This is a genomic window from Pseudonocardia bannensis, assembly GCF_012911875.1.
Lineage (GTDB): Bacteria > Actinomycetota > Actinomycetes > Mycobacteriales > Pseudonocardiaceae > Pseudonocardia > Pseudonocardia bannensis.
In genome coordinates, this window is the sequence record NZ_JAAXKZ010000012.1 from 1 (window position 1) to 57,331 (window position 57,331).

The following is a 57,331-nucleotide window of genomic DNA, read 5'->3' on the forward strand; positions in this document are numbered from 1 at the left end:
GCGACCCCCGCGACCCCGGCGACCCCCGCGACGACCCCTGAGGGGCGCCGGCTCGCCGGCCGGTTCGACATCATCCCGCTGGAGGCGGTGCTGTTCGGGCCGGGCTCGGCCGGTTCCCTCGCCGCCGAGTGCGAGCGGCTGGGCGTCTCCCGGCTGCTGCTGGTGGCCTCGCCCAGCCTGGCCAGCCGGGTCGACCTGGAGGCCCGGTTCAACGACGCCACCGGCGGCCGGATCGCCGCGGTGTTCACCGGGGTGCGCCCGCACGTCCCGCACGACGTCGTGCTGGCCGCGGCCGAGGCCGCCCGGGCCGCAGGCGCCGACGGTGTACTCAGCGTCGGTGGCGGCAGCCCGATCGACCTGGCCAAGGCGGTCAGCCTGTGCGTCGCCGAGGACGTCCGCACGCACCAGGACCTGCTGCGCTGGCGGGTCGTGTTCGAGTACCCGGACACCGTCGAGATCCCGACCACCACCAAGGCGCAGCTGCCGCACATCGCGGTGAGCACGACGCTGTCGGCCGGGGAGTTCACCAGCATCATCGGGATCACCGACACCGAGCGGAAGGTCAAGGACCTCTACATCACACCCACCCTGGTACCCAGGATGGTCGTCCTGGACCCCGAACTGGCCGTGCACACCCCGCGGGACCTGTGGGCCTCCACCGGGATGCGGTCGGTCGACCACGCGGTCGAGGCGCTGTGCTCGACCACCGCGCAGCCGGTGACCGACGCGCTGTGCGCGGACGCGCTGCGGAGGCTGACCCGGTACCTGCCCGTCTCCGCGCGCGACGAGACCGACCTGTACGCGGCCACCCAGTGCCAGGTGGCGGCCTGGCAGTCAATCTTCGGGCTGACCAACGTGAACCTCGGGCTCAGCCACGGCATCGGCCATCAACTCGGCGCCCGATGCGGCGTCCCGCACGGCATCACCTCCTGCGTGATGCTGCCCGCGGTGCTCGAGTTCAACCTCGACCACACCCGGGAACCACAGGCCCGCATCGCCGAGATCTTCGCCGACGCCGCCGGGGTCACCACCGACCCGGACGCCGGCGCGGGCGAACTGGTGCGCCACTTCATCGCCTCGCTCGGGCTACCGACCCGGCTGCGCGACATCGGCGTCGAACCCTCGGAGTTCCCGGCCCTGGCCCACGACGCCATGGCCGACCTCATCGTGGCCTCCAACCCACGCCCGGTCACCGACGAGGCCGACGTCATCTCCATCCTCGAACGGGCCTACTGACATGTCGCGCCGTCCCGGGGGGCGTTCCGCGCCGGTCCGCTCCCCGGGACCGGCGCCCGAGGACGGTTACGATCGCAGGCGGGGTGAGGAACGTGGCTGAACGCGAGCAGACGGTCGGCCGCGGCGCCCTGCCCTCGCACACCGCCCGGCGGATCCTGCGCGATGTCCTGCAGCGCGGCCTGGAATCCGGCGACGCGCTGGCGGACGAATCCCGGCTGATCGAGCACTACAAGGTTTCCCGAGGAACCTTGCGTGAGGCGTTGCGGCTGCTGTCGTTCCTGGGCGCGATCACCATCAAGTCCGGGCCGCACGGCGGCCCGCGGCTGGCCACCCCCGGCCCGGCGGTCGTCGGCAGTGCCATGGGGATGGTCGTCCAGTTCCGGGGAGCCACCCTGCGGACGGTCTTCGAGGCGCGGACGGCGATCGAGCCTGCCGTCGCTGCGCTGGCTGCCACGCACCGCAAGGACGTCGACCTCGAGCGACTCGACGAGTCGGTCGCCGCGCTGCGGGCCGCGCAGAAGGTGCCGGGGCCGGAGTACGCAGCGCAGAGCGGACGGTTCCATCTCCGTGTCGCGGAGGCGTCGCACAACGAGGTGCTGGCGACCGTCGTGCCGGCGTTGGGGGCGATGACCACCACGGTGCCCTGGCGCTACCCGCGCGGTAGCCGCCCGGAGCTGACAGAGCGGATCAGCACCGTGGTGGAGGCGATCCGGACGTCGGATGCAGCAACCGCCTCCTCGGCCACGGCCAGCATGTTCGAATGGATCACCGAGGACCTGCAGCGCAACCAACGAGCCAAGATGGAGACCCGGATCCTGTGGCCGGACGTGGACGAGGTGCTCACCGACCAGCGCTATGACTGATCGGGCTCGTCGCCCGGCCCCCTGCTCACCGGCCATGCGATGCAGGGTCCCTCGGTCGTTCTTCGTTTGCGACAGATCACGTGCCCGCTAGCCTGGCGTGGGTGAGCCGCGAGAGCGCCGCGGAGTCCCGCGCCGGCGTGGAGCTGACCAACCTCGACCAGCCCCTGTTCGAGGGTGCGGACGCGACCAAACGCGACCTGGTGGACTACCTGGACACCGTCCGCGATCGCCTCCTCCCCGAGCTTCGGGACCGGCCGCTGTCGGTGATCCGCGTGCGACCGGGCCAGCAGCCGTTCATGCAGAAGAACCTGCCGAAGTACACCCCTGAGTGGGTACCGCGGACCACCGTGTGGGCCGAGGCGTCCCGACGCGAGATCAGTTACCCGCTGTGCAACGACCGGCGCACGCTGCTGTGGTTGGCCAACCAGCGCGCGGTCGAGTACCACCCGACCCTGGTCCTCGACCGGGCCGCCCACCCCACGCACATGGTGCTCGACCTCGACCCGCCGGCCGGCGACGCATTCGGTCACGTCGTCGGCGCGGCCCGGCTCGTCCGCCAAGCCCTGGCCGACGCCGGGCTGGCGGGCGCGGTCAAGACCAGCGGCGCGAAGGGCCTGCACGTCTTCGTGCCGCTCGACGATCAGGTGAAGATCGAGGACGCCGCGGCGGCGACCAGGGCCCTCGCCGCGCGGGCCGTGCGGCTCGACCCGGACATCGCGACGACGGCGTTCATCCGGGAGGACCGCGGCGGCAAGGTCTTCGTGGACCCGACCCGCTCCGGCGGCGCGACCGTCGTGGCCGCCTACAGCCCGCGGGTCCGCCCCGGCGTGCCGGTGTCCTTCCCGGTGCCGTGGGACGAACTCGACCGCGTGGCGCCGGCCGATTTCACCATCCGCACCGCGCCTTCGCTGCTGGCCGACGGGGATCCGTGGCACGAGTGGATGCCCGAGCCGCAGATGCTGCCCACGGACCTGATCGAGGAAGGCAACACCATCCCGATCCCCCGGGTGCAGGCGATGCACGAGGGGAAACGCCGCGCCCGTGAACGCCGGCAGTAGCAGTCGAGCGGTCGTCGGCACACCGTTCACGACCTCCGAATCCGCCGGCCACGACGGAGCCACCGGTCTTCGGCATTCGGTGGAGCGCGTATCACCGAACGCCGCGAACGAACGCGAAGCGGTCGAGGAAGTGCAATTCCCGCTGCGGGTATCTCTCGCGCATCTCGTCGAGTCCGGCTGCCAACTCATCGTCGGTGAAGGTGGACAGTACGGACATCCACTTGTTGCCGACCAGGTCGATGTAGTTCCTCCGGTCGACGGTGACCGGGAAGGCCTCGATCGTGCATTCCGTCTCGATCCCGGCCGCCCGCATGGCGTTCGCGATGCTCTCCGGCTCGGGTTGCATCGCCGCGAAGCGGCCCAGCGCTGCCTGGAACAGGGGGTAGTCGAGCCGCGGTGGCAGGGTGACCACCAGCATTCGACCGCTGGGTGCGAGCAGTTCGGCGAGTCCTCGCACGGTGCCGGGCACGTCGGTGACGTGATGGATCGTCTCCTTGATCAGGACGGCGTCGAGCTGCTCGTAGGGCAGTACCACCCGCCCGGCCGCGACGTCCTCGGCCGTGCCGTGGATCGGTCGCAGCCGCGGGTCTTCGGGCAGGTGGTGAAGCATCTCCGGCGAGGGGTCGACACACAGGATCGGTGCCTGTGGCGACGCCCGCTCTGCCAACCGGCCGAGGAACAGCCCGGTGCCCGCTCCGATGTCGGCGACCCGGGCGCCCGACGACATTCGGAGCCGAACCGCGATCTGTCCGCTCATCCAGGTGAGGTAATCGGATCGGTCCGACCAGGTGTCGTTGTCGCTGCGGGCGATCCTCCCGTAATGCCCATCGGTACGGTGGAAGCGATCGACGACATCGTTGTCCGGCATTGTTTCCGGGCGCTCATCCATGGTGCTCCTCCCACTCCGGCATTGATTCCGGGCGCACACTCATGGCATTCCCGCTCACCGGAGTCGTGAACGCAGCTCGCCGTCAGCGCACGGAGGGAGCCCGCTCGGTCCCGCGGTCGCGCCGCCGAAGCTCGTCCCGCACCGCCGGGGCGACCTCGGTGCCGAGCAGCTCGATGCTGCGCATGACGAGACGATGCGGCACGGAGCCGATGCTGGTCTGCATGAGATAGCGGGTGTGTCCGAAGAGCTCGTGGTGGCCGAGGATGGCCTCGACGACCTGCGCGGGGCTACCGACGACCGGGAGACCGTGGTCGGTGACGGCGGCGTCGAACCGTTCCCGGGTCAGCGGCGGCATCCCGCGCTCTCCGAAGATGGCGTTGAAATAGCCCGCGTAGTGCGGGAAGAAGTCGTCGGCCGCAGCCTGCGAGGTGGGCGCCACGAAGCCGTGGGTGTTGATGCCGACCGGCAACGGGCCCGACCCGGACTGCCGAGCACCCTCGCGGTGCGCGGTCAGCGAGGCCAGACCGTGCCCGGGCCGACCACCGATCAGCGCCAGCGCCATGGGGAGGCCGAGACGCCCCGCGCGGAGTGCGGAGCTGGGCGTGCCGCCGACTCCGACCCAGACCGGAAGCGTCCCCCGGACGGGACGGGGATACACGGCGGCGGCCTCCAGCGCAGGCCGGAACCGGCCCGACCAGGTCACGGGCGGGTCCTCACGCAACCGCAGAAGCAGCTCGAGGTTCTCCACGAACAGCGCATCGGAGTCCTGCGCCTGCCGCCCGAACAGCGGAAAGGATTCGACGAACGCACCGCGCCCGACCATCAACTCCGCCCGCCCGTCCGAGAGCACGTCGAGCAGAGCGAAGTCCTGGAACAACCGGACGGGATCAGCGGAGCCCAGCACGCTCACCGCACTCGTCAGCCGGATCCGGCTGGTGCGGGCCGCCGCGGCGGCGAGGACGACGGCCGGGTTGGACACGAACATCTCCGGGCGGTGGTGCTCGCCGACCCCGAACACGTCGAGGCCGACCTGCTCGGCCAGCTCCACCTCTTCCAGGACCTCGGCCATCCGCTGCTGCGGGCTGGTGGCGGCACCGGTGGTGGGGTCGGGTAGCGCCTCGCCGAAGCCGTACAGGCCGATCTCCATCGATTGTGGGCGCATCTCGACGGCTCCCGGTTCACGCGGCGCGGCCGGCCGGGCGACCGGGCCGGATCGGTACGGCTTCCCCGAACCGACGATTGAATTCTCACGTACCCGGTGCCGGGAGCGGATCCTGGGCACACCCGGGGACGCGATGTCGACGAGTCGTCAGCGCCCGTCGCTCCGGGTCACGTCGCGCACCGCACTCGCGTTCGGGCGGTCCCGGAGCGCCCGACGCCCGAACCGATGCCACCACCGGGGCCGAGCCGCCGGCCCGGCGCCCGTCGATGTCGGGACGGCGGGGGCGGGCGGTTGGTCGGCCGGCACTCGCCGCCCCAGGCGCCACTGCCCCACCACGTCATCCGCGTTCACCGGACCGATCCGCACCCGCGGGCCCGACGGCACCCGCAGCCAGTCCACGATGCGCAGGTTGAGCTCGGAAACGACGTCGCGCACCATCCGCTCGGACGGCAGGCCGCGGACCGTCTCCGGCAGACGGTCGACCTCCTTGCGCAGTTGCAGCGACGTGGGCAGTAACGCCTCCGTCGACAGCCCCTCCCGGCGGATGAACCCCTTCACCCACCACAGGTCGTCGGCCGGGCCGTCCAGCCCGGGCAGCGGCTTGCCCTTGCCCGGCAGGTCATCGAAGTCGCCGCGCTCCTGCGCCATCCGGATCTGCTTGTCCACCACCGACTCGTAGTGGAATCCGGCGTCGTTCACGGCGTCGCCCTCCCGAACCGCGCGTTGCCCCCGGTGACTCGACGCTACCGGCCGGCGGCGGCCCGAGGCTCCCGTGGGCGGTCTCACCGTGGCCCCGACGCCGGCGCTGCTACTCCGCCACGCCGATGTCCTCGTTCCACAGCTCCGGGCGCGCTGCGATGAACTCCTCCATCAGGTTCACGCACCGCGGGTCGTCGAGGATCGTCACCCGCACCCCGTGCTCGGCGAGCCAGTCGTGCCCGCCGGTGAACGTCCGGCTCTCACCCACGACGACGGCTCCGATCCCGAACTGCCGCACGAGCCCGCTGCAGAACCAGCACGGCGACAGGGTGGTCACCATGATCGTGTCCCGGTAGTCACGCTGGCGGCCGGCGTCCCGGAACGCCGCGGTCTCCCCGTGCGCCGACGGGTCGCCGTCCTGGACGCGACGGTTGTGCCCGCGGCCGAGCACCGTGCCGTCGGCGGCGAACAGCGCCGCGCCGATGGGGATCCCGCCCTCGGCCAGCCCGGCGCGGGCCTCTTCCAGCGCCACCTCGAGCATCGCCCCGGGAGTCGTCATGCGGTCAGCCTGCCACGCCGGCCGACCGGATTCGTTGCGCGCCGCACCGATCCCGCGCCACCGACGCGAGCCGCGCAGACCGATCAGGCGGACCGCGATCGAGCACACGGGCCGCCTGCGACCGGGAACGCGATGCCGGCTCGGGGCCCGTCGACCATCGCGACCGAAAGTCACGGCGATGTCCGGGTCGCCGGGTACCGTCGATCGTCGCTGGTCGCCGTCCGAGAGGGAAAGCTCGTGCTCTCCACGAAACCGGATTCCGAGTCGATCCCCCTGCCGTGCGCCGGCGACGCCGCCCGCGTGCGGACCCGGTTGATCGACCGGGTCGCGTTGGCCCACGACGCCTCGCACTACCTGTTGACGCCGTCGGCTGTCGTGACGGCACGGGATGCCGGGCACGTCGGTGAGTTGATGCGGGCCTGCGCCGCGCGCGGCACCCCACTCACCTTCCGCTCCGGCGGCACCAGCCTGTCGGGCCAGGCGGTGACCTCGGGGGTACTGGTGGACACCCGGCGGGACTTCCGCGGCGTGGAGGTCCGCGACGAGGGACGCCAGGTCTGGGTGCAGCCCGGAGCGACCGTGCGCTCGGCGAACATCCGGCTCGCCCCGTACGGGCGCAAGCTCGGGCCCGATCCGGCGAGCGAGGGCGCCTGCACCCTCGGCGGTGTGATCGCGAACAACTCCAGCGGGATGGTCTGCGGGACCGAGGCGAACACCTACCGCACGCCGGCCGGCATGGTGGCGGTACTGCCCAGCGGAACGGTCGTCGACACGGGCGCCGCCGACGCCGACGAGGCGCTGGCGGCCCAGGAGCCCGCGCTCCACGCCGGGCTGCTGCGGCTGCGCGACCGGGTACGGGCGTCGCCCGAGTCCGTCCGCCGGATCCGGGCACAGTTCTCGATGAAGAACACCATGGGCTACGGGCTCAACTCGTTCCTCGACTTCGACCGACCGGCCGACCTGCTCGCGCACCTGGTCGTCGGCAGCGAGGGGACGCTCGCCTTCGTGGCCGAGGCCGTGTTCAACACGGTTCCGGTGAAGCCGCACGCCGCCACCGGCCTGGTCGTCTTCGACTCCCTCGCCGCCGCCACCGACGCCCTCCCGGCGCTGGTGGACAGCGGTGCCGCCACCCTCGAACTGCTCGACGCCGCATCGCTGCGGGTCGCCGCCGGAGACCAGGTCGCAAGCGCGGCGCTCCGCAGCCTGACCGTCGACCGGCACGCCGCGCTGCTCGTCGAGTACCAGGAGATGGCGCCGGAGGAGCTCGCGGCGCGCACCCTGCGCGCCGCTCCCCTGCTGGCCGGGCTGCCCGGACTCGCCGGCGAGGCACTGCTCAGCAACGACGCGCGCGCCCGCGCCGACCTCTGGCACATCCGGAAGGGCCTCTACGCGGCAGTCGCCGGCGCTCGGCCGCGCGGCACGACCGCTCTGCTCGAGGACGTCGTCGTCCCGGTGCCACGGCTGTCGCACACCTGCACGGAACTCATCCGTCTGTTCGCCGAGCACGGCTACGCCGGCGCCGTCATCTTCGGCCACGCCAAGGACGGCAACATCCACTTCATGCTCGACGAGACGTTCGAGCAGCCCGGGGGCCGGACCCGCTACGCCCGGTTCACCGACGAGATGGTGGACCTGGTCCTGGGTGAGGAGGGCTCGCTCAAGGCCGAGCACGGCACCGGGCGGGTGATGGCCGGTCACGTCCGCCGCCAGTACGGCGACGAGCTCTTCGACGTGATGCGCGAGATCAAGCGCCTGTTCGACCCGCACGGGGTGCTCAATCCCGGCGTGGTCCTCAGCGAGGACCCGGAGGCGTACCTGCAGGACATGAAGAGCGTCCCGCAGACCGATCCCGAGGTCGACCGCTGCGTGGAGTGCGGGTTCCGCGAGCCGGTCTGCCCCAGTCGCGATCTCACCCTCACGCCCCGGCAGCGCATCGTCGTCCGCCGCGGGATGGCCGTCGCCCGGGCCACGGGCGATCACGAGACCCTGGCCGCGCTCGACGCCGACTACCGCTACGACGGGGTCGAGACGTGCGCGGCGGACGGCATGTGCCGGACCGCGTGCCCGGTGCTCATCGACACCGGGAGCCTGGTCCGGCGGCTGCGCGCCGAGGACCGCGGGCCCGTCGTCCAGCGCGCGGGTTCGCTGGCGGCCGGGCACTGGTCCGGGGTCACCCGGGCGGCGGCGATCGGCCTCGACGCGGCGGGCGCGCTCCCCGCGGCGGCGACGACGGCGACCCGGCTCGGACGCCGGGTGCTGGGCAGTGAGACCGTGCCCGAGTACCGGCCGGGCCTGCCGCGCGGGGGGCACCGGCGACCGGCGGCGGCCGATCCGGCCGCGCCTGCCGCGGTCTTCCTGCCCACCTGCACCGGGGCCATGTTCGGACCTGAAGCGGGGGGCGAGGGGAGCACCGCCGCGTTCCTCTCACTGTGCGCACGGGCCGGGGTGGAACTCGCCGTGCCACCGGATGCCGACCGCCTGTGCTGCGGGACTCCCTGGTCCTCCAAGGGCCTGACCAAGGGCAAGGAACGCATGCACGAGCTGGTGCGCGGCTCGGTCTCGTCCCTGGAACGCGGCCGCGGCATCCCCGTCGTGTGCGACGCCTCGTCGTGCACCGAGGGTTTCCGCACCACGCTCGGGGCCGGCGGCGTCGAGGTCGTCGACGCCGTCACGTTCGTCCGCCGCGAGGTGCTACCGCGTCTGCAGGTGCACCGCCGCTGGCCCTCGCTCGCGCTGCACCCGACGTGCTCCTCGGTCCAGCTCGGCATCGACGCCGACCTGCGCGCGATCGCCGACGTCGTCGCCGACGTCGTCGTCGTTCCGGTGGCCTGGGGCTGCTGCGGCTTCGCCGGGGACCGCGGGCTGCTGCATCCCGAGCTCACCGCCTCCGCGACCGCCGCGGAGGCCGCCGAGGTCCGTGCAGCCGCGCCGGCCGTCCTCGCCTCGTGCAACCGCACCTGCGAGATCGGGATGACCCGGGCCGTCGGCCGGCCGTACCACCATGTGCTCGAGCTCCTCGACGCCGCGACGACGCCCGGAGAGCCGCTCCCCTGCGCGATGTGGCCCGCGCCCGAGCAGCCGAACCGCTGCTGAGGGTCGACCTGGAGAACACAGCCCTCGGACCGGGCTCCGGGTCGACGTCTCAGCTCGTCACGAACCCCTCGTAGCCGGCGTCCTTGCACTCCTGCCATTTCTGCAGGTAGGTGGGCAGCCCTCCCGGGTAGTTGAGCATCTCCCGCGGCTTCCCGGGGATGTTGGCGCCCATGTACCAGGAGTCGGCCTTGACGAACAAGCTCGGAGCGACCAGCTCGGCGACGTGCTCGCGCCACGCCGTGTCCGCGGCCGGAGTCGTCTCGATCCGGGTGACGCCCTGCTCCCGCAGGTGCACCAGCAGGTCGATGATCTCGTCGCCCTGCAGCTCGGCGCACGAGGGGCCGTTGCAGAACCCGGACGGGCTCTGGGGGCCGTAGACGAACAGCAGGTTCGGGAAGTTCGCGGTGGCGACGCCCAGGTGGGCCTCGACCCCGTCCGCCCACTTGTCCTGCAAGGTCGCCCCGCTGGTCCCACGGATGTCGAGCGCGGTCAGTCCACCGGTGACGGCGTCGAACCCGGTGGCCAGCACCAGAATGTCGAGCTCGTGCACACCGTCCGCGGTCTGGACGCCGTTGGCGACGATCCGCTGGATCGGCGTCTCGCGGAGGTCGACGAGACTGACGTTGTCCTGGTTGTAGATGTCGTAGTAGTTCTGCTCGAGACAGGGCCGCTTCGTGCCGAACGGGTGCGGCGGATCGGTCGGCGCCAGCTTCTCGGCCAGCGCAGGATCCTTGATCCGGGCCCGGACCTTGTCCCGCCAGAACTCGTAGGCCGAGTTGTTGGAGTTCTGGTCGAACAGGACGTCCTGGAACGTCGCGAGCCAGAAGTGGAAGCCGCCCTTCGCCCACAGCTCCTCGTACCGGGCGGTGCGCTCCTCGGGCGAGAGATCGGCGGCCGACTGCGGGATGAAGTCCATGTCGAACGCCGCGAACGTCTCGGCCCGCATCTTGAACCGTGCCGGGTACTCCTCCTTCAACCGGCGCTGCGCCTCGTCGTCGAGCTTCCGCTGCCGCATGGGCAGCGCGAGGTTGGGGGTGCGCTGGAAGACCGTGACGCTCGCCGCGTCGCGACCCGCCTCCTGAATCACCTGGACGCCGCTGGCTCCCGTGCCGATGACCCCGACGCGCTGGCCGGTGAGGTCGAGGCCGTCCTGCGGCCACAGGGCGGTGTGGTGCCAGGTCCCGCCGAAGTCCTCCAGGCCCTCCAGGTTCGGCAGGTACGGCTTGGCCGCGAACCCGGTGCAGAGCACCACGTAACGCGCCCTGGTCGTCGAGCCGTCGTCGGCTCGGACGAGCCACTGGCGGCTGTCCTCGTCGAACTCCGCACCGGTGACCCGCGTGTTGAAACGGATGTCGCGACTCAGGTCCAGCTTCTCGTCGACGTAACGGAAGTACTGCCGGACCTCGTCCCAACCCGGGTACAGCTCGCTGAAGTTCCAGTCCCGCCACAGGTCCTCGCGGGAGTACTGGTAGATCGGTGCGTTGGTGTCCACCCGGGCACCCGGATAGCAGTTCCAGTACCAGATGCCACCGAGACCGGCGCCCGCTTCATAGATCTTCACGGAGAACCCGAGCTTCCGCAGCCGGTCGAGCTGGTACAGGCCCGCGAACCCCGCACCCACCACGAGAACGTCGAGCTCCTCGACCTTTCCACCGATTCCCACCTGGCCCGTTTGCGTCGCAGTCACGTCGCTCGCTCCCTCTCCGAGGGCGATCGGAATCCTCGCTCCAACCGCACGGGTGGATAGGTGACGAAAGGTAGTTCCGGAGGAAAGACGACCGTGTCTCAGCTTCGGACATTCGCTTCGGGCCGACCCGACGCGCACGACGAGCCGTGATTCCCAGGCGTTCCCGGCCGCACGCGCGGGACGACGCCGACGGTCGCCGGATGGAGGCATCGCGGCGACCGGGGCACCCGAGGCGGCGTCCTGCTGCTGGTCCCCGGCCCACTGTGGATCCGGTTGACGGGGATCCTGCTGGGCTGGTTGGTGGCGCTGCAGTACGCCCTGTTCAACATGGACGAATCCGTCGAGCACCGGGTGCTGAAGGCGGGCTACCCGGCGGGGACGGCCCAGGCCCTGCGGGACGAGGCGACCGCCGATGAGCGCGCGGCGGCCGCGGCGCGGTACGCCTCGCGCTACCGGCCGGGGATCGCTCGGCGCGACCCCGAGTGATCGTCGCGATCTCCGGACCACTACAGGCCACGGCCGCCCGCACCCGGGCGATCCTCTTCAGCCGAGGGCTTCGGCAGCTTCCCGGAGTCGGCGGACGCCGAGGGTTTCCAGGCCGGGCAGCGACTCGGCAAGTGACCGGATGGTGCCGAGCCTGATGCGCGGAGGGTCGTCGGCCAGCGCGGTGGTGGCGATGCGGGACCACTGTTCGCTGATGGCGGTGTACGCGTCTGCCGCAGGGGAGGCGGTCGCCCCGAGGCCGCGGGTGAGGTCGGTGAGGAACTCGGCCTGGAGGCGGCGGAACAGGCTGCCGCCGGTGCCGGCCTTCTCGATGAACACCGCGAGGGTCCGAAGCGCCTGGTCCAGGGTGGCGTCGTCGAAGGCATCAGGCCAGCGCTGCAGGTCGTCGACGAAGATCTGGACGCCGGCGAGACCGGAGCCGTGCACCGTCTCGACGTCCGCCCCCGCGGTGACGGCGGGTCCGCCGTTCTGGTCGAGCATCGCGTTCGCCGCGGCCGCGCAGGCCTCGGCGGCCGTGGCCTGCAGCGGGGGGAGCTGATCGGGGAAGCGCATCGGGTAACAGGTGTGCCGGGTGGGCATCGGGAACGACGTGGACGACCGTGCACGAGCGAGGTCGGCGTGGGTGATGGTCTGCGGATCGGAGCGGTCGTTGTCGACAACGGTCACGGTGTGCGCGGGGTCGTCGTAGCCGATGACCACGATGTCGTGCCGGCTCATACGCATCCGGACGTTGAGATAGGGCAGCTCGCGCATGTCGGCCCAGCACAGCAGGGGCCGGCCGGCGTCGAGTTCGTCGCGGACCCAGCTCCAGCCCTCGGCAGGGTCGTCGGTGGCACGGACCTCGACCCGGATACCGAGGCGGGCGCACAACTGGGTGGTGAGCTCGGGCCCACGGCCGACGAGGTAGAACGGCGAGCCGAGCCCTGGAGCCCGGAGGTAGCTGAATCCCAGGGCGCCGCTGAGGCCGAAGACCATGCCTTCACCGAGTGGGACGTCGTCGTAGTGCAACTGGGCCCAGTCCAGCAGGTCACGCATGGCGCCGGAGCCGCAGTGGCCGGCGAGCTGGTGGGGGTAGGGCTCGACGTGGGCGCGGTCAGCCATGGGTGGTCTCCGGTCTCCGGGTCGGGCTCGTGGGGTTGCCGATGGCGGAGAGGCCGGGGTGCAGGGCCATCGCGCCGTAGCGTTCGAAGTGCGCGAGCTGCACGACGACGAACGTGGCCCGGGCGGTGAACCGGATCGGGCCGTCCGGCGCGGCGCCCTCGGCGATCATGTGGAGCTTGCGGCCGTCCCGACTGTCCAGACGCGCGGTGATCCGGTGGGTCTGGTGCAACGGGACGGGCGCGAGGTAGTCGACCTGAAGGCTGCGGGTCACCGCCGGCTCACCGACGACGTAGAGCACGAAGCCGAACAGATCGTCACAGGCGGCAGCCACGGCGCCGCCGTGGGTCAGGCCGGGGGCGCCGATGTGCCGCTCGTCGAAGGTCACATCGGTGACGACGGCGTCGCCGGCACGCACCACCTCAAGATGGATTCCGGCCGGATTGTCCGGACCGCAGCCGAGGCAGTGCGGGCTGTGCGATGGCAGCGGGACCTGCTCGGGGCCGGTCATCGTCGACCCGGGCGAGATGGCATCGGTGGGCGCTCCTGGACTCGGCTTCGCTACGCGTCAGTTTGCTTGACAAGCATGGCGGTCGTGTCAAGATCTGAGGTGTGACCGAGCGTCGACCGCGTTTCCCGGGTGCCGCGCGGTCGCTACTGCGTGATGCGGTACTCGACGCCGCGGGCCGCACCGTGCTCGAGGTCGGTTGGCAGGCGGCCCGGATGGCCGATATCGCTGCCGCGGTCGGGGTGAGCCGGCAGACGCTCTACGCGGAGTTCGGGTCGAAACAGGCGCTGATGCAGGCACTGGTGGTGCGCGAGGCACAGCGGCTGGTGGAGGCGCTCGGCGCCGTGCTGCAGGATCACCCGGATGACGCCGGCGCGGCGGTGCGCGCAGGCTGCGAGTTCGTGTTGCGCCGGTCGCGCGCGGACGACCTGGTGAAGACGATCGTGTCCGGTCCGGATGAGACGGAGCTCCTGCCGTTGGTGACCACCGAGGCCGCTCCGATCGTGGGGTTGATCTCGCGGGCGTTCACCGACCACTTCGGTCGATGCCGGCCCGGCACCGAACAGCGCCGCGCCGAACTCGTGGGTGACACGCTCGCGCGGCTGATCATCACGCATGTGCTGCTCCCCGACCATGCGGTGGAGTTCGCGGCCGAGGGCATCGCCGAGGTCCTGGGCTCGTACCTGCGTGAGATGACCGCGGATGCGGGCCGCCCCCGGGAGACGTGATCCGAGCCGGCGGGTCAGTCGGCCTCGACCGATCCTGTGAGCCGCAGCCGACGCTGGGCCCGCTGGTAGAAGGTGGTGCGCCCCAGCCGGACCACGCGCGCGGCGGCGGGCAGCAGGGTGAGGTCGACGACGTCGCCGGGAAGCACGTGCCCGACCACCCTGCCGTCCGCCTCCACGGCGATCGCGCCGCTGGTGGGCAGGACCTCGAGGGCCAGCTTCTCTCCCCCGGAGAGGAACAGCGCCCGGTTGAACACCGAGTGCGGGGCCACCGGGACCACGAGCAGGCCCTCTGCGCTGGGCGAGACGATCGGGCCGCCGGCGGAGAAGCTGTAGGCCGTCGAGCCCGTCGGGGTGGCCACCACGACGGCGTCGGCGGCGTAACGCACGAAGGGGTGGCCCTCGACCTGCACCTCCACCGCTGCGGTGCTGCCCCGGCCGGGGATCCGGACCAGCGCGATGTCGTTGAAGGCCGTGGTGTCCTCGCCGGCCAGCGTCGCGCGTACCCCGGACCGCGCCTCGACGGTGAAGCGGCGCTCGTCGATGGCGGTGAGCGCGCCGGCCAGTTCCGGGACGTCGATCTCGGCCAGGAACCCCAGCCGCCCGAGGTTCACCCCGAGAACCGGGGCGGGGCAGCCGCGCACCAGGCGCATCGAGCGCAGCATGGTGCCGTCCCCGCCGAGGCTGACGACGACGTCGGATCGCCGGGCCAGGTGCCGCTGCTCGACCGCGGCGGCGGGGGCGCCGATGCGTTCGATCTCGACCTCCAGGCCGAGGACGGCGACCTCGCGGGCCCGGGCCCACTCGGTGATCGTCCGCACTGCCGTGCGACAGTCCCGGCCCGGGTGCAGCACCAGGCCCACAGCGTTGATCATTCCCACGGTCGGCTCCTCCCGCGCGCCGTCCGGCGCCCTTCGCGAGCGAAGGGCCGGACCGCGTTCGAGCACTGCCCGTCCAGGCCGTCAACCCCTCTGAGCAGGCCCTCCCACCTACCATGATGCGTGGCACAGCGACCGGTAGCAGGACGGGCGCCGGGCCGGCAGCGCGGGCCGCGGCCTGCTCGCTAACCGCCCTTGACCACCTGCCGCTGGCGGCCGAGCCGATCGATCTCCAGCTCCACGACGTCGCCTGTCGCCAGGTACGGGAACGCCCCGGACAGCGCGACCCCCTCCGGCGTCCCCGTGTTGATCAGGTCCCCGGGCTCGAGGACCATGTACTGGGACAGTTCCCACACGATGCGCGCCACGTCGAAGATCATGTCCGCAGTGCTGGACGACTGGCGCGGGCTGCCGTTGACCCAGGACCGCAGCCCGAGCGATTGGACGTCGCCGACGTCGGCGGCCGGTACCAGCCAGGGGCCGAGCGGGTTGAAGGTCTCGCAGCTCTTCCCCTTGGACCACTGCCCGCCGGAGTGCTCGATCTGGAAGGCGCGCTCGGACACGTCGTTGGCGACGGCGTAGCCGGCGATGTGCCCGGCCGCGTCGGCCGGTGAGTCGAGGTACGCGGTCCGCCGGCCGATCACCACGGCGAGTTCGACCTCCCAGTCGACCTTCGTGGCACCCCGGGGCACGAGCACGTCGTCGTCGGGGCCGACCACCGTGTTCGGGTGCTTGAAGAAGATCACCGGCGCTGCCGGTGGCAGGGCGCCGGTCTCGGCGGCGTGCGCGGCGTAGTTCATGCCGATGCAGATCACCGCGCCCGGCCGCGCGATCGGGGCGCCGGTCCGCAGGCCCTCGGCGTCCAGGCGCGGCAACCGCCCGGCGGCGAGAGCATCGCGGGCGCGCTCGATCCCGTCGTCCGCGAGGAACGCGCCGTTGATGTCGTCGGTGAGCGAGCTCAGGTCGTGGAACCCACCCTCGCTGTCGCGCACCACCGGACGCTCGTGGCCCAGCGGCCCCAGCCTCAGCAGTTCCACTCTGCACTCCCTCGTTCGTCGGTCATGTCGCCCTACCCGGGGCGGGGGGCGGTGGCGGCATCTGGTGGTCCTCCAGCAGGGTCGAGACCCGGCTGCTCGTCGCCTCGAGGTGACGGCGGACGAGGTCCTCGAGCTCGTCGGCGGCGCGCGCGCGGACCAGCCGGACGATGTCCTCGTGGTCCCGCCGGGCGCGCTCGCCGAAGTCGGCGTCGAAAGCCAGTCCGAGGCGCACGTACGGCTCGGACTGCACGCGAAGCGTGCGCACCAGCGCCTCCAGCCGCGGCCGCCGGCTGCCGGCGACCAGGCACATGTGAAAGGCCTCGTGCTTCACCGACCAGTCCACGCCGGACCTCGCCTCGGTCAGCGCCCGGCCGGCGGCTTCGAGCCGGTCGAGGAATGCTTCGTCCGCCCCGGTACAGGCCAGGCGCGCGGCGAGTGACTCCAACGGCATCCGGATCTCGTAGATCTCCAGCAGCTCGGCCAGGGAGGGCCGGAAGACGTGCGCGGTGTGGTTCCCGTCTTTGATCAGCAATCCCTCGGCGACGAGCCGGCTGACGGCCTCACGCACCGGCGTCCGGCTGACCCCCAGCCGCTCGGCCACGTCCTGCTCCCGCACCGGTGAGCCGCCCGGAAGGCGCCCGCCCAGGATCTCCTCGCGCAACGCGGTGGCGACCTGCCCGGCCGCACCGCCCGCATCCCGCCCGCGCCTCATCCCGGCCCCCTCGTCGAATTGCACACTACATTGCATGCAATTGTGGGGGAAGGCGTGTTAACGGAGTGCTCACGCCGTTCTGGGAGCGTCCGCCCCGGCGCCGGGTTCCGAACGTCGATGGTCCGGCTGGGCAGGAGGTGGCCGACGTGCCGAGGGTGGCCGAGGTGGCAGGTGCAGGTCTGGGCGGGCTCGCTGTGGCGACGGCGCTCGCGACGCGGGGCTGGCGCGTTCGCGTCCATGAACGCGCGCCTGAGCTGCGGATGTTCGGGGCCGGCATCTGGCTCTGGGAGAACGGCCTGCGGTCGCTGCGCCTGATCGGCGCCGAGGAGCAGGCCATCCGCAACGCCAAGCGCATCAAGGAATGGGCCGTCGTCGACCAGCGCGGAAACGACCTGTTCCGCCGCAGCTTCACCGACGACGACAAGATGGTCCTGCCGGTGCGCGCCGACCTCTACCAGGCCCTCATCGACGCCGCCCGTACCGCCGGCGTCGAGATCGTCACCGACTCCCCGGTGGCCACCGCTGAGCCCGACGGTGTCCTGGTTCTGGCCGACGGGTCGCGGCTACCCGCCGACCTGGTCGTCGCCGCCGACGGCGCGCACTCCAGGATCCGGGAGTCGCTGCTGCTCACCGACAAGATCTCCTACCTGCGCGAGGGCTATATCCGCCTGCTCGTCCCCAAGTCGCCGGGCGACGAGGAGTCGGTGATCACCGAGGCGTGGCACGGCTCGCGCCGGTTCCTCTACTGCCCGTCCTCGGATGAGGAGCACTACGTGGCGTTCTCCTGTCTCGTGGACGACCGGCGGGGCCGCACAGTCCCGGTCGACAAGGACTCGTGGCGAGAGACGTTCCCGACGTTCACCGGCGTGATCGACCGGATCGGCGACGACGGACGCTGGGACCGCGGCATGACCGTGACGTGCCGGGCCTGGTCCGAGGGCAAGGTCGTCCTGGTCGGCGATGCGGCGCACGCGCAGGCGCCCAACCTTGCGCAGGGCGCCAACATGACCTTCACCAACGCGGTGTCACTGGCCGCGGCGGTGAGCTCGTCGCAGGACGTGCCGTCCGCGCTGCGAACCTGGGAGGCACGGGAGCGCTCGCTCACCGATCACGTCCAGCGGTGGAGCCACGGCTACGGGTGGATGGTCAGCATGTGGCCGGAGAACATGGCCGACAGCCGGACGAAGTTCCTCCAGTTCGTCACGGGCATCCCCTGGGTGGACCGGCAGCTCAACCGGGCAGCCCGGCACATCCCGGTCGGGGACCAGCCGTGAACGGCGACGGCGGGGCCCCGATCACGGGGATGAACCCGCGCAAGTCGATCCTCGCCGTGCCCGGCACGCCGCCGCCGTTCCGCCCGTACTACTCCAACGCGGTGCGCGCGGCGGTCGGCGACATGCTCTACATCTCCGGTCAGGTCGCCTGGGACGACGCCGGCCGGATCGTGGGCGTCGGCGACGGGCCCGCCCAGGCCCGGCAGGCGTTCGGCAACGTCGGCAAGGTGCTCGCCGCGCATGGGGCGAGCTGGCAGGACCTGGTCAAGGTGACTGTCTTCGTCACCGACTTCAGCTGGTTCGACGAGCTGAGCGCCCTGCGTCAGGCACTGTTCCCCGAGCACGGGCCGGCCAGCACGATCGTGCAGGTGGCCGGGCTGGTGCAGCCGGAGTTGCTCGTCGAGGTCGAGGCCGTCGCGGTGGTCGGATGAGCGGCTGCGGGTTGTGCCCGGACGGCGGGGCCACCCCGGCCGAGCTCGCGGGCCCCGCCCTCGACGCCGACGGCTGGCTGGCCGGGGTGCTGCGCGGATACGAGGTGCCGGGCTGGTTCGCGGTGTTCCCACCACGGCACGTCGAGTCCGTTGACGCGCTCTCCGACGGGGAGGCCGACGAGCTGGGGGGCGCGCTGCGCCGGCTGACGGCCGCCGTGCGCTCGGCGACGTCCTGCGAGAAGGTCTACGCGGTGTCCTTCGGCGAGCGGCTGCCGCACTTCCACGTGCTGATCATGGCGGTGCCGGCCGACCTGCCGGCGGAGCTGCGCGGCGCGGCACTGATCGGCGGGAAGGACCGCCTGAACGACCCCGCTGCCGCGTGCGACGTCGCGCAGCAGGTCGCGGAACGCCTCCGGCGCCCGTGAGGGCGGAGCGGCGTGGGACGCCGCTCCGCCCTCACGACCGGTCTCAGCCGGGAATGCCGGCCACCGCCTCGATCTCCACCAGCATCCCGGGAACAGCCAGCGCACTCACCTCGACCAGCGTGCTCGCCGGGAACGCCGAGCCGAAGTACTCCCGTCGGACGTCGTTGACCTTCGCCCGGTCCTCGACGTCGGTGAGGAACACGGTCACCTTGAGCACGTCGGCGAAGCTCGCGCCGGCGTGCGTGAGCGCCTTCTCGAGGTTCACGTGCACCTGCCGTGCCTGCGCGACCACGTCACCCTCGCCGACCAACCGGTCGTTCTCGTCCAGCGGCGCGACTCCGGAGACGAAGAGGAGGTCCCCGAACCGCACCGCGTCCGTGTAGTGGCTCAGCGGCGCCGGCAGTCCCGGCACCCGCATCTCCACCCGCTGCTTCGCACTCATCCCGCGTTCCTCTCCTCGTTCCGGTTCGTTCCACGGACCGGCCGAGGCCGAGCCCGCGTGTCCTCCAGGTGCGCGACCACCCCGGCCAGCGACTCCACAGTGGAGAAGTCGAGGTAGTCGTCGATGAACGGCCACATCGTCCGCAGACCGATGACCTGCGGACGGTGGTCGAGCGCGGCCGCGTGCGGATCCAGCCAGATCAGGCGGCCTACCTGACGCCGCAGCCGGGCCGCCTCGCGCGCAAGCAGGTCACGGTCGCCGACGTCCCACCCGTCGCTGAGCACCATCGCCGTCGTGGTGGGTGCGAGGGCACCGCGAGCCTCCAGCGCGGCGGTGAACCCGTGCAGGCAGTGACCGAGCCGGGTACCGCCGGCCAGCGAGACCGAGCGGTGCTCCAGCCAGGCCAGCGCCGGGCGAAGCGGCATGCGGCGGAACACGTCGGTGACCATCGCGACCTCGACGTTGAAGATGGCGCACTCCACCGAGCGGACGGCCTTGGTCAGCGCATGCACGAACGCCAGGAAGAACGGGGTGAACGGCTGCATGGACGTGCTGAGGTCGCACAGCACCACCAGCCGGGCCCGCTCCCGACGCTGCCGGGTGCGCCGCAGATCGGCGACCTCGCCGCCGTAGCGCAGGTTGTGTCGCAGGCTCTCCCGCAGGTCCACGAGGTCGCCGCGCTCGTCCGGCCGCCGCCGGCGGCTGCGCGCGGTGCCGAGCGCGCGGGCGCACCGGCGGGCGAGGTCCTCGACGCGACGGTCGCGCTCAGGGACGGCGGCCGACACCCGTCGTCCGGTCCCGGTGGCGCTCCAGGTGGCCCGTCTGGCCGCCCCGTCGACGCGCCGGGCATCGTCGCCGGTCCCCGCCGCCTGCAGACCGCCCTGCTCCCCCGCACCGGACGCCTCATCGTCCCCGCCGCCGGTCTCGTCGACCAGTCCGAGCGCGTCGGGTGACTCCACCGAGAAGAACACGGGAAAGACCACATCGACGACCGCCGCCTCCTCGATCGACGCGGCCAGGCAGCTGCGCAGTGCGACGTGCAGGTCCGCGCGGCGCTCCAGGGGCACCGCGTCGGCCGCCCGGACCGCTCGAAGCACCGCGGACAGCGATGCCGGGACGCCCACGTCGCGCAGCAACGCGCCGAAGAGCGGGAGGTCGTGGTCGAGGTCCCCGGTCCGCTGCAGGCGGCGGTCCCGTGCCGCGGCGACGAGGGAGTGCGGCGCGAGCGCCCCAGGGCGCTCGCGGCCATGGCGCACCACCTCAGGCCGTCCGGCCGTCCGGCAGCAAGCCGAACTCTCGGTACATCTGCTCGCTGTCCCGACCCAGGAACGCCGCGACGTCCTCGCTGTCCTTGAGCAGGCAGCCGATGGTGTCCTGGACTCGTGCGCGATCGAGGTCGGTGGCGCCGAAGAGCGTCAGCGCGCGGAGCCAATCGATCGTCTCGGAGACACCGGGCGCCTTGCGGTAGTAGCCGCCGCGCAGCCGCTGCACGAGCAGGCACCCGCGCTGCACCAGCCGCTCGGACGCCTCCGGCAACCGCGTGCGGACGATCTCGATCTCCCGCTCCAGACTGGGGAACGGGATCCAGTGGTAGAGACAGCGCCGGCGCAGCGCGTCGGACAGCGCCCGCGTGCGGTTCGCGGTGAGCACGATCGTGGGCCTGCGCTCGGCGCGGATCGTGCCGATCTCAGGGATGGTCACCTGGAACTGGGAGAGCACCTCGAGCAGCAGCGCCTCGAACTCCTCGTCGGCCCGGTCCACCTCGTCGATCAGCAGCAGCACCGGCCGGTGCCTGTCGTCACCGGACGGCCAGATCGCCTCGAGGAGCGGCCGGCGCAGCAGGAACTCCGGCGAGAAGATCCGCGACCGGACCCCGCTCCCGGACAGCCCCTCGGCCTCGCCGATCCGAATGTCGAGCAGTTGCCGGGCGTAGTCCCACTCGTAGAGCGCATGGTGCGCCGACAACCCCTCGTAGCACTGCAACCGCACCAGCCGGGCGCCCCGCACCGCCGCGAGGGCCTCGGCCACCGCCGTCTTCCCCACCCCGGGCTCCCCCTCCAGGAGAAGGGGAAGCTCGAGGTGGCCGGCCAGGTGCAGCACGGTCGCCAGCGGACGGTCGACGATGTAGTGCTGCGCGGCCAGCGCGGCGGTGAGCCCCCGCACCGGGTCGTCGTCCAGGTCCACGGGGGCCGCGTCAGCCATCGGCAGCCGGCGCCGCCACCGGACGCATGTTCTCCGCGGCCTCCATCGCGGCGTCAACGATGTGCTGGTATCCGGTGCACCGGCAGATGTTGCCGCCGATCGCCTTGCGCACCTCGTCGCGCGTCGGCTCCGGGTTGTCCTCGAGGTAGTCCTTGAGGACCATCAGCATCCCCGGCGTGCAGAACCCGCACTGCAGCGCGTGACACTTGTGGAACGCCGCCTGCAGCGGATGCAGGTCGTCGTCCTGGGCGCCGAGCGCGTCGAGCGGCCGGTAGACCCCGGCGAGGCTCTGCGTCGTGATGTGCTCCAGCGGCGCGACCCGCTGTGGTGCGAGCCCCTCGACGGTGGTGACGCTGCGCCCGGCGACCTGCAGCGCCAGCACGTTGCAGGACTTGACGATGTCGCCGTCCACCTCGACCGCGCAGCAGCCGCAACGCGCCTCGAGACACCCGTTGTGCGTCCCGGTGTAGCCGGCGACGTCACGGATGAACTCCAGCAGCAGCGTGCGCTCGTCCACCTCGGCGGTGACCTCGGTGCCGTTGATCGTGAGGGTCATGGTCTGCACGGTCAGCTCCCCGCCGTCGTCGTGTGGGCCCGCTCGTGGGACCGCGCGATCGCGCGCCCGACGAGCACTCCGATGAGTTCGCGCTGGTAGCGGCGTACCGAGGTGGTGGCCTGCTCGGCGGGCAGCACCTCGTCGGCCGCCACGAGGCCGATCTCGACGGTGTCCACCGCCGTGGGGGTGCCGCCGACGAGCCGGTCCGCCGCGGTGGTCGCCAGGACAGGAGCGGGGTGAACCGCGCCCACCGTGACGCGGGCGTCCGCGACGGCCCCGTCAGCGCCGAGCCGCAGCGCGCACACCGCCGAGACCAGCGCGGCGTCGAACACGCGGTAGCGGAACTTCTCGAACGCGACCCCGGAGAACCCGTCCTGCGGCCGGAACCGGACGGTCGTGAGGATCTCGCCGGGGCGCAGCACGGTGCCGCCCACCGGGTCGAAGAACTCCGCGGCCCGGATCGTCCGCCCGCCCCCGGCGCCGACGGTGTCCAGCTCCGCATCGAGTGCGACCACCAGCGTCACCATGTCGAAGCGCGGGTCGGCGGCGCACAGCGCGCCGCCGATCGTGCCCATGGTGCGCACCGGCCGGTCGGCCAGGTCGCCGGCGACCGCGGCGATCTCGGTGTGCCATCCGCGGAGCGGTACCCCGGTGAGCTCGGCCTCGGCGAGCGCCGCGTAGGTGGTCGCGGCGCCGATCTCCAGGGCACCGGAGTCGGTGTAGCGCCAGCCGCGGAGGTCCGCGACCTCGGCCAGCGAGACCAGCGCCGAGGGGCGGGCGAGTCGCTCCTTCATCGCGAGCAGCAGCGTCTGGCCGCCGGCGATCACCTGAGCACCGGGGCCGTGCCGTTCGAGCAGGTCGACGGCCTCCCCCAGCCCCCGCGGGGAGTGGAAGCTGAACGGCTTCACAGCAGCAGGTCTCCTTCGTCCGAGCCGGTCGGTGTGGGCCACTCGTCCGGCGTGCGCGGGCTGGTGAAGTCGGGCATGTCGTCGGGGTAACGGAAGCTGTCGAGCCCTCGGCGCTCCTTCTCGCGCAGGGCGAGCAGCATCCGGTCCGGGGTGATCGGCAGCGCGGTGAACCGGACGCCGGTGGCGTCGTAGACGGCGTTGCCGATCGCGGCGGGCACCGGGCCGGTGCCGGACTCGCCGGCGCCCTTCTGCCCACCGGGGATGTTCACCGACGGGGCCGGGATCTCGAACATCTTGGTCAGCTCGGGCAGCTCGGTGGCGTACGGCGCCTGGTAGTCCTTGAAGCTGGCGTTGAGCAGGCGGCCCTGGTCGTCGTAGACGTAGTCCTCGCCCAGCGCCATGCCGATCCCCATCAGGAACCCGCCCTGGTGCTGACCCTCGACGATCAGCGGGTTGATCACCGTTCCGGTGTCGTGCGCCATCGCGTAGTCGATCACGGTGATTCGGCCCGTGTCAGGGTCGACGCGGACGTGCGCGGCGTGCGCGGCGCCGGAGTAGGTCACGCTGAAGTTGCCCGAGCCGTCGGGCGCCTCGCGCTCGGTCGGCGTGTCGTAGGTGGCCACCGCCTCGAGCGTCGGCTCGAACCCGGGCGGCAGCTGGTGGGTGCGGTACGCGGCGTACCCGGCCAGGTTCTCGAGGTACAGCCCGGTGTCGGGCAGGCCGCGGACGTGCACCCGGTCGTTGCCGGTGTCCAGGTCCTCGGGGTTGGCCTCCAGCACGTGCGCGGCGATGGCGACGACCTTCTCCCGCAGCCGCTCGGCGGCCTGTCGGCACGCCGTGCCGAGCACGGCCGCGGCCCGGCTGGCGTAGGTCCCGAGCCCGAACGGGGCGGTGGCCGAGTCCGGCGGGGCGAGCGCCACCTTCTCGAACCCGACCCCGAGCACGTCGCTCACGATCTGAGCGAGGAACGTGGCGTGGCCCTGGCCGTGCGAGACGTCACTGGAGAAGATCGTGACGGTGCCGTCGGTCTCCAGCCGGACCCGCACCGCCGACAGGTCGGTGTCGAGGGACGGGTGCCGGCAGCTGGTGTACTTCATCGAGACCGCCAGCCCGACCCCCTCGTTGGGCTCGGGCCGCGCCTTCTTCTCCCGCCACCCGATCGCCTCCGCGCACGTCTGCAGGCAGCGGTCGATCGAGGTGCTGTCGATGACCTGGCCCATCGGAGTGCGGTACGGGAAGGACTCCGGCTGCACGACATTGCGGGCCCGCAGGTCGAGCGGGTCCATGCCCAGCCGCTCGGCGGCCATGTCGACCAGCTGCTCCTTGGCCCAGATGGTCTCGGGGATGCCGAAGCCGCGCAGCGGCCCGGCCGGAGCGGTGTTGGTGTGGACGACGTCGGCGTCGATGTGGATGTTCGGGATCGGGTACGGCAGCATCCCGACGTTCGTGCCGATGTGCACGACCTGGTTGCCCCACAGCGACTGCGCGCCGCAGTCGTGCACGATGTAGTCGCGGTAGCCGGTGATCTCGCCGTCCCGCTTGAGGTACATCTCGGCGTAGCGCACCTGCCCGGTCCGGGCCGTGCCGGCGCGGAAGATCTCCCCGCGGCCCAGCACGAGGTGCACCGGTCTGCCGAGCTGCATGGAGAGCACCGACGCGATCACCTCGTGCGCGAACATCTGCGCCTTGGAGCCGAAGCCGGCGCCGACCTCGGGGATCACTACGCGCACGCGGTTGCGCGGGATCTGCAGCGTGTCGGCGAGGACGTCGCGCACCATGAAGATCGACTGCGTCGACGAGTAGATCGTCAGCACACCGGTGAACGAGTCGTAGCTGGCCACGCAGCCGTGCGGGTCCAGCGCGGCACCGGCCTGCCGGTTGCTGACGAACCGCTGCCGCACCACGACGTCGGCGTCGGCCGCGGCGGCCGCGGCGTCCCCGACCCGCACCCGGTAGCGGTCGAAGATGTTGCCCTCGCCGAACTCGTAGTTGATGCCCTCCTGGATGAGCGGCGACTCCGGATCCAGGGCCCCCTCGGGGTCGACCAGCACGGGCAGTTCGTCGTAGTCGACCTCGATCACCTCGAGGGCGTCGAGCGCGGCGTACTTGCTGTCCGCGACGACGGCGGCGATCTCCTGGCCCTCGTAGAGGATCTTGTCCGTGGCGAACGGGAAGTGGTCACCCACGAGCAGGTCCTGCATCATGTCGCCCCACGGCTTGACCTTGCCGAGGAGGTCCTGCCCGCAGATCGCCCCGCGCACGCCCGGCTGCTGCAGCGCCTTCGACAGATCCACGCCGTTGAGCCGGGCGTGCGCCGTGGTGCTGCGGAGGATCTTGGCGTAGAGCATGCCGGGCAGCCGGATGTCGTCGATGAAGCGGGCGGTGCCGGTGAGCAGGGCCAGGTCCTCGGTGCGGGGCACCGAGCGGCCCACGAGCTTGTTCCCGGAGCCGGTCTCCCGGCGCTCGGGGGCGTGCCGCTCGGCCCGGGGGCGCGTCGGCGGGGCCGTCGGCAGGGTCTCAGTCATTCCACGCCTCTCGTCGTACCGGCTCAGGTCAGCACGGGGGTCCGGGTCACCAGGTCAGATAGGAGATCGCCGCGAGCATCCGGCGGCGCTCGGTCTCGTTGCCACGGATCTTGATCCGGCCGGCGATGGACTCGATGGCGGCGGTCGTCTCGTCGTAGTAGATCCGCTGCATGGTGTCGGCGAGCATCGTGGCGAGGATGCGGGGCCGCTCCGGCAGGCCGCTCTCCACGCTCAGGACGCTGCCCTCGTCGATGAGGACGGTGAAGTCCTCCTTCACGTCCGGCATGCGGACGACGAGCGGCCAGTCACGCCACTTCTTGACGGCCGCGACGGTGTCCTTGTTCGTGTTCCACTTGTGGAAGTAGTACTGCTCGAGGATGTCTCGGAGGTACTCCTTGCCGACCACCTCCGGACGAGGGAGGTACTCGTAGCTCCCGGACACCTTCGCTTCTTGTGACATCGCGCTACCTACCTACCTAGTCGCTACGAATCGTTTCTCGACGGGGCCCATACTGTGCCCGGTTTCACACCGGCAGCCAAGCGTTACGTCGCGCCGACAGGGATGTGTCGGGCCGCCTTGTTCAACTGCTTCGCCACCCACGGCAGCTTCGTGGCGAGTTCGAGAACCTGGCTGCGGCGTGACGCGAACCGTTCCGGCCAGGCGCTGGCGACCCGTCCGTAGAGGTCGGTCCAGCGCTGCACGTGGTCGGTCAGCGGGCGTTCGTGTCGCTCCCAACTCTGCAGGGCGGTCGGCACGTCGGCGTGCTGGTCCAGGTACGTCGCGAGCGACAGGGCGTTCTGGAAGGTGAGGTTGGCGCCCTGGCCCAGGTTCGGCGGCTGGGCGTGCGCGGCATCGCCCACCACGGCGGCCCGCCCACGCGACCAGGCGCGGCAGGTCACCCGCATCGCCCGGTCCCAGCGGCCGACCTCGTCGATCCGCTCGATGATCCCACCCAGGTGTGGAAACGCTCCCAGCCAGCTCTGCTTGTCCACCGGTACGCGCCGGCCCGCCTCGTCATCCACGTTGCAGCAGAGGCAGACGTAGTTGACCTCGTCGGTGCACGGGTCGTAGAGCAACCGGCGCGAGCCGTTCCAGTACTCGGTGATCTCGGTCGAGGGGTCCTCCGGTCTGCGCGGGATGAGCAGCCGGGTGTAACCCTCGTCGAGGTAGTCCACGCGCTCGGTGAGCAGCATCGATTCCCGGACCCGGGAGAACACGCCGTCCGCAGCGACCACGAGGTCGGCCCGCCAGACCTTGCCGTCCTGGTCCTCCAGCTCACCGCGCGGGTTGCCGCCGGTGATGACCGACCCGGCGATGATGTCGACGTCGAGTTCGATGGCCCGCGCGATCAGTGCGTCGTATAGGTCCGCACGCGGCGGCAGCAGCAGCCGGTCCGCGGCGCCGAAGGCCCGGTGCATCAGTGCCTTGCCGTCGGAGTCGCGCGCGACCAGGGTCTCGATCCGCTTGGCCCGCCGGGTGGCGGTCGCCTCGACTCCGAGGGCGGCGAGCGAGCGCAGACCGTTCTCCCACAGCCAGATCCCGGCGCCGAACATGCGCAGTTCGTTCGACCGCTCGTGGACCCGCACCCGCCAGCCGCGCTGGGCGAGAGCGATTCCGACGGCCAGACCGCCCAGCCCCGCCCCGGCGATCTCCGCCTGCCTCGCCTTGGTCACTGCGACGTCCTTCCGATCGGTCGTTCAGGGGTGGTGCCGCGCCGCGGCCGGATCGAGCCCGGCCGCGGACGCGGCGGGAGCGCCACCACCGGGTGTGGGGTCCCGGCGGTCGGCTGGAGCCCGCGCTAGAGGCGCGAGGCGTCGGTGCGCTGGCGCAGGACCTGCGCCCGGTAGAAGCCGCCCCGCTTGGTCCGCGGCACCACGAACTTGTCGTAGAGCGCGATGACGACGACCAGGGCGAACCAGGCGGCCGCTGCGTGCCAGTCGAGGACGGTGATGCCGAGGGCGATGAGCCCGGTGTAGATGAGCAGGAACACCGCCAGCGGGACGCCGTACCGGACGGTGAGCGGCCGGTCGAGGTTCTTGCGGGCCCGCATCCGGATGAAGAACAGCGCCATCAGGAAGTACAACGTGGCCGACCACATCGACAGCATGTGGACGATGAAGGTGAAGTCCCGCCAGTAGACGCCGATCAGGGCGAATGCGGCCAGCACCAGGATGGCCACCCACGGCACCGAGCGCGTCGAGTAGCGCCCGAAGGCCCGTGGCAGGGCGCCCTGCTGGGCATACAGCGCGACGATCTTGCCCATGGCCATGAAGAACACGCTCAGCGTGGTGTAGGTCGCGATGAGCATGGTGATCAGCGCGAGGTAGAACAGCGGGTGCGTTGTCGCCTGGCCGAGACGCTCCTGGACGATGCCGACCGTCGGGACCGGGAGCAGAAGCAGCGCCGCCAGCGGCGCGCTGGCGAGGATCGCGAAGGCCAGCGGGATCTGCCGGATCCACAGCTGCCAGGCCGCGGAGAGCAGGCCGACGTCGCGGGACTGCTTGAAGTTCTGCCACTCGTCGACGAGGACCTGCTGCACCTCGAGGATGCCTGCCATGATCCCGAGCCAGAGCCCGCCGACGGTGAACAGCGTGAGCCAGTTGACCGGGCTCGGCGACTCCCAGTTGGCCGCCCAGAAGCCGCTGTCGGCGAACAGCCACCAGACCCCGACCGCGAGCACGATGTCACCGACCAGCGTGACCACGACGAGCGCGGCCTGCACCTTGCCGGTGATCTGGTGGCCCATCAGGTTGAGCACGACAACCGGCACGATCACCACGTACGGCCAGATCGCCACCGGCACGTCCGGGAACAGCAGCGTCAGCAGCCCCTCGGCGATCAGCAGCTCCAGCCACATGAACGCGCCGTACACCGGGGCGTAGAGGATGAAGTACGAGGTGCCCAGGGAGAACAGACCGGCTTCCCGGCCGTAGGACTGGATGGAGCCGGGCTCGGGTACCGCCGTGATCATCTCGCGGTAAAGCCACCAGGCGATGTTGATCACCACTGCGCCGGCCACGAACCCGATGAGGGTCCACTTGATCCCGTAGGCACTGGCGATGAAAACGATCCAGGCCCACCCGGCGGTGAACAGCATCTCACCCGTGCCCATGGCGGACACGTCGAACCAGGACAGCGGCTTCTCGTCGACGAGGTCGAGGTCGAGGTCGTCGCCGTCCTCGTACTGCCCTTCGGGGACTTCCTTGCTGGTTGTCATTCGGTCTCCCCGGTGATGGGAACGGGATGGGAGGGACTGCAACTGCAGGACCGACGGCCGGTGACCGGACCGTCAGCACATCCGTGCGGAGGTCTCCCGGCGCTGGAGATCCGCTACGAGGTCGCCCGCGTGGCTCGTGTCGAGCTCCGGGACGTGCCCGTTCCCGGCCGCGTCCTCGGCCCCGCCGTGCACGAGGTCGTAGGTGAGGTCGGTGACGGAGTACGTCTGACCGCGCTCGTGCGGCCAGCGCCGCTCGAGCGCCGCCTCGTCGAACACCACCACCCGGCCGTCCTGGACCACGGTCTCGATGCGCCGCTTGTCCTGGAGAACGGTGATGTCGGCGACGGGGTCGCCGTCGACCACGATGACGTCGGCGATCATGCCGGGCGCGATGACGCCGACCTGGCCGTCGAGGCCGAGCATGAGGGCGCCGTGCTGGGTGCCCGCCTGGATGGCCTCGAGCGAGGACAGGCCGGCGTAGTCCATGAGCAGCTCGAGCTCCCGGGCGTGCCACTCGCCGTAGGGGGCGACGGAGAATCCAGTGTCCGTGCCGAGCACCATCTTCACGCCCGCCTCGTGAGCGCGGTGCAAGCTGTCGCCGGTCTTGTCGAGCATCCGCTTCATGCCGTCGCGCAGTGGCGCCGGCGCGCCCACCCGGTCGCCGAAGTCGGCGACGTTGGCCAGCAGTAGCAGCGTCGGGACCAGCGGCGTGCCGGACTCGGCGAGACGCTCGATCGTCGCGTCGTCCATGACGTTGCCGTGCATGATCCAGTCGATGCCGGCCCGCACGGCGGCGTCCACCTCGGCGGAACCGCGGGCGTGGATGGTGACCTTCCTACCGAGCTGGTGGGCCAGGTCGGCGATGATCTTCATCTCGTCGTCGGTGAACGCCTGGTAGTCGCCGTAGGGGCTGTCGGCCAGCTTGATGAGGTCGACACCCGCCTTGACCTGGCGGCGCACCTCGTCCTTCATCCCGTCGACCGTGTTGGCCAGGATGCCGATGGACCCCTCGGGCACGCCGACCGAGTCCGGGTACCAGTCGGTGAGGCTGTTGCTGGTACTGATGTAGCGGCCGGCGGAGGTCATCCGCGGCCCCTGGACGATGCCGTCCTTGATCGCTTCTCGCAGTCCCACGCCGATGAAGTAGCTGCCCCCCGGCTGGGAGATCCCGGTGACGCCCGCGCGCAGCACCTTCTGCGCGTGGAACGCGGCCTTGAGCGTGCGCAGCTCCGGGCTGGTGTAGAGGTCGATCTCCTCCTCGCTGCGGCTCTCGCCGTAGGTCATGTGGCAGTGCGCGTCGATGAGGCCGGGCATCACGGTCTTGCCGGTGGCGTCGATCCGGGTGAGCGGCTCACCCCGCGGCACCGCGTCGGCCGTCGCGTCCGCACCGACCCGGACGATACGGTCGCCCTCGATCAGGACGGATGTTCCGGCCGAGGCCGGCGCACCAGTGCCGTCGACGACGGTGCCGTTCTCGATGAGCAACCAGGACGAGGGCATCGCGTGCGTCCTCCAGGTCTCCGCTGAGCGCCGGCACGGTCGTGCTGCGCGGTGGATGTCGCTGTGGCGGCGAATGGTGGAGGGGCTCCGTGAATCGCGGCGAAATCGGGATGTTCCGGGCTGATCCATGCAGTTTCGGAGGCCGTTCGCGCACACGTGCCGTCAGCGACGCAGGTCCTGGAGGAGCCGGACGGTGGTGGGGGTGGGCTGGGTGCCGAGCTCGTTCAGGGCGCGCTCGCAGGCGCGGTACGCCGCGATCACGCGGTCCTGGTTGCCCAGTGCGTCGGCGATCCGCATCTCCAGACGCCAGGCGGACTCCCGGAACGGATCGGCCCGCAACACGTCGCCGACCAACCGGGCCGCCTGCCGGTAGTGCCCGGTGGCGAAGGCGATCTCGGCAGCGTCGTGCCGGGCCTCCTGCACGACGGAGGCCAGGTGCTGGCGCCGCTCCTCGGCCCAGGACGACAGCACTCCGGGTAGGTACTCCCCGCGGTCGGCGATCTCCAAGGCCTGCAACAGCGTCCGCAGCCGGTCCTGGCCGCGCAGGCTCGCCGCCTGCCGCAGCAGCGCGGACAACCGCTCGGACTCCGTGGTCACCCGGACGCCGGCGCCGAGGCCGACACGGCCGGCGGCGGGGTCGGAACGCAGGACGTCCGGCACGGCGCGGCGCAACCGGAGCACGGCCTGGCGGAGGTAGGAGCCGGCGGCGTCGTCGCCGCGGCCCGCGAACAGTACGTCGAGGAGTTCCTGGCGCGGAACGGCGTCGCGACCGCTGTTGGCGAGATATGCGAGCAGCTCGTAGCTCTTCTTCAGCCGCAGTGCCGCGTCCTCGCCGTTGACCAGGACGGCCGTCCGCCCGAACTCCGTGACGTGAACCGACGCGGCGAGCACGTCGCCGAGTTCGACGCCCAGCACCATGAGCGCGCGGCCGAGCTCGTGCCAGGGTGAATCGGCGCGACGCTCGATGTCCAGCCGCCGGGACAGCACGGCCGGGAACTCCGAGAGCGCCTGCAGCAGCAGGTGGTTCGAGCCCTGCTGCTCGGCGGCCCACAGCGCGAGGTTGGCGGCGTCGTCGGCGCCCTGCTCCTCCCCCAGCCGCCACTGAGCCTCGGCCAGGTGGACGGCGGCCGCCGGCAGCCACAGGATGCGTTCGCCCTGCCGCATGCTGACGACGGCCGCCTCCAGGCAGTCCCGGGCGCGTAGGTCCTCGCCCTCGAGCAGCAGGGCGGTCCCGAGCAGTGTGTTCGCGTGCTCGCGGATGTTCGCGTAGCGCTGCCCGATCGGATGCTGCGCCACCTCCTCGAGGACGTGCCGAGCGGCGCGCGCGTCGCTGCCCAGCCGCAGCAACAGCTCCGCCTCGGCGAGCAGGCTGAGCATGCGGAACAGCTCCGAGCCGCTGGCCACGATGCGCTCGCGTCCGGTGCGCAGGAGCCGCCAGGCCGCGTCGTGCTCGCCGAGCTCGGCCATCAGCTTCGGTCCGATCACCGCGGCGAGCCACACACCCTGCTCGTGGCTGCCCTCCAGGCCCTGGTACAGCTCGAAGCCCTGCTCGGTGTGCCCCGTGGCGAGCAACGCCCCCACCCGCCACGGCTCGGCGGCCTTCGCCGCCCAGGGCGACGACGGCGCATCGGCCAGGAGGCTGAGCCGACCGAGGTCGTAGTGGGTGCGCATGACCAGCGCGTCGAACGGCCCGCCGGTCAGCGACCCCACCGGGGTGTTCGAGGCACCCGGGATGCCGTCCACGGTCCGCATCGCGTACCGCATGGCGTCGAGCTCGTCGCCCGGCAGGGCGACGTCCAGCACCGCATTGATGTCCGCCACCCGCCCGGCGTGCAGGTAGCACCAGGCCATCAGGCTCGCCGCCCGGCTCGACGACCCGGCCAACTCGTCACGCCGGCCCCCCTCCGCCAGCTCGTCGACCAGCTGTACACCCCGGCAGTAGTCCTCGCGGCCCAGTGCCAGCATGAGCTCGGCGACGACGAGACCGGGCTGCCCGTCGTCGCGCACCGGCTTCAGCCGCTGCAGCCAGCGCTCGGCAAGCGCGAAATCGGCGCGCTCGATGACCCCGACGACGACCCGTTCGACGACCTCCAGGGCCTCGTCGAGCCGGCCGGCGGCGAAGAACTCCTCAACGGCCTCCTCGTCGTGCTGCAGCTCGACCAGGAGCTGCGCGTAGGCCCGGTGCAGCTCTCTCACCTCGGCGTCGCTGCGCCGCTGCAGCAACTCGAGGAGGTACTCACGAAACCGGGGGTGGCAACGCATCGCCTTGCCGCCGGGGTCCCAGGCCACCGGGAGCCGGCGTGAGCGCAGGCTGTGCAGGCGGACCGCCGCGTCCTGCACCCCGAGGCTCTCGGCGGCGGCCGGCGTCACCTCCTTGAGCAAGGCGGTCGAGATCAGGAACTCGCGGTCAGCCGGCGTGAGCTGCGCCAGAATCTGGGTAGCCAGGTAGCCGTGCAGCGGGTCGGCCTCACCGCCGATCCCGATGACGTGGTCCGCCGAGCGCCACGCCTCGAAGAGCACGCCCGTGACCCAGCCACCGGTCTCGACGATCGCCTCGGCGGGATCGACGTCGGGTCGGCCGGACAGCACGAGCGCATCGGTGGCCTCCTGCACCGTGAACGCGAGATCCTCCTCGCCGACCGCCGCGACGTAGGTCAGGAACGAGGCGCCACCGGCCGCGTCGAACGGTAGGACGGAACGGCTGATGATGACGAGCCGCGCGGTGGGCGGCAGGTAGCGAGCGAATGACGACACGACGGCGAGGGCTTCTGGCTCCTCGGCCAGCCGCTCCATGTCGTCGAGCACCAGCAGCAGGTTGCTGTCTCCGACGGCCTCTGCGAGCAGGCCGGCGACCTCCGGGTGCGGCAGCTGAGAGACCAGGGCGGCGCCCGCCAGCCCCTTCACCCCCGGCACCTGGCGGGCGATCGCGGCCTCGAGATAGGTGAGCAGGCGCCCGGTGACGGTGTCGGTCGCGTCGACCGCGAGCCAGGCGAACGGGCGGCGCAACTGCTGGGCCGCCTGCAGAACGGCGGTCGTCTTGCCCGCTCCTGCGGACGCGAGGACGCACACGACCCGGTGCTGCTCGATGAGTCGGCTCAGCAGGGACTCGATCCGCGGCCGTCGCACCACCGTGCCTCCGACCGGCGGCGGGGTGATCTTGAGCTGGATAACCCGCATCAGGTTGAACTCCGCTGCACCCCGATGGAGGCTCCGATCCCGTGCACTGCTCCTCATCCCGCCCGGCTGCGCCGCATCGGCCCCCGTCGATCGCGACTCTAGGCGCCCGGACCGGCCGTGAGGAGGACGCCGACCGGCGGAACTTTATGACCGCGAACTCGGTCTGCCCCCACCGATCCGGCGGGCTCATTGCATGCAACACAGCATACAAGTGATCGCAACCACACTGTGACGTGGTTAACGGCGCGCTCACGGACGCCTGCGACGGTGCACGGCCGGTCGGATTCCGGCCACACGGGGCGATCGCGCGGTCGCTCACGTACGGGAGAAGAGGAGCGCCGGATGCCCATGGTCCGCACGGGGGACGTCGACATGCACTACGAGGAGTCCGGGTCGGGTGACCCGATCGTGTGGATTCCGGGCACTGGTCTCGCCGGTTCCATGTGGCACACCCACCAGGTGGCCCACTTCCAGGACCGCTACCGGTGCCTGACCCTCGACCTGCGCGGCAGCGGCCGGACCGTCGGTGGCCACCTCCCGCCTACGGTGGCCGACCTCGCGGCCGACGTCATCGGACTGATGGACGCGCTCGACCTACCGCCCGCGCACGTCGTGGGTCTGAGCCTCGGGTCCGCGGTCGCCCAGGAGATCGCGTTGTTGCGGCCCGACCGGGTGCGCAGCGTCGTGCTGGCGGCCACCTGGTCGTCCACCGAGCGCGAGAAGCACATGCAGCGGCACTTCGCGTCGCGCCTCTACGCGCTCGAGAACGGTCCGGTGGACGTGTACGCCCAGTTCGCGTTCTGGATGTCCTCCCCCAGCGTGATCGACGAGGAGCCGGACCTTCAGGCCGCTGTGGAGGCCGAGCTCCGGCGGCACATGTCGACGCGCCTCGACGGCACGGCAGCACACTTCCGCGCGGACCTCGTGCACGAGACGGCCGAGCGCCTACCGCAGATCACCTGCCCGACGCTCGTGGTGTATGGCGAGGAGGACCGGATCACGTTGCCCCGCTACAACGAGCGGGTTGCGGCGGCGATCCCCGGCGCGGCGGTGGCACGCATCCCGCGGGCGGGTCACCTGGTCTGGCTCGAGCGGCCGGCCGAGCTGAACGGGCACATCGATGAGTTCCTGCAGACCGCGGGCGTCGCGAGTCGGATGAGCGCGTAGCGGCCGCACTGGTGTGCTGGTCGTCGCGGTCGGCCTCGGCCTGGTCCGAGGGCCGGGTCAGCTGGCGGCGGGGAGCGACGAGATCCGCAGATCGGCCGCGGGGAACGGCGGGCGATCGTCGAGGCGCAGCGAGAGCTTCCCGGCCGCCCGCCAGGCACGGGCGGTGAGGTCCCGGTCGGCGTCGGTGACGAGGTTGCCCATGACCCGCAGGGCCACGGTCATGAGTCCCCGCGAGCGCATGCCGACCGGCCCGGCCAGCGGGAGCAGGCGCGGGAGGGTGAGCAGCCCGGCGAGCCGGCGCGCGATCGAGAACGCCTGGCCGTAGTGGGTGCGCAGGGTGGCCGGCCACGCGACGGAAAGGTCCCGTTCCTGCGCGATCAGCTCGGCCACCGTGCGGCCGGTCTCCAGCCCGTAGTCGATGCCCTCACCATTGAGCGGGTTCACGCAGCCGGCGGCGTCGCCGATGAGCGCCCAGTTGACGCCGGCGACACCGGACACCGCGCCCCCCATCGGCAGCAGCGCCGACGCGTGGGCCCGGACCGGGCCGTCGAGCTGCCAGTCGTCGCGGCGGGCATCGGCGTAGTGCTCGATCAGCCCGCGCAGCCGGACACCGGCCGGTCGCCTGTCGGTGGCGAGGGTGCCCACGCCGATGTTGACCTCGCCGTTGTTCAGCGGGAACACCCAGCCGTAACCGGCGAGCACCTCGTCCTCGGTGCCGCGCAGTTCCAGGTGCGACGAGATCCACTGGTCGTCGCTGCGGCCGGACCGGATGTAACCGCGGGCCGCGACGCCGAACGCGGTGTCCCGGTGCCATTCGCGGCCGAGCACCCGACCGAGCGTGGACCGGGCGCCGTCCGCAACGACCAGGCGCGAGCACCGGACGGTGGTGGTCGTGTCGTCGGCGAGCCGGAACACCACACCGGCGACCCGCTCACCGTCCCGCACGACATCGACGGCACGGGCACCCTCGAACGGGACGGCACCGGACTCCAGCGCCGCCTCGCGGATGCGCGCGTCGAGTTCCAGGCGGGGGACGGCACCACCGTTGGCGGGCAGCGAACCCCCCGGCCAGGGCAGCTGCAACTCCTGCCCGAAGCCGGCCGCCCGCAGGCCCCGGTTCGTCCCCTGCGACCGGACCCAGTCGCCCAGCCCGAGCCGGTTGAGCTCGGCGATCGCGCGGGGGGTGAGGCCATCGCCGCAGGCCTTGTCGCGGGGGAACGTGGCGGCGTCGGCCAGCAGGACGTCGAGCCCGCTGCGGGCCGCCCATGCCGCCGCGGCCGACCCGGCCGGCCCCGCGCCCACGACGAGGACGTCGGTCGAGTCGGGGACGGCGGCGGAGACTGCTTCGGGGGCCATATCACCATTGTCCCAACTGCGTCGGGCGCCGGCCTGTTGACCTCGCCGTCGTCACGCGGCGAAGGTGAGCGGTTCGACGGCCGAGTCGAGCGACAGGCCGAAGAACCCGATCTTCACCACGATCGCGACCGCACTCGCCGCGAACGGAGCCACCCTCGGAAGACGTCGTCCCCGAAATCGTTCCGGACGCGACCGGTCGGGCCGGTGCACAGGCGCGGTGAAACGATCCCCGCTCGACCGATCCGCAGCGCGGCGCGATGATCGGGCGAACTGGAGCCCGGCATCACCGGGCTCCAGCCGTGCCCGGCCGACCCCACGGTCGGCCTGCGACCGGGGAGCGGACGAGCAACCCGCACGGCGCGCTGCTGACAGCCACGCCGTGCGAGGCCAATGCAGGTACCCGATAGGCGCGGCGCGACACCCGCCGACGCCGGTCCACGGCTCTCGGAGCCCCCGAGTGCCTCGGAGATCTCGGCGGAGCGGCTCGTCGAGGCGCCGGTAACGGACAGGTCGGCAAGGGCCACCGGAATGGGTCCCGCATCCCGGCCTGAGGGGACCAATGGCGGTATCAACTGGTTCGACCTGCGCGGCACGGTGGATGGAACGGGCGTGGCGTTGTGGCCGGGGTCCCCGACAGTGCTGGACGGCTTCGATGAGTGAGATCCCCAGTGCGCTGGGCCTACCCGCCGAGCAGGTCGCCGCCCTGCTCCAGGCCGCCGGCCGGGCTCCGTCGCTGCACAATGCCCAGCCGTGGCGTTTCCGATTGACGCCGCAGGCGATCGAGCTGCACGCAGATCCCGCCCGACGCCTGCCACGGGCTGATCCGCAGGACCGCGAACTGCGGCTCGGCTGTGGTGCGGCCCTGTTCAACCTGCGCACGGCGCTGCTCGGCCTCGGTGTGCAACCGGTTGTGACCCTACTTCCGGACCCCGACCGGCCGGAGTTGCTGGCCAACGTGGGACACGGTGGGCAGCACCCGCGCACACCGGAGATCGATCGGCTACGTGCCGCGATACCGCGGCGACACACCAATCGACGTCCCTTCACCGACACCCCGCTCATCCAGCCCGAACAGCACGCCCTGTGCCGTGCTGCGCTGGACGAAGGCGCCTGGCTGCACATCGTGGACGATCTGGTGCAGCGCGCCCGATTGAGCCGGCTGGCAGCGCGAGCCCACGACGTCCAGATGGCTGACCCGGCGTTCCGCGCCGAACTCGCCGCCTGGACCGGCGACGCGAATGACCGTTCCGATGGTGTCCCGGTCTCGGCCGGCGGCCCGTTGCCGGAGCTCCAGGACAAGTGGGTGCTGCGCGACTTCACCGGCGGTCAGGGCCGGCCCCGGGTCGCGGGCAAGGACTTCGAGGCCGAGCCCCTCATCGCCGTGCTGGGCGCGCACCTGAGTGGACCCAGCGCCGAGATCCAGGCCGGGCAGGCCCTGCAGCGGGTACTGCTCACCGCCACCGTGCACGGACTGTCCGTGTCCTTCCTGTCCCAGCTCGTGGAGGTGCCCGACATTCGGCAGCAGATGCAGCGAATGATCAGCGCAACCAGGCCACCGCAGATCGTGCTGCGCGTCGGGCACGGCTGGCCGGTGGCAGGACTCACCCCACGTCGCCCCGTCGAGGACCTCGTGCTCGCCCAGAGCGCTCCCAGCCACTGACGAGGACCGCAGACGGACCTTCTCATCGCTGCAGACCACTGACGGCGCCCATCGGGCCTCCCCGACCTCCACGACCCCGACGTCATGTCAGCTCGATCAGTCGTGCACCTGTGATCGTCTGCTCGGCACCATCGGCGGTGAAGGCCAGCCGGTACGAGGCGTCGGCCAGAGATGTTCGCAGCCGGGCTCGTGCGCGACCGGCGCGCCACACCATGGTCAGCTCTCCGGCCGGGGTGTCGAGCAGCGTGAACTCGCCGCCGAAGGCCGGGTGCGTGGTGCGGAGGCGGATCAGCCGGGTCAGCGCCCGGACCACCGGTCGCCGGAGAGCCTCGCCGACCTCGGCCTCGGTGTAGCTGCGGCGGTTGATCTCGCGCGCGTCCCCGGTACGGCCGGCGAGCCCGGGCTCGTTGTCGCCGGCGAGCAGGCCGACGTAGTAGATCTGCGGGATCCCGGGTGTGAACAGTTGCAACAGCCGGGCCAGCAGGTAGCGCCGGTCGTCCCGGCCGACGGCGTCGTACGCGGTGCAGCTCACCTGGTAGACGCCGCCCCCGCCGCCGCGCACCGTGCTCGCGCGGCTGGTGCCGCCGCTGTTCCGGGAGATCGTGGCCACCAGCGAGTCGAGCTGAGTGGCGGTCAGCAGGCCGCCGTCCGCGGTGTCCGGGCCGGGGCCCGCATCGATCATCCCGATGCCGTCGTGAGTGTCGAGCACGGTCACCGAATTGCCGGGCCGGCGGGTCAGCCAGTCGCGCAGGGGGCGGCTGTCGCCGGTGAAGACCGCGTGCAGGATCAGTGGCGCGAGCACGAAGTCGTAGACCCGGTCGACGCGCCCGGCGGCCTGAACCGTGTAGCGGTGGGGCGCGTGCACCTCGGCGAGCACCTCGAGGCCGAGCCGCCTGGCCTCGGCGGCGATGTCGACGATGAACTCGACGGTCTCGGGCGTCATGAAGCACGCGCTGCCCGCCGTCTTCACGGCGTAACCGACGGCGTCCAGCCGGACCATCGCGATCCCGCAGTCCGCGAGCTGCCGCAGCACCGCGGAGAGATACCGGCGGGCGACCGGATGATGCACGTCCAGGTCGATCTGATGGCTGGTGAAGGTGGTCCACGCCAGCCGCCTCCGCCCGCCGAGGACGGCCGGGGTGAAGGGCAGGCCCGGTCGCGGCCGGACGATGCGGACCAGGTCGGCCTCGGTCGCGCCGTGAGGGAAGACCCGGTCGTAGGTGAGGAACATGCCGGCGTACGGCGACTGCTCGCCATGCTCGACGACGTCCCGGAACTGCACGGACCGATCCGAGACGTGGTTGACGATGAGGTCGGCGACGACATCCCGCGACGCGGCGAGCCGCCGCACGTCTTCCCAGCCGCCCAGCCGCGGGTCGACGGCCAGGTGATCGATCGGGTCGAAACCGGCGTCCGCGCCGTCATACGGGAGGTAGAAGGGCAGCACGTGCACCCCGCCGAAGAGCCCGGCGAGCGGGCCGTCCAACAGTCGCGCGAGTCCGGGAAGTGATCCGCCGAGCCGGTCGGCGTAGGCGACGAGCTGGACCTGGTTCCGCATGCTGCCCTGGACCGGCCCGGGCTACCGGAAGCGGGCGAGGAATCGGGCCGCGGCCGGCAGAGCGGTCTGCGGGTCGCCGCGCAGCTGGCACTCGAGCGCGAGCCAGCCGTCGTAGGAGATCTGGTGCAGCGCACCGAATGCGGCGGCGAAGTCCAGGTGACCGGTGCCGGGCTGGAGCCGGTTCGAGTCGTCGACGTGTACGTGCGCGATCCGCGAGCCGACGGCGGTGATCGCCTTGGCCAGGTCGTCCTCCTCGATGTTCATGTGGAAGAGGTCCGCGCACACCCGGACGGAGTCGCAGCCGAGCTCCCGCTGCACCTCCTCTGCCAGGTCGGCCGCTTGCTCCAGCCGATTGATCATGTAGTCCTCGTACCGGTTGAGCGGTTCGAGGGCGAGCCAGACCCCCTCACTCGCGGCGTGCTCACCGAGCTCCGCCAGCGCCTCGAACAGCACCTTGTGGTCATCCGCGGCGCTGCGGGGCGGGGTGAACGGCGGCAGCCGCAGGCTGAACATCCCCCAACTGGCCGGGGTGAGCACTCCCTCGCCACCCAGCTCGGCGATCACGCTGATCTGCGAGCGCAGCTGGGCGACGGCATCGCGCCGCAACTCCGCGTCGAAGTGCCCGATGAAGTGATCCGTCTCCGGACATACCGTCCGCATCACCACGCCGGCGCGGACCGCCGCGCGCAGCTCCGGCAGGCGGCCGGCGAAGTGGCCGTCCCCGCGGGCGCGCAGTTCGATGCCGTCGAAACCGGCCTGGCGCGCGAAGTCGAACTTGGCCCGCAGGCCGTCGCCCGGCAGCAACTGCTCTTGGCACGAGAGCTTCATCCCCATCGGACCTTCTCCCAGGTGGGACGATGTGCGTCGCGTCACCGGCCGCTCGTGGACTCGTGATGAGCCTAGTTGCGGAAGGAGGGGCTCTGTGCCCCGAACGATGGTCCTGGACGGTCCGCGTCAGCTGCGGCTGTCCGAGCAGCCGTCCCGCCCGCTGCAACCGGGCGAGGTGCGGCTGCGCGCCCGGTTGAGCGGGATCAGCCACGGCACCGAGCTGAGCCTCTACCGCGGAACCTCCGCGTTCACCGACAAGGTGTTCGGCCGCGGCCTGCGTGCCTTCGTCGTCCCGCCGGCCGGCAGTGCGTCCGCATATCCGGTGACGCTCGGTTACGAGATGGTCAACGAGGTCGCCGAGGTCGGCTCGGGAGTCACCGCCGTCGAGGTGGGCGACCTGGTGCACACCGGCACACCGCACCAGGAGGAGACGGTGCTCGACGTGGGCGCGTCGCTGCATGCCACCTACCCGTTGGTGGTGCTGCCCACGGCCGAGCGGTTGGAACGAGCGCTGTTCGTCAGCCTCGCCGCCGTCGCGCTGCAGGCAGTCCACGACGCGGAGATCAAGCTCGGTGACGCGGTCAGCGTGCACGGGCTCGGTGCGATCGGCCTGCTGGCGATCCAGATGTGCCGGCTCGACGGCATCCAGAACGTTCTCGGCGTCGACCCGGACCCGCACCGACGCAAACTCGCCGCGGGCTTCGGCGCCACCTACGTGCTCGATCCCGCGGACCCGCACCCGCTCGGCCTGCGGATCCGGGAGCTGAACGAGGGTCGAGGCGTGGACGTGGCGATCGAGGTGTCCGGGTCCGACCGGGGGCTGCAGGGTGCGCTGGCGGCCGCCGGGCTGGGTGGCACGGTCGTGGCGGCGGGTTTCTACCAGGGCGGCGCGGCGAACGTGCGGCTCGGCGAGGAGTTCCACCACAATCGGCTCTCGTTGATCGCGTCGGTCGGCGCGTGGGGGGCGCCGCACCGGCACGCGCCGCTGTGGGACCGGCGTCGGGTCCTGGACACCGCGACCCGGCTGCTCTACACCGACCGGGTCTCGGTCGACGGGATGCTCGACCGAACGTTCCGGTTCGACGAGGCCCCCGCCGCGTACCGGTGGCTGGACGAGCATCCGCAGGGGGCGGTGAAGGTCGCCCTCGTGTACGGGGATCGGCCAGGATGAGCGGGGACGTGATCGGCGTCGGCCTGGTCGGCTACGGCACCTCCGGCGCGGACCTCCATGCCCCGCTGATCGGTGCCGAAGCACGGCTGCGGCTGCGGGCCGTCGTCTCCGGGAAGCCCGATCGGGTGCATCGTGACCTTCCGTCGGTCCCGGTCGTGCCGGAGGCAACCCGGCTACTGGACGACCCGACCGTCGAGCTGGTCGTCGTCGCCGCGCCGAACACCGTCCACCACGAGCTCGCCCGCACCGCGTTGCTGGCCGGTCGACACGTGGTCGTCGACAAGCCCTTCGTGGTCACCTCGGCCGAGGCGGACGATCTGATCGAGCTCGCGGAGCGGCAGGGCCGGCGCCTGAGCGTCTTCCACCAGCGGCGCTGGGACAGCGATTTCCTGACCGTGAAGCGGTGCGTCCGCCGCGGCGTGCTCGGCCGGGTCAGCACGTACATCGCCCGCTACGACCGCTTCAGCCCGGACCCGATGGCGCACCGGTGGCAGGAACAGGACCAGCGCGGCGCCGGCCTCCTCTACGACCTGGGCCCGCATCTGATCGACCAGGCGGTGAGCCTCTTCGGCCTGCCCGAGACCGTGATAGCCGATGTCCGCGCGCAACGCCCGGGCGCCGTCGTGGACGACTACTTCCACCTGGTGCTGGGCTACGGACAGCTGCGGGTGATCCTGCACGCCGGCTCGCTGGTGCGCGCCACCGGCCCCCGTTTCGAGGTCCACGGCGACGCGGGCTCGTTCGTCAAGCACGGTCTCGACGGCCAGATCGCGGCGCTCCTGGCCGGCGGACGACCGGGTGACCCGGGCTGGGGAACAGAGGACGAGGACCGGTACGGAACGCTCACCACCGACGCCGGCGGGCTCCCGCTGGCCGGCCGGCTCGCCGGCGTTCCGGGGGCCTACGAGTCGTTCTACCGGGAGATGGCCGCCGCGATCCGTGGGGAGGGGCCGGTGCCGGTGCCCGCCGAGGAGGCCCGCGACACGATCAAGGTGATCGAGTGCGCCCTGCTGAGCAGCAAGGACGGGCGAGCGGTGGCGGTCCGGTGACCCGGCCGCTCGCCGCCCGATCCGTGAGCCGGCCGAGCTGCTCGCCACGGCCCGACACGACTGGCAGGCACTCGCGCTACCCGAAGGCGGCCACATGGCCCCGCTGCTCCGGCCCGACCCGGTGAATCCGGTCGTCGTGGAGTTCCGGCAAGGCGGCCACCTCACCTGACGGGCCCCGCTGCTGACGTACGCACCTCCCGTCCGTCGGGGCACCGGGCGATGGGTGAGGCGAGTGCCGTGACCGCGGCACGCCCGCCGCCGGCCTGTCCGTCAGGTCGCCCCGACGCCGTCGGCTGCGCTGCGCAGCGCGGCGATGTCGAGCTTGCTCATCCCGAGCATCGCCTGCATCGCGCGCTGGGCCCGCGCCGGGTCCGGATCGGCGAACAGCTCCTCCATCCCCGTCGGTACGACCTGCCAGGACAGGCCGTACCTGTCCTTGAGCCAGCCGCACGGCCCTTCCTCCCCGCCCTCGGACAGCCGTTCCCAGTAGTAGTCGACCTCGTCCTGGGTATCGCAGTTGATCTGGAACGAGACAGCCTCGTCGAACGTGAACTCGGGGCCGCCGTTGATTCCGACGAACCGCTGACCGTCCAACTCGAACTCCACGGTCATCACCGTGCCGGCCGGTCGCGGGCCGGCCTCTGTGTAGTGGCTGACGTTCACGATGCGCGAGTTCTGGAAGACGGAGATGTAGAAGTGCGCGGCATCCTCGGCCTCGGTGTCGAACCACAGGTTCGGGGTGATCTTCTGCTGCATGGCGCTGCGTCCTCTCATACGGCGGGAACGGGCCCGCGACGGATGCTGCACCTGATGACTGTCACAAGGGGAGAAACTCATCGCTCTCTCACCGAACAGTGGCCCATGCGTCGCGGAACGGGGCTTGCGCCGCCCGCACGACCGAGTGTCAGGGCAGCGCGGTGCGACCCGATGCGGGCCGACACGTTCACGGCGGGCGGCAGGGCCGTGATGATGTCGGCATGGACCAGCGCATCAGTCTCCTCACCCTCGGTGTCGCCGACCTCGCCCGCGCCCGGGCGTTCTACGAGGCGCTCGGCTGGGGCGGCGCCCAGCAGCCCGACGAGGAGGTCTGCTTCTTCCAGGCCGGTGGGATGGTGTTCGGGCTGTGGACCGCGCTCGGTGGCCACGGCGCGCCAGGCATCGAGCTCGCCCACAACGTCCGCTCGCCCGAGGAGGTCGGCGCGGTGCTCGCGGAGGCACAACGCGCCGGCGGGACGATCGTGCGTCCAGCGGCGCTCGCCGAGTGGGGAGGCACGTCCGGCGCGTTCGCCGATCCCGACGGCTACGTGTGGGAGGTCGCCCACAACCCCGGGTGGACGCTGAAGGAGGACGGATCCGTTCGCATCTGACCGAAGGGCGTCTCGCTCGCGACGATCCGCTTCGGCCGTAGCCCTCGACAGTCGCCGGGTCACCACCCGCCGCGGCCAGTGCGGCCCAGGCCATCGAACGCCGCCGGGCCGACGCCGACTGATCACTCACGCCCCGGATGTGGTTGCGGGGCAGGGGCGGGCGCCGCGGCGCAGGGCGAGGATCGGGACGCCGGCCAGGCCCGGCAGCAGCCAGTAGCGCATGCGGCAGGTCGCGCCACAGCGGCAGATGGTGCCCGTTGTCGACGCAGAACGCCGCCTGGACCACGGCGACCACCCCCCGGTCGGGTCAGTGGTGATAGGCGTGAACGACGGCGTGGCCCTTGCCCCGCCCGATCATCCATCGGTTGAGCGGGGTGGTCAGGATGAACGCCACGAAGAGCGCGAACGCCAGCGCACCCCAGAACAGCCAATTGCTCAGACCTGCCTCCATCGCACCGGGCACGCCCAGCATGACCGCGTTGTCGATGATCTCCATGACGGCGATGGACACCGTGTCCGCGGCCAGCGCGATGCGCAGCGCCTGCCGGAACCCGACGCCCGCCCGGAGCACGCCACGCATGGTCAGGGCGTAGCCGAAGACGAACGCCAGCGCGACCGCCAGCACGACCGTCGCCAGGTTGGACAGCCCGAGGGCGGTTCCGATGACCATGCCCAGCACCTCGCCGATCGCACAGCCGGTCAGGCAGTGCAGGGTCGCCGACGCCGCGGTCGACCACGGCACCGATTCGAAGCCGCCGGCCGGGGCGCCGTGCCCGTGCGCGTGACCGCCGGCTGCGGCGTCCCGGGGTGCTGCGTGGTCAGACATGTCCAGTCCCTCTCATATACCCCGTGGGGGTAACGGCGATGAAGATACCACCTAGGGGTATCCCGTCAAGCCTGAGGGAAACACGGCACGCGCACGCGGCTCGGCTGCGGGAGGCCGTTGTCGACGTAGGCCAACCGGCCGTGCCACTAGGACGCACCACCGACCCGGCCGACGAGCAGAGGTGCCTCGATGCGGCGAGCAGGCGGCCGCACCGGGCACTGCCGCGGTCGCCTCAGCCATGTTCTCGGGGTCGGCGCGGCGGCAGCCGACGTGCACGTCCTGGCCGACCATGTGGAGCGCGGTGTTACCGGTCGACGGCCGGCGCACCGCTCGTCGTCGTCGCGCGCCGCCGGTTGCACCGGTCCTGGCAGATCCCCTCGCCGGGCGCGAACCACAGGAGGCGAGCACGCACGATCATCGCGCGCGACCTGAGCCGCGCCGGACGGGTCGGGCCGCGACGAGCAGTCCCGTCGCGTACATGACGAGCACACCGGCGGCGACGCCACCGCGACAGCGGGGGTCGAGCAGTCGGTCGTACAGCGCCGACAGGATCTGGATGATCACCCGGCAGATGAACCGGGGTGGGCACGAGGGTGCCGATCGTTCGCCGGTCAGCCGGCCGGGTCCAACAGTTCGACCGTGACGAACCGGATCTCGGCGTCGCCGACGTTCTCGAGATCGTGCAGCGCCGGGTTCGCCGGGGAGTTCTCGGTGTACTTGGTGTCGCCGACCGCGTACTCGGAGGTGGTGACCGAACCGTCCGGGGTTCGGTGGCGCGCGGTCCCGCCCGCGACCACCGTCCAGAAGTAGTTGCGGGTGTGCGCGTGGAAAGGTGCGCGTTCACCCGGCTGCAGGCGGATCTCCCAGACCCGGATCCGGTCGTTGGTGAACCACAACCGGGTGCCGACGTCGTGGTTGGCCGGCGCAGCGGCGAGTTCCTCGGCGAACTCGGCGGGGTCGAACGACTCGATCTTGATCACGCGGTCGGTCACCTTGCCACCTCAGGGAACGGGTCCGGTCACGGCGTCCTGGTCAGCGACCGACATCCTGAAGATCGGCATTCGAACGCTCGGCGCAGACAGTTGAGATCGGATTCCCGACACCCTACATAGGATCGAACGCGTATTCGAGATGTGCGGGCTCTGGTGAGTCGGACTTTCGGCAGGGTCTCGAAGCCGACGGGGCGACCACCCCGTGCTCGCCGCCGGAGTCCCCGCGGTACCAGGCGATCTCGTCGAGCTCTCCGTGGCGGACGCCGACGAGCTCGTGGGCGCCTCGCCTCGAACGGCGGCGAGCCGCTCGACGACCGCGGAGTGGGCGCACTCGGTGAGCTCGCGGGCGTTCTGCCTGACCGTGGTCGGCAATCGCCCGCTTCCCTTGACAGGGATCGGCCACCAATTTCACACTATCCGCGCTTGAAGCGCTTTAATAAATCGGCAGAACACAGCCCCGCAAGCGCACCCGCTGACCCGAATTACCCGTAAACCACCGTGGACCAGGTCGACGAACTCAGCCAGCCGCGAACAGTGAAGGGTGAGACGATGTCGGAGCAGCTCTCCGTCGCGGTGATCGGCGCCGGGATGGCCGGCCGCAGTCACGCGGCGGCGTATCGAGCGGTCAACACGGTCTTCGGGGAGGGGCTCCCCCCGATCCGGTTGGCCACGACGGGCGGCATGAGCCTGCCGCTGCTCCCAGCGGCCGTGGGCATAGCCTGACAGGGTACGCATCCGGGCGACTACCGGACGCGGCTGAGCCGGCGTCAACGACCGGTCGGCGCCAACGCGTACCGACGCATCCGGTTCAAGGACGATTCGGGAGGCACGATGCCCGGGGACACGATGGCGGCGGTGGTCTTCGACCTCGACGGCGTGCTCGTCGAGTCCGAGGAGCTCTGGGACGAGGTCCGCCGCGGTCTTGCCGCCGAGGCGGGCCGACCATGGCCCGCGGAGGCGACCCTCGCCATGCAGGGCATGAGCACGCCGGAGTGGTCGGCGTACCTGACCAGGGTGGTGGGCGTGCCCGGCCGGCCGGAGGAGGTCGCCGACACCGTCATCGACCGGATGGTCGCTCGGTACGACTCCGGGCTGCCGCTGCTGCCGGGTGCGGTCGAGGTCGTGGAGCGGCTGGGAAACCGGTGGCCCCTGGGGCTCGCGTCGTCCTCACCACGACGCCTGATCGACATCGTGCTGGAGCGAGCCGGATTGGCAGGATGGTTCCGGGTCAGCGTCTCCACCGAGGAGGTCGAGGCCGGAAAGCCCTCGCCCGCGGTCTACCGGACCGTGCTGCAGCGGCTCGGCGCCGACCCGCGGCGCTCGCTGGCCATCGAGGACTCGACCAACGGACTGCGGTCGGCCGCCGCGGCCGGACTGACGATCGTCGCGATTCCCCGGCCGACCTTCCCGCCCGCCGACGACGCGCTCGCGCGCGCCGACGCCGTCGTCGACTCACTGGACGAGATCACCCCGGAACTGGTGGTGTCAGCGGGCCGCCGACGCCGGACGGAGTAGCCACCGACCAGCCCGCGGATCACCGTCGTCACGACGGCGACGGTGGCCCGAAAGACTCTCCGGCGCGAACCGGTGAGCGAGCGCCTGCGCGGTCGGCACGGGGTCGGCATCGGCTCGCTGTCCGCCCTCTTGAATGCGGCACCTTTCCGCGCCGCTTCGGAGCACCTCGACCCGCGCTGCCATAGCGTCAGTCAGTACGTGACGGTTGCGTCGGCCGCGGGAGCGGCCTTGGGGTCCGGGCCGTAGGCGTTGGCTTCCCGGTGGCCTTCGGTGGCCTTCGGTGGCAAAGAACACGATGAGGACAATCGCACCGACCAGTGGGATGAGCTGAATCAACTGCCATCAACCCGTGCGACCGATGTCGTGCAGTCGGCGCGCTCCCACGGCCGGCGAAGGCAGCAACACGGCGAGCCCGTAGAGCCCGCCGAGCACCCCGAACCCGCCGAGGCTGAGACCGAGCGCGGCATCGATGATGGCGAGGACCACCGAGATGATCACGCTGACAAGCGTGAACATCCAGTATTCGGCGCGGCGGACGCGACCGCTGAAATCTCTGTACTGACGAAGCACCTTCAGATACCACTGCAGGGTAAACCCCGGTCCGGCAGACAGGAATCGCCCCGAGTTCGGGACAGGATGGATTGCATGGCTCGATCAAGACTTCCCGCGCGGTCCACCTATGCCGAGATGTGGTCGCCCCAGCCCTTCGCCGTAGCCGCTCGACCAGACTTGAGGACCGATCCGTAGCAGCCGGTGGACAGCCCCACCCGGGAGGTCGGAGCCACCGAGCCGCTGCGCCGAGCAGCCGACCGGCCTCCGGGGTGCATGCCCGGTGCTCGCCCTGACGCTGCCATGCTCGCAGCTCGACGCCGACGGCAGCCCCTCCCCCATCAGTCAAGCGATCCCTCAGTAACACCACCCTGTTCGGGTCAGCACACCGCTGAACTCAGCACGGCCCGCAGCTCCGCAGCCACCTCGAGATCCTCCCGGGCGATGACGACAACGGTGCGGACCGCGGCCCCGTCCGCGGACACGTCCCCATCCCCGGAAACCCCGTCGTTGCGGCCCTCGTCGAGGGCGACCCCGAGATGGGCGAGCCGGTCGGCCAGCTCGCAGCGCACCAGCGCCGAGTGCTCCCCCATCCCGCCGGTGATCACCAGCACGTCGAGGCCACCGGCCGCCACCGTCATCGCCGCGGCCTCCCGGGCCAGCCGGTGGATGAACACCTCGAACGCCAGCGACGCGCCCCCGTCGCCTGCAGCGCGCGCAGCGAGCACGTCGCGTAGATCGCCCGAGGTACCGGACAGCCCGGCGAGCCCGGAATGGTGTTCCAGGACCTCACGCAGTTCCGCGACGGAGAGCCCGGTGTGCTCGAGCAGCCACAGCACCAGACCCGGATCCACCGACCCGCACCGGGTCACCATGACCAGGCCGGCCAGCGGGGTGAACCCCATCGTGGTGTCCACGCTGCGACCGTCGCGCACCGCGCACAGCGACGCGCCGGCGCCCAGGTGGCAGGACACCATCCGCAGCGCCTCTACCCGCGCGCCCGTGATCTCGGCGGCCCGCCGGCTCGCGTACCGATGGGACAGCCCGTGGAACCCGTAGCGGCGCAGCCCCCAGCGCGCGTTCCAGGCGGCGGGCAGCGCGTAGGTGGCCGCGGCCGGCGGCATCCGGGCGTGGAACGCGGTGTCGAAGCTCGCGACCGCCGGGACCTCCGGAAGAAGCCGGGACACCGCCCGGATCCCCGCGAGGGCCCGTGGCTGGTGCAGCGGGGCCAGATCGGTGAGCGCGGCGAGCTCGTCGAGCAGGGCCACGTCGATCGGTGCGGGCCCGAGGTGACGCGGGCCGCCGTGCACCACCCGGTGGCCCACCGCGTCGACCGGTCCCGCGGTCTGCAGGAACCGCTCCAACGGCGACAAGTCGTCCTCGCCTTGCCAGCGCTGCACGGTGTGCTCGGCCACCAACCGGTCCCGTTCGTCCAACAGGGACAGCTTGAGGCTGCTCGAGCCGGTGTTGACGATCAGCAGCCGCATGTCAGGGCCGCTGCAGGGTCCAGTCGCGCACCTCGGGCATGTCCTCGAGGTGCTCGACCACGTACTCCGCGTGCGCGGCGAGGCGCTGCTCGCACCAGGCCAGCAGCTCGCTCGCTCCGCGCGGAGTGCGACGCGCATTGTTCAGCGCGTCCATCACCAGGTGGTAGCGCGACGCCCGGTTGAGCACGACCATGTCGAAGGGCGTCGTGGTCGTGCCCTGCTCGACGAACCCGCGCACGTGGAAGCGGTCGGCGGCCGGGCGGCCGTGCACGAGCTGGTGGATCGCGCCCGGGTAGCCGTGGAAGGCGAACACGACGTCGACGTCCGCGGTGAACAGCTCCTCGAAAGCCATCGGCGCCATGCCGTGCGGATGGTCGCGGGGACGGGTCAGCGCCATCAGGTCGACCACGTTGACCACCCGGACCCGGAAGCGCGGCAGCCACCGCCGCAGGATGTCCGCCGCGGCCACCGTCTCCATGGTGACGATGTCGCCGGCGCACGCCAGGACGACGTCCGGCTCGTCGGCGTCGTCGTTACCGGCCCAGTCCCACACGCCGGCGCCGCGGGCGCAGTGGGCCACCGCCTCGTCGAGGGTGAGCCACTGCAGCTGCGGCTGCTTGTCGATGACGATCAGGTTCACCTCCGAGCGCGACCGCAGGCAGCGGTCGGCCACCGTGAGCAGGCAGTTCGCGTCCGGGGGCAGGTACACCCGGGAGATCGTCCCGCGCTGGGTGATCACGTTCTGGATCAGGCCGGGTCCCTGATGCGAGAAGCCGTTGTGGTCGTTGCGCCACGCCGTGGAGGTGAGCAGCACGTTCAAACTCGGCACCGGTGCCCGCCAGGCCAGCCCCTCGGCCTCCTCCAGCCACTTGGCGTGCTGGATCGTCTGCGACGCGCTGACCATCGCGAAGGCCTCGTAGGTGGCGAACATGCCGTGCCGGCCGGTGAGTGTGTAGCCCTCCAGCCAGCCGTGGCAGTTGTGCTCCGAGAGCACCTCCATCACCCGCCCCTGCCGGGACAGCGCGACGTCTCCGGGCTCGACGCGCTCCATGAACGCCCGATCGGAGGCGTCGAAAACCGCGCCGAGCCGGTTGCTGTTGGTCTCGTCCGGGCAGAACAGCCGGAACCGGTCCGGGTTGGCACGGTAGACCTCCCGCAGCAGCTCCCCCAGCCGGCGGGTCGACTCCAGCCGCACGGTCGCCGGGGCGGGAACCTCGGACGCGTGGTCGCGCAGGTCGGGCAGCACGAGGTCGCGGGTCAACAGGCCCCCGTTCGCGTGGGGCGAAGCGCTCATCCGCAGCTCGTCCGGCGGCGCGGCCTCCTGGACCAGCGCCACGGGAGCCCCGCCCGGGGTGAACAGCTCCTCCGGGCGGTAGGACCGCAGCCACCGATCGAGGGCTGCCAGGTGCTCCGGATTACCGCGGACGCCGGCCAGCGGGACCTGATGCGACCGCCACGTACCGACAACCCGGACTCCGTCGACCTCCTCCGGGCCCGTCCACCCCTTCGGGGTGCGCAGCACGATCACCGGCCATCGTGGCCGGGTACCGTCCCAGCTCCCGCTCCGTGCGTCCTCCTGAATGCTGCGGATCCCCGCCCACGCGGTGGCCAGGACCTGAGCGAACCGCCGGTGCATCCCGGGCAGGTCGTCGCCGGTCACCTCCAGCACGTCGTACCCGTGGCCCTCCAGCAGCCGCCGCACCTCCGCCGGCGGTTTGCGGGCCAGCACGGTGGGGCCGGAGATCTTCGCGCCGTTGAGGTGCAGCACCGGCAGCACCGCCCCGTCGCGGGCTGGGTTGAGGAACGAGATGCCCTTCCACGACCCCTCCAGGGGCGCCGTCTCGGCCTCTCCGTCACCGACCACGGCCAGCGCGATGAGGTCCGGGTTGTCCATTACCGCCCCGAAGGCGTGCACCAGCACGTACCCCAGCTCCCCACCCTCGTGGATGGATCCGGGTGTCGTCACCGAGACGTGGCTGGGGATACCACCGGGAGTGGAGAACCGGCGGACCAGCCGCTCCGCACCGGCCGCGTCCTGCCCGACCTGCGGATAGATCTCGCCGTAGGTGCCCTCCAGCCAGGACGCGGCGACCAGCGCCGGACCGCCGTGGCCCGGGCCAGTCAGGTAGATCATGCGCTGGCCGGTGTAACGGATCAGCCGCGACGCGTGCGCGTAGACGAACGACAGACCGGGACTGGTGCCCCAGTGCCCGAGCAGCCGAGGCTTGATGTCGGCATCGGTCAGCGGCCGGAGCAGCAAGGCATTGGAGCGCAGATAGATCTGCCCGACAGTGAGGAAGTTCGCGGCCCGCCACCACGCGTCCACCCTCGCCAGGTCGGCGTCGTCCAGCATCGCCAGCCGGGCCGCTGCGGCCCGGAGGTTCTCCGGCAGCTCGGGCGCCGTCACCACGGCTGTCCCCACCGTTCTGCCTCCGGCAACCACCACGTCGTTTCTCCCTCCGTCAAGACCGGCGCCGTCCGGCTGTGCGATCAGATCCGTAGAGCGCGCAGGGCGGGATCGCCGCTCGGTGGTGGCGCCAACCGGATCCGTGCATCGACCGTGACGCAACGGTTCAGCCCGACTACCACCGGGTTGAGATCGAGCTCCACTACCTCTGTCAGCAACTCCGCCAGCCGGGCCACCCGAACGATCACGTCTCGGACCGCCGATCGGTTCACCGCGGGGACGTGGCGCGGATCGAACAGCCTCTCCCCCGCATGGAACTCGCCGAGCATCTCCTCGGCGTCGGCATCGGAGAGGGGAGCCAGCCTGTGGGTGCGGTCCACAGCCAGGTCGGTGATAGTGCCGCCCAGGCCCACGGCGACCAGCGGCCCGAAGGCCGGATCGTTCGTCACCCCGACCAGGAGTTCGACCCCGGGTGATGCCATGGGTTGCACCAGCAGGCCCCGCAGTCGCGTGCCGAACCGGTCGACGAGGTCCTCGGCCGCCTGCCGGACCGCATCGGCGCTGTCCAGACCCAGCCGCACGCCTCCCGCGGCCGCCTTGTGCAGCACGTCGTCGGCCACCGCCTTCAGCGCGACCGGGCGACCGGCCCGGGAGAACGCGGCTACCGCGTCGTCCGTCCCCTCGACGACGACACCGCGCAGGATCGGCAACCGGAAGGCCTCGAGCACGTCCTGGACCTGCTCCGGTTCCAGCCACCCACCGTCGGGGTGGCCGTCCAGGAACCCGGTCACCACACCGGCGGCACGGATCGGGTCGATGTCGGTGAGGGCCGGGTCGGTGCTGCGCGGCCGCGCCAGCCAGCGGAATCTCTCGGCGGCGTACGCCAGCGAGGTGGCGGCGGCCGCCGGCTCGGCGAAGCACGGCACCCGCAGCCCGGGGCGGGTGCCCGGCAGCGCGGTGAGATGCTCGGCCTGGGCGAGCCGGACCGCCAGGAGCGGCTTGTCGCTGTCGCCGGTGAGTGCCTCGTTCGCGGCGCGGGCGATACCGGGGAACGGGTCGGCCAGCGCGGTCGGCACGGTCAGCGCGACGACGGCGTCGACGTCGGATGACGCGAGCAGCGCGGTCACGGCCGCGGCGAACATCTCCGGCGTCGCGGCAGCGGAGGTGTCCACCGGGTTGCCCGTCGCGGCGTGGGCCGGTAGCGGCCGCCGGAGGGCCTGTCGGGTGCGTTCCGCCAGCGGTGGGACCACCAGGCCCGCCGACGTGCACGCGTCCGCCGCCAGCACCCCGGCACCACCGGCGTTGCTGATCACCGCGACCCGGTGGCCCGCCGGCAGGGGCTGCCAGGACAGGGTGGCGATCAGCTCGGAGAGCTGGTCGAGCCGGTCGACCGCGAGCACCCCGGCCTGCCGGAACAACGCGTCCCGGGTCACCCGCGGAGTCGCTGTGGCGGCGGTGTGCGAGGCCGCTGCCCGCTGCCCGGCCTCCGAGCTGCCCGAGCGCAGGGTGAGGACCGGGATCCGCTCGGCGAGCCGGCGGGCGAGCCGGGAGAACTTGCGCGGGTTGCCGAACGACTCGAGGTACAGCACGGCCGTCCGGGTCCGCAGGTCGCCGTGCCACCACAGCAACAGGTCGTTCCCGCTGACGTCGTACTTGTCCCCTGTGGACACCATGGTGGAGACCCCGGCACCCAGCCGGCGCAGCTCGTCCTGCACCGCGATCGCGACCCCCCCGGACTGCGTTACCAGTCCGACGTCGCCAACCGGGGCCGTGCCGGCGAAACCCGCGTCGAGGCGCACGGCCGGGTCGGTGTTGGCGATGCCCAGGCAGTTGGGGCCCACCAGTCGCATGTCGAATCGACGAACGGCGTCGATCAGTCCGGTCGCGAGCGGCGGGTCCGTGGACAGTCCGGAAGTGATCACCAGCAGCGCCCGCGCGCCGCGTCGCCCGCACTCCTCGGCCACCTGCGGCACGGCCGCCGCCGGCACGCACAGCACCGCCAGGTCAGGCGGCTCGAGCAGTTCCGTGACCGACCGGTAGCACGCGACCCCGGACACCTGCGCCGCGTGCGGGTTCACCGCCTCGAGGCGGCCGGTGAACCCGGCCGCCACGATGCCGGCGAGCACGGCGTGGCCGACCGAGTCCGGCCGGCGGCTCGCGCCCACGACCACCACGGATCGCGGCGCGAGCACGGCGGTCAGACTCGCGATCTCCGCGCGCTCCTCCCGTTCGGCCAGCGCCGCCAGATACCCCTCATCGGGGTCGAGCCCCAGTTCGACGTGCAGGCAGCCGTCCTCCGCGTGCATGCGGGTGCGCAGTCCGATGTCGGTGAGCACCCGTCGCACCGGGGTGTTCTCGGCGAGGACCTCGGCGACGAACCGGCGTACGCCCCGGCGACGGGCCCGCGAGGCCAGATGCTCCAGCAGCAGGGTGCCCACACCGTGCGCCTGTTGCGGGTGCGCGACCGCCAACGCAACCTCCGCCACGGACCCATCGCCGACGGCCACACACTGCGCCACCCCGATGAGCTCCTCGCCGTGGAAGGCACCCACCGACACACTGCCCGGACCGGCCCGCGGCACGAGAGCGTCCGCCGACGGCGACACCCCGGCGCTGAAGAAGCGCAGGTAGCGGTCGTACGGGGGCAACCCGCGGTAGAGCGCACCGATCAGGGGCGCGTCCGCGCCGGCCAGCTCGCGCATCCGCACCACCGTGCCGTCGGCGAGCAGCGCCCGCACCGGGCGTGCATCGACGCGCCCCGTCTCGGGGCGGGACCGGTCACGCCGTTCGGCTACGGACATCGAGCACTTACCTCCCACCGTGCCGCACCCACTTCCGGACAGCCACCGAGTCACGGTCCAGGGCTCCGACGGCTGGTGAGCGCGGATGTGGTGGCGAGGCCCTCACCGGTTGCGGCCGGTCCACACCGGCTCGATCCGCGCCCACTCCCGCGTCCACCGCGCGTCGTTGCGTGCCCTGACCCAGCGCCGGACGCCGAGGCCGGCCACCGCCAGCGTCGACCAGCCCGCGATGAGGACACCGGCAGCGGCAGCGACGGCCACCAGCGTGGCTCCGCCCGCAGTCAGGGGTGCCCCGACCAGCTCACCGCGTCGATCCACCCACGCCCTCACCTCCGTGCCCGCGGGCCGGGGGCCGTGCACGGTCAGCTTCCCGAGGTGCTCCGCGCCGTCGGCGTCGAACCATCGGACGGCGACTCGGACCGGGGGTGACATCCTGCCGGGCTCGACGCCGGGCACGTTCGGGGTCGCCTCCAGAAGGACAGCACGCACCGGGGTACGGCTGTCCGCCTCGGCTCGGGCCCGCTGGGACTCCTGACCGTGCACCTGCAGCCCCACCAGCACCGCGACCAGCAAGGTGAGCAGGACCAGTGACGAGAGAAGCCAGGCGACCGCGTCCTCCACGCGGTCGGTGAACCGGCGCGCCGACCGAACCCTGGCCGGCGGGCGATGTTCCTGTTCAGCGCGCACCGCCACCACCCCTTCCGGTGTCGACCTCCGTCTGATGTTCGAGATGTGAGTCCGGGGGTGGGACACCACCGACTCGTGGTCGTCGGCGAGCCACCGCACCCGGTAGGGCGGCGAGCCGTCCGGGTGCACGAGCCCGACGACCCGGCCCCGCCGCCCGTGCGGCTCCCCCGGGCGGCCCGGGAGCACCAGCCAGTCCCCGACGTGGGCACGCATCACGACCGCCGCCTGGGCCGGCGCTGTAGACCGTCAGCCGCAGCGATGCCGGCGATCATGACTTTCCCGCGGTGTCGGGCCGCACGACCGCGACCGGGCACTTTGCGTGGTGCAGCAGCGCATGGCTGACCGAACCCAGCAGCAACCCGGTGAACCCACCGCGCCCGCGCGATCCCACGACGACCAACTGCGCGTGGCCGGACTGCTCGATGAGCGCAGAAGCCGGGCGGTCGCGGGTGACGACACGCTGGACCGGGACGTCCGGGTATGTCCCGCTCCACCCGGCGAGCCGCTCGGCCAGCAGCTTGTGCTCGTCGGTCTCGATGGCATCCCAGTCCATCAGCGGGGCCATCACCGGGTCGACGAGCAGATCCCGCCAGGTGTGTACCGCCACCAGGGGCACCCGGCGCAGGGCGGCGGCCTCGAACGCGAACGCCAGCGCGGCCTCGCTGATCGGGGAGCCATCGATGCCGACCACCACCGGACCCTCCAGCGGCGGCGGAGCGTCCTGAGTGGCACCGCGGACCACGACCACCGGGCACGAGGCGTGCGCGGCCAGCGCCACGGCCACCGAGCCGACCAGCAGCCCGGTGAAACCGCCGAGCCCACGGTTGCCCAGCACGACGAGCTGGGCCCGCGCCGCCTCGGCGTTCAGGACCGGAACGGGGTAACCGATGACCACGTCCTGCTCGATGACGATCCCGGGAGCGGCACGCGTGGCCGCCGCCGCTGCTGCCGCGACCTGGTCCCGGGCGTTCTGCAACAGGACCTCGCGGTAGTCCGTCCCCAGGCCCGGGTTACCGATGTACTCGGTTGTGCCCATCCAGCCGAACGCCTCGACCAGCCGCAGCGGTGCCCGACGGCGGTCTGCCTCCTGGGCGGCCCAGCGGACGGCTTCCAGCGCCGACTCGGATCCATCGACACCGGCCACCACCGGTCGGCCTGCCTGCTCGGTGTTCATCGCCGTCCCTTCTCGATCTGTTGGTGTCGACGTTGCCAGCGCGCCGGTACAGGGAGCAGCGGCCGTTGTCCCGGGCCCAGCGGGCCATTCGGCCCCGGAGATTCCGCCGCTCGGCCCGGCCGCTCGCCGACCCCGATGGGTCCGGAGTGGAGGCGCAGGAGGAGCGGCTGCGTGCCGCCGCAGGCCTGCGAACACCGCGGTGCACGGCCAACCCGGCAGCGCGAATGCCGGTCCCGGTCGGACGGGCCCTTGGTCCGGTCATCGCCGGCCTGCCCGGGGCCCTCCGCTACCACCCGTGGGCCCTCGGACCCTGTCCCGCGTCAGGACTCGTGGCGGAGATTCGAGACGAAACCCCGCAGATCGAGGAGCACGCCATGGCCACCCGCCCCGTCCACCTCGCCGCACCACCGGAGAGCGTCGATGACGACCCGCTGGTGACCGAGGTGATGACCACCCGCCTGATCGGGATCGTGCCGGACGCTCCGTTGTCCACGGCGCTTCACCTGATGGCCTCCGCCGGTGTTCGCCACCTCCCCGTGCTGGACGGCCGGCGGTGCCTCGGGCTCGTCGTGGAGGCCGACGTGGTGCGCTACCTGGCTCAGGCGCCGGGTCCGTTCGGTGACGGATCGCCGATGGTGGTCGGCGACGTCTGCCGGGCTGCCGACCCGCTCGCCGTCCGCATGCGGCGCTCCGACGCCGCGCGGCGGATGGAGGCGACCGGGTCGGACGCGGTGCTCGTCGCCGACGACGGCCGGTTGGTCGGCATCGTCACGGCGACCGACCTGATCCGTTCGCTCGCCGGACGGGCCGCCCCCGAAGCGGCCGACCAGGAAGGCCGATGAGCATGGCTCGCCGTCCCGTCACCGTGTGGGCGGGCCACCCCGTCCGCGGCCGGGCGGCCGTGCGTTGGGGCGCGGCTCAGGCGGCCCGTACCGGGAGGTTGTTGCGCGTCGTCCTCCCCGAACGTCATGCGGACCGGATCGTGGATCTGGCGGTGGTCACCGGCATGCTCGCCGCCGTCCGTCGCGCGATCCCGGAGGTCGCGGTGTCCGCGGAGGAAATCGGCGAGGCGACCGGCCCCGCGCTCCGCGCATTGTCCGGTGACGCCTCGGTACTCGTCGTCGAGGCCAGCACGCCACAGCTCGGCGCCGTCGTCGCGGGGTCGTTCTGTCCCGTGGTGATCGTGCCGGAGGACGAGGTCAGGACCGACGGGCCGGTCGTGCTCGGTGCCGCCCCGTGGACCGGCGACGAGGTCTTCGACACCGCGTTCCGCGCCGCCGCCGACCGCGGGGTGCCGCTCCAGCCGGTACGGGCCTGGACCGACCCCCGGATCGACCTCGGCCGGCTCCTTCCGAGCAGGCTGGCGCGCTG

Annotated in this window: 52 protein-coding genes (1 of these 52 cut by a window edge); 18 read left to right on the top strand and 34 right to left on the bottom strand. The window is 71.7% G+C overall.

Translation table 11 applies throughout. From position 1 onward, the window contains the following. The 3 genes from HF519_RS05435 to ligD form a co-directional block, all read left to right on the top strand. Nucleotides 1-1,236, top strand: a 1,236-nt coding sequence (locus tag HF519_RS05435) for an iron-containing alcohol dehydrogenase (protein WP_169410711.1), incomplete at its 5' end; no start/stop codon positions are given. Between the two features lie 92 nt (nt 1,237-1,328). Next, nucleotides 1,329-2,099 (top strand): FadR/GntR family transcriptional regulator, encoded by a 771-nt coding sequence (locus HF519_RS05440; protein WP_169410713.1) that lies wholly within the window; start codon nt 1,329-1,331, stop codon nt 2,097-2,099. Nucleotides 2,100-2,200: 101 nt separating this feature from the next. Further along, on the top strand, nt 2,201-3,157 hold the full coding sequence (gene ligD, locus HF519_RS05445; protein ID WP_169410715.1) for a non-homologous end-joining DNA ligase: 957 nt from the start codon (nt 2,201-2,203) through the stop codon (nt 3,155-3,157). Nucleotides 3,158-3,248: 91 nt separating this feature from the next. On the opposite strand, the gene HF519_RS05450 is transcribed toward ligD, so the two are convergent. The 4 genes from HF519_RS05450 to HF519_RS05465 form a co-directional block, all read right to left on the bottom strand. Then, nucleotides 3,249-3,914: a class I SAM-dependent methyltransferase gene (locus tag HF519_RS05450; protein WP_246242533.1), complete on the bottom strand. Its 666-nt coding sequence runs from the start codon at nt 3,912-3,914 to the stop codon at nt 3,249-3,251. Between the two features lie 214 nt (nt 3,915-4,128). Beyond that, complete coding sequence (locus tag HF519_RS05455; protein ID WP_211169591.1) at nt 4,129-5,208, bottom strand: LLM class flavin-dependent oxidoreductase; 1,080 nt, start codon at nt 5,206-5,208, stop codon at nt 4,129-4,131. Between the two features lie 147 nt (nt 5,209-5,355). Then, nucleotides 5,356-5,907: a DnaJ family domain-containing protein gene (locus tag HF519_RS05460; RefSeq protein WP_312859916.1), complete on the bottom strand. Its 552-nt coding sequence runs from the start codon at nt 5,905-5,907 to the stop codon at nt 5,356-5,358. A gap of 109 nt (nt 5,908-6,016) precedes the next feature. Then, complete coding sequence (locus tag HF519_RS05465; protein WP_246242535.1) at nt 6,017-6,466, bottom strand: nucleoside deaminase; 450 nt, start codon at nt 6,464-6,466, stop codon at nt 6,017-6,019. Between the two features lie 237 nt (nt 6,467-6,703). Here HF519_RS05465 and HF519_RS05470 point away from each other — a divergent pair, with 237 nt between their 5' ends. Beyond that, nucleotides 6,704-9,559, top strand: a complete 2,856-nt coding sequence (locus HF519_RS05470; RefSeq protein WP_312859917.1) for an FAD-binding and (Fe-S)-binding domain-containing protein — start codon at nt 6,704-6,706, stop codon at nt 9,557-9,559. Nucleotides 9,560-9,608: 49 nt separating this feature from the next. Here the strand turns inward: HF519_RS05470 and HF519_RS05475 are convergent, their stop codons facing one another. Beyond that, nucleotides 9,609-11,246, bottom strand: a complete 1,638-nt coding sequence (locus HF519_RS05475) for a flavin-containing monooxygenase (RefSeq protein WP_312859918.1) — start codon at nt 11,244-11,246, stop codon at nt 9,609-9,611. Nucleotides 11,247-11,492: 246 nt separating this feature from the next. Between HF519_RS05475 and HF519_RS05480 the strand changes: the two genes are divergently transcribed. Beyond that, nucleotides 11,493-11,732 (top strand): DUF5313 family protein, encoded by a 240-nt coding sequence (locus HF519_RS05480; RefSeq protein ID WP_281358429.1) that lies wholly within the window; start codon nt 11,493-11,495, stop codon nt 11,730-11,732. 57 nt (nt 11,733-11,789) lie between these two features. On the opposite strand, the gene HF519_RS05485 is transcribed toward HF519_RS05480, so the two are convergent. Together HF519_RS05485 and HF519_RS05490 are read right to left on the bottom strand one after the other, a co-directional pair. Beyond that, the gene (locus HF519_RS05485; RefSeq protein ID WP_169410721.1) at nt 11,790-12,851 is read right to left on the bottom strand and encodes a BtrH N-terminal domain-containing protein; all 1,062 of its coding nucleotides are present in this window, start codon (nt 12,849-12,851) and stop codon (nt 11,790-11,792) included. Then, complete coding sequence (locus HF519_RS05490) at nt 12,844-13,266, bottom strand: PaaI family thioesterase (protein WP_312859919.1); 423 nt, start codon at nt 13,264-13,266, stop codon at nt 12,844-12,846. Before HF519_RS05490 ends, HF519_RS05485 begins: the two co-directional genes overlap by 8 nt. Before the next feature lie 194 nt (nt 13,267-13,460). On the opposite strand from HF519_RS05490, the gene HF519_RS05495 reads away from it, so the two are divergent. Beyond that, nucleotides 13,461-14,084, top strand: coding sequence for a TetR/AcrR family transcriptional regulator (locus HF519_RS05495; protein ID WP_169410725.1), 624 nt, complete (start codon nt 13,461-13,463; stop codon nt 14,082-14,084). Between the two features lie 14 nt (nt 14,085-14,098). Here HF519_RS05495 and HF519_RS05500 read toward each other — a convergent pair whose 3' ends face one another. The 3 genes from HF519_RS05500 to HF519_RS05510 all read right to left on the bottom strand — a co-directional run bounded on the left by HF519_RS05500 (nt 14,099) and on the right by HF519_RS05510 (nt 16,708). Next, on the bottom strand, nt 14,099-14,956 hold the full coding sequence (locus HF519_RS05500) for an NAD(+)/NADH kinase (RefSeq protein WP_211169599.1): 858 nt from the start codon (nt 14,954-14,956) through the stop codon (nt 14,099-14,101). A 188-nt stretch (nt 14,957-15,144) separates the two neighbouring features. Continuing rightward, on the bottom strand, nt 15,145-15,996 hold the full coding sequence (locus HF519_RS05505; RefSeq protein ID WP_169410727.1) for a fumarylacetoacetate hydrolase family protein: 852 nt from the start codon (nt 15,994-15,996) through the stop codon (nt 15,145-15,147). A gap of 22 nt (nt 15,997-16,018) precedes the next feature. Further along, entirely contained in the window at nt 16,019-16,708 is a 690-nt protein-coding gene (locus tag HF519_RS05510; protein WP_169410729.1) for a GntR family transcriptional regulator, read from the bottom strand. Between the two features lie 146 nt (nt 16,709-16,854). Between HF519_RS05510 and HF519_RS05515 the strand changes: the two genes are divergently transcribed. Genes HF519_RS05515 through HF519_RS05525 form a run of 3 tightly spaced genes read left to right on the top strand, consistent with a single transcriptional unit; the run spans nt 16,855 to nt 18,838 of the window. Next, the gene (locus HF519_RS05515; RefSeq protein WP_211169592.1) at nt 16,855-17,982 is read left to right on the top strand and encodes an FAD-dependent oxidoreductase; all 1,128 of its coding nucleotides are present in this window, start codon (nt 16,855-16,857) and stop codon (nt 17,980-17,982) included. Beyond that, the gene (locus HF519_RS05520) at nt 17,979-18,413 is read left to right on the top strand and encodes a RidA family protein (RefSeq protein ID WP_312859920.1); all 435 of its coding nucleotides are present in this window, start codon (nt 17,979-17,981) and stop codon (nt 18,411-18,413) included. Before HF519_RS05515 ends, HF519_RS05520 begins: the two co-directional genes overlap by 4 nt. Continuing rightward, nucleotides 18,410-18,838 carry an HIT family protein gene (locus HF519_RS05525; protein ID WP_169410733.1) on the top strand — a complete coding sequence of 143 codons (429 nt, stop codon included), beginning with the start codon at nt 18,410-18,412 and terminating at the stop codon, nt 18,836-18,838. The genes HF519_RS05520 and HF519_RS05525 overlap by 4 nt, the downstream gene beginning before the upstream one ends. Before the next feature lie 43 nt (nt 18,839-18,881). Here the strand turns inward: HF519_RS05525 and HF519_RS05530 are convergent, their stop codons facing one another. The 11 genes from HF519_RS05530 to HF519_RS05580 form a co-directional block, all read right to left on the bottom strand. After that, nucleotides 18,882-19,280 (bottom strand): RidA family protein, encoded by a 399-nt coding sequence (locus HF519_RS05530; RefSeq protein ID WP_169410735.1) that lies wholly within the window; start codon nt 19,278-19,280, stop codon nt 18,882-18,884. Next, on the bottom strand, nt 19,277-20,539 hold the full coding sequence (locus tag HF519_RS05535; RefSeq protein ID WP_169410737.1) for a VWA domain-containing protein: 1,263 nt from the start codon (nt 20,537-20,539) through the stop codon (nt 19,277-19,279). Before HF519_RS05535 ends, HF519_RS05530 begins: the two co-directional genes overlap by 4 nt. A gap of 1 nt (nt 20,540) precedes the next feature. Further along, nucleotides 20,541-21,482 (bottom strand): AAA family ATPase, encoded by a 942-nt coding sequence (locus HF519_RS05540; RefSeq protein WP_169410739.1) that lies wholly within the window; start codon nt 21,480-21,482, stop codon nt 20,541-20,543. Continuing rightward, on the bottom strand, nt 21,475-22,038 hold the full coding sequence (locus HF519_RS05545; RefSeq protein WP_169410741.1) for a (2Fe-2S)-binding protein: 564 nt from the start codon (nt 22,036-22,038) through the stop codon (nt 21,475-21,477). Before HF519_RS05545 ends, HF519_RS05540 begins: the two co-directional genes overlap by 8 nt. Nucleotides 22,039-22,049: 11 nt before the next feature. Continuing rightward, the gene (locus HF519_RS32685; RefSeq protein ID WP_169410743.1) at nt 22,050-22,946 is read right to left on the bottom strand and encodes an FAD binding domain-containing protein; all 897 of its coding nucleotides are present in this window, start codon (nt 22,944-22,946) and stop codon (nt 22,050-22,052) included. Further along, complete coding sequence (locus tag HF519_RS05555; protein WP_169410745.1) at nt 22,943-25,471, bottom strand: xanthine dehydrogenase family protein molybdopterin-binding subunit; 2,529 nt, start codon at nt 25,469-25,471, stop codon at nt 22,943-22,945. The genes HF519_RS32685 and HF519_RS05555 overlap by 4 nt, the downstream gene beginning before the upstream one ends. 46 nt (nt 25,472-25,517) lie before the next feature. Then, a complete protein-coding gene (locus HF519_RS05560) occupies nt 25,518-25,913 on the bottom strand; it encodes a hypothetical protein (RefSeq protein WP_312859921.1) in 396 nt (131 codons plus the stop codon). 101 nt (nt 25,914-26,014) lie between these two features. After that, the gene (locus HF519_RS05565; protein ID WP_169410748.1) at nt 26,015-27,145 is read right to left on the bottom strand and encodes an FAD-dependent oxidoreductase; all 1,131 of its coding nucleotides are present in this window, start codon (nt 27,143-27,145) and stop codon (nt 26,015-26,017) included. Nucleotides 27,146-27,270: 125 nt separating this feature from the next. Continuing rightward, nucleotides 27,271-28,689 (bottom strand): APC family permease, encoded by a 1,419-nt coding sequence (locus HF519_RS05570; protein WP_169410750.1) that lies wholly within the window; start codon nt 28,687-28,689, stop codon nt 27,271-27,273. Nucleotides 28,690-28,761: 72 nt separating this feature from the next. Then, nucleotides 28,762-30,189, bottom strand: a complete 1,428-nt coding sequence (locus HF519_RS05575; RefSeq protein WP_169410751.1) for a metal-dependent hydrolase family protein — start codon at nt 30,187-30,189, stop codon at nt 28,762-28,764. A 162-nt stretch (nt 30,190-30,351) separates the two neighbouring features. Next, complete coding sequence (locus HF519_RS05580; RefSeq protein WP_169410753.1) at nt 30,352-33,366, bottom strand: AfsR/SARP family transcriptional regulator; 3,015 nt, start codon at nt 33,364-33,366, stop codon at nt 30,352-30,354. Nucleotides 33,367-33,708: 342 nt separating this feature from the next. Here HF519_RS05580 and HF519_RS05585 point away from each other — a divergent pair, with 342 nt between their 5' ends. Beyond that, nucleotides 33,709-34,533 carry an alpha/beta fold hydrolase gene (locus tag HF519_RS05585; protein WP_169410754.1) on the top strand — a complete coding sequence of 275 codons (825 nt, stop codon included), beginning with the start codon at nt 33,709-33,711 and terminating at the stop codon, nt 34,531-34,533. A gap of 57 nt (nt 34,534-34,590) precedes the next feature. Here HF519_RS05585 and HF519_RS05590 read toward each other — a convergent pair whose 3' ends face one another. Next, nucleotides 34,591-35,889: a geranylgeranyl reductase family protein gene (locus tag HF519_RS05590; RefSeq protein WP_169410756.1), complete on the bottom strand. Its 1,299-nt coding sequence runs from the start codon at nt 35,887-35,889 to the stop codon at nt 34,591-34,593. Nucleotides 35,890-36,541: 652 nt separating this feature from the next. On the opposite strand from HF519_RS05590, the gene HF519_RS05595 reads away from it, so the two are divergent. Further along, complete coding sequence (locus HF519_RS05595; RefSeq protein ID WP_169410758.1) at nt 36,542-37,549, top strand: Acg family FMN-binding oxidoreductase; 1,008 nt, start codon at nt 36,542-36,544, stop codon at nt 37,547-37,549. A gap of 82 nt (nt 37,550-37,631) precedes the next feature. Here HF519_RS05595 and gtfA read toward each other — a convergent pair whose 3' ends face one another. Both gtfA and HF519_RS05605 read right to left on the bottom strand, forming a co-directional pair. After that, nucleotides 37,632-39,107, bottom strand: coding sequence for a sucrose phosphorylase (gene gtfA / locus HF519_RS05600; RefSeq protein WP_169410760.1), 1,476 nt, complete (start codon nt 39,105-39,107; stop codon nt 37,632-37,634). A gap of 21 nt (nt 39,108-39,128) precedes the next feature. Beyond that, the gene (locus HF519_RS05605) at nt 39,129-39,941 is read right to left on the bottom strand and encodes a sugar phosphate isomerase/epimerase family protein (protein ID WP_169410762.1); all 813 of its coding nucleotides are present in this window, start codon (nt 39,939-39,941) and stop codon (nt 39,129-39,131) included. 88 nt (nt 39,942-40,029) lie between these two features. Between HF519_RS05605 and HF519_RS05610 the strand changes: the two genes are divergently transcribed. Further along, complete coding sequence (locus HF519_RS05610) at nt 40,030-41,106, top strand: zinc-binding dehydrogenase (RefSeq protein ID WP_169410764.1); 1,077 nt, start codon at nt 40,030-40,032, stop codon at nt 41,104-41,106. Beyond that, on the top strand, nt 41,103-42,155 hold the full coding sequence (locus HF519_RS05615) for an oxidoreductase (RefSeq protein WP_169410766.1): 1,053 nt from the start codon (nt 41,103-41,105) through the stop codon (nt 42,153-42,155). Before HF519_RS05610 ends, HF519_RS05615 begins: the two co-directional genes overlap by 4 nt. A 270-nt stretch (nt 42,156-42,425) precedes the next feature. Here the strand turns inward: HF519_RS05615 and HF519_RS05620 are convergent, their stop codons facing one another. Then, a complete protein-coding gene (locus HF519_RS05620) occupies nt 42,426-42,911 on the bottom strand; it encodes a VOC family protein (protein WP_169410768.1) in 486 nt (161 codons plus the stop codon). A gap of 221 nt (nt 42,912-43,132) precedes the next feature. Here HF519_RS05620 and HF519_RS05625 point away from each other — a divergent pair, with 221 nt between their 5' ends. After that, entirely contained in the window at nt 43,133-43,522 is a 390-nt protein-coding gene (locus HF519_RS05625) for a VOC family protein (protein ID WP_169410770.1), read from the top strand. Nucleotides 43,523-43,829: 307 nt separating this feature from the next. Here HF519_RS05625 and HF519_RS05630 read toward each other — a convergent pair whose 3' ends face one another. From HF519_RS05630 to HF519_RS05640, 3 genes are all read right to left on the bottom strand, one after another. Further along, the gene (locus tag HF519_RS05630; protein WP_169410772.1) at nt 43,830-44,348 is read right to left on the bottom strand and encodes a DUF4396 domain-containing protein; all 519 of its coding nucleotides are present in this window, start codon (nt 44,346-44,348) and stop codon (nt 43,830-43,832) included. A gap of 414 nt (nt 44,349-44,762) precedes the next feature. Continuing rightward, nucleotides 44,763-44,912, bottom strand: coding sequence for a hypothetical protein (locus HF519_RS05635; protein ID WP_169410773.1), 150 nt, complete (start codon nt 44,910-44,912; stop codon nt 44,763-44,765). Nucleotides 44,913-44,959: 47 nt separating this feature from the next. Further along, on the bottom strand, nt 44,960-45,340 hold the full coding sequence (locus HF519_RS05640) for a cupin domain-containing protein (RefSeq protein WP_169410775.1): 381 nt from the start codon (nt 45,338-45,340) through the stop codon (nt 44,960-44,962). A 549-nt stretch (nt 45,341-45,889) separates the two neighbouring features. Here HF519_RS05640 and HF519_RS05645 point away from each other — a divergent pair. Beyond that, the gene (locus HF519_RS05645) at nt 45,890-46,063 is read left to right on the top strand and encodes a hypothetical protein (RefSeq protein ID WP_246242541.1); all 174 of its coding nucleotides are present in this window, start codon (nt 45,890-45,892) and stop codon (nt 46,061-46,063) included. Nucleotides 46,064-46,171: 108 nt separating this feature from the next. Next, nucleotides 46,172-46,855: an HAD family hydrolase gene (locus HF519_RS05650; RefSeq protein ID WP_169410777.1), complete on the top strand. Its 684-nt coding sequence runs from the start codon at nt 46,172-46,174 to the stop codon at nt 46,853-46,855. Nucleotides 46,856-47,197: 342 nt separating this feature from the next. Here HF519_RS05650 and HF519_RS30955 read toward each other — a convergent pair whose 3' ends face one another. From HF519_RS30955 to HF519_RS05680, 6 genes are all read right to left on the bottom strand, one after another. Then, the gene (locus HF519_RS30955; RefSeq protein ID WP_369009232.1) at nt 47,198-47,425 is read right to left on the bottom strand and encodes a DUF805 domain-containing protein; all 228 of its coding nucleotides are present in this window, start codon (nt 47,423-47,425) and stop codon (nt 47,198-47,200) included. A gap of 359 nt (nt 47,426-47,784) precedes the next feature. Then, nucleotides 47,785-48,891 carry an acetate/propionate family kinase gene (locus tag HF519_RS05660; RefSeq protein ID WP_169410779.1) on the bottom strand — a complete coding sequence of 369 codons (1,107 nt, stop codon included), beginning with the start codon at nt 48,889-48,891 and terminating at the stop codon, nt 47,785-47,787. A gap of 1 nt (nt 48,892) precedes the next feature. Next, nucleotides 48,893-51,313, bottom strand: a complete 2,421-nt coding sequence (locus tag HF519_RS05665; protein ID WP_312859923.1) for a phosphoketolase family protein — start codon at nt 51,311-51,313, stop codon at nt 48,893-48,895. 68 nt (nt 51,314-51,381) lie between these two features. Continuing rightward, a complete protein-coding gene (locus HF519_RS05670; RefSeq protein ID WP_169410781.1) occupies nt 51,382-54,099 on the bottom strand; it encodes a GNAT family N-acetyltransferase in 2,718 nt (905 codons plus the stop codon). Nucleotides 54,100-54,201: 102 nt separating this feature from the next. Further along, on the bottom strand, nt 54,202-54,999 hold the full coding sequence (locus tag HF519_RS05675; RefSeq protein WP_246242586.1) for an Rv1733c family protein: 798 nt from the start codon (nt 54,997-54,999) through the stop codon (nt 54,202-54,204). Between the two features lie 55 nt (nt 55,000-55,054). Next, a complete protein-coding gene (locus tag HF519_RS05680) occupies nt 55,055-55,960 on the bottom strand; it encodes a universal stress protein (protein WP_169410785.1) in 906 nt (301 codons plus the stop codon). A gap of 374 nt (nt 55,961-56,334) precedes the next feature. Here HF519_RS05680 and HF519_RS05685 point away from each other — a divergent pair, with 374 nt between their 5' ends. Together HF519_RS05685 and HF519_RS05690 are read left to right on the top strand one after the other, a co-directional pair. After that, nucleotides 56,335-56,802 (top strand): CBS domain-containing protein, encoded by a 468-nt coding sequence (locus HF519_RS05685; protein ID WP_169410787.1) that lies wholly within the window; start codon nt 56,335-56,337, stop codon nt 56,800-56,802. Then, a protein-coding gene (locus HF519_RS05690; protein ID WP_169410789.1) for a universal stress protein crosses the window boundary here: on the top strand, nt 56,799-57,331 show its 5' portion. 322 nt of this gene lie beyond the right edge of the window; the window shows 533 of its 855 coding nt (coding positions 1-533); the start codon lies at nt 56,799-56,801; the stop codon falls past the right edge of the window. The genes HF519_RS05685 and HF519_RS05690 overlap by 4 nt, the downstream gene beginning before the upstream one ends.

What these genes read in the sequence shown, in the direction of transcription:
- HF519_RS05450 (WP_246242533.1), bottom strand. Translation starts at nt 3,914, where the DNA reads ATGAGCGGACAGATCGCGGTTCGGCTCCGAATGTCGTCGGGCGCCCGG.
- HF519_RS05455 (WP_211169591.1), bottom strand. Translation starts at nt 5,208, where the DNA reads ATGCGCCCACAATCGATGGAGATCGGCCTGTACGGCTTCGGCGAGGCG.
- HF519_RS05465 (WP_246242535.1), bottom strand. Translation starts at nt 6,466, where the DNA reads ATGACGACTCCCGGGGCGATGCTCGAGGTGGCGCTGGAAGAGGCCCGC.
- HF519_RS05485 (WP_169410721.1), bottom strand. Translation starts at nt 12,851, where the DNA reads ATGGCTGACCGCGCCCACGTCGAGCCCTACCCCCACCAGCTCGCCGGC.
- HF519_RS05500 (WP_211169599.1), bottom strand. Translation starts at nt 14,956, where the DNA reads ATGATCAACGCTGTGGGCCTGGTGCTGCACCCGGGCCGGGACTGTCGC.
- HF519_RS05510 (WP_169410729.1), bottom strand. Translation starts at nt 16,708, where the DNA reads ATGAGGCGCGGGCGGGATGCGGGCGGTGCGGCCGGGCAGGTCGCCACC.
- HF519_RS05525 (WP_169410733.1), top strand. Translation starts at nt 18,410, where the DNA reads ATGAGCGGCTGCGGGTTGTGCCCGGACGGCGGGGCCACCCCGGCCGAG.
- HF519_RS05530 (WP_169410735.1), bottom strand. Translation starts at nt 19,280, where the DNA reads ATGAGTGCGAAGCAGCGGGTGGAGATGCGGGTGCCGGGACTGCCGGCG.
- HF519_RS05540 (WP_169410739.1), bottom strand. Translation starts at nt 21,482, where the DNA reads ATGGCTGACGCGGCCCCCGTGGACCTGGACGACGACCCGGTGCGGGGG.
- HF519_RS05545 (WP_169410741.1), bottom strand. Translation starts at nt 22,038, where the DNA reads ATGACCCTCACGATCAACGGCACCGAGGTCACCGCCGAGGTGGACGAG.
- HF519_RS05555 (WP_169410745.1), bottom strand. Translation starts at nt 25,471, where the DNA reads ATGACTGAGACCCTGCCGACGGCCCCGCCGACGCGCCCCCGGGCCGAG.
- HF519_RS05570 (WP_169410750.1), bottom strand. Translation starts at nt 28,689, where the DNA reads ATGACAACCAGCAAGGAAGTCCCCGAAGGGCAGTACGAGGACGGCGAC.
- HF519_RS05575 (WP_169410751.1), bottom strand. Translation starts at nt 30,189, where the DNA reads ATGCCCTCGTCCTGGTTGCTCATCGAGAACGGCACCGTCGTCGACGGC.
- HF519_RS05580 (WP_169410753.1), bottom strand. Translation starts at nt 33,366, where the DNA reads ATGCGGGTTATCCAGCTCAAGATCACCCCGCCGCCGGTCGGAGGCACG.
- HF519_RS05585 (WP_169410754.1), top strand. Translation starts at nt 33,709, where the DNA reads ATGCCCATGGTCCGCACGGGGGACGTCGACATGCACTACGAGGAGTCC.
- HF519_RS05590 (WP_169410756.1), bottom strand. Translation starts at nt 35,889, where the DNA reads ATGGCCCCCGAAGCAGTCTCCGCCGCCGTCCCCGACTCGACCGACGTC.
- HF519_RS05595 (WP_169410758.1), top strand. Translation starts at nt 36,542, where the DNA reads ATGAGTGAGATCCCCAGTGCGCTGGGCCTACCCGCCGAGCAGGTCGCC.
- gtfA (WP_169410760.1), bottom strand. Translation starts at nt 39,107, where the DNA reads ATGCGGAACCAGGTCCAGCTCGTCGCCTACGCCGACCGGCTCGGCGGA.
- HF519_RS05605 (WP_169410762.1), bottom strand. Translation starts at nt 39,941, where the DNA reads ATGGGGATGAAGCTCTCGTGCCAAGAGCAGTTGCTGCCGGGCGACGGC.
- HF519_RS05615 (WP_169410766.1), top strand. Translation starts at nt 41,103, where the DNA reads ATGAGCGGGGACGTGATCGGCGTCGGCCTGGTCGGCTACGGCACCTCC.
- HF519_RS05620 (WP_169410768.1), bottom strand. Translation starts at nt 42,911, where the DNA reads ATGCAGCAGAAGATCACCCCGAACCTGTGGTTCGACACCGAGGCCGAG.
- HF519_RS05625 (WP_169410770.1), top strand. Translation starts at nt 43,133, where the DNA reads ATGGACCAGCGCATCAGTCTCCTCACCCTCGGTGTCGCCGACCTCGCC.
- HF519_RS05630 (WP_169410772.1), bottom strand. Translation starts at nt 44,348, where the DNA reads ATGTCTGACCACGCAGCACCCCGGGACGCCGCAGCCGGCGGTCACGCG.
- HF519_RS05645 (WP_246242541.1), top strand. Translation starts at nt 45,890, where the DNA reads ATGTCGGAGCAGCTCTCCGTCGCGGTGATCGGCGCCGGGATGGCCGGC.
- HF519_RS05650 (WP_169410777.1), top strand. Translation starts at nt 46,172, where the DNA reads ATGCCCGGGGACACGATGGCGGCGGTGGTCTTCGACCTCGACGGCGTG.
- HF519_RS05660 (WP_169410779.1), bottom strand. Translation starts at nt 48,891, where the DNA reads ATGCGGCTGCTGATCGTCAACACCGGCTCGAGCAGCCTCAAGCTGTCC.
- HF519_RS05670 (WP_169410781.1), bottom strand. Translation starts at nt 54,099, where the DNA reads ATGTCCGTAGCCGAACGGCGTGACCGGTCCCGCCCCGAGACGGGGCGC.
- HF519_RS05675 (WP_246242586.1), bottom strand. Translation starts at nt 54,999, where the DNA reads ATGCGTGCCCACGTCGGGGACTGGCTGGTGCTCCCGGGCCGCCCGGGG.
- HF519_RS05680 (WP_169410785.1), bottom strand. Translation starts at nt 55,960, where the DNA reads ATGAACACCGAGCAGGCAGGCCGACCGGTGGTGGCCGGTGTCGATGGA.
- HF519_RS05685 (WP_169410787.1), top strand. Translation starts at nt 56,335, where the DNA reads ATGGCCACCCGCCCCGTCCACCTCGCCGCACCACCGGAGAGCGTCGAT.